At 73.0% G+C, this 55867-nt stretch carries 52 protein-coding genes (2 of these 52 only partly in view); 30 read left to right on the forward strand and 22 right to left on the reverse strand.

All coding sequences use genetic code 11. The features are described from left to right. Window positions 1–2381, forward strand: partial view of a non-ribosomal peptide synthetase gene (locus IEZ08_RS14170; RefSeq protein ID WP_229803101.1) — the final stretch only. 14134 nt of this gene lie to the left of the window's left edge; only the last 2381 of its 16515 coding nucleotides appear in the window; its start codon lies off the left edge, out of view; the stop codon is at window positions 2379–2381. Further along, entirely contained in the window at window positions 2378–2608 is a 231-nt protein-coding gene (locus IEZ08_RS14175; protein WP_068928008.1) for an MbtH family protein, read from the forward strand. Before IEZ08_RS14170 ends, IEZ08_RS14175 begins: the two co-directional genes overlap by 4 nt. A 43-nt stretch (window positions 2609–2651) precedes the next feature. On the opposite strand, the gene IEZ08_RS14180 is transcribed toward IEZ08_RS14175, so the two are convergent. Next, window positions 2652–3476: an SDR family oxidoreductase gene (locus IEZ08_RS14180; protein ID WP_141704304.1), complete on the reverse strand. Its 825-nt coding sequence runs from the start codon at window positions 3474–3476 to the stop codon at window positions 2652–2654. Between the two features lie 114 nt (window positions 3477–3590). Here IEZ08_RS14180 and IEZ08_RS14185 point away from each other — a divergent pair, with 114 nt between their 5' ends. Further along, the gene (locus IEZ08_RS14185; RefSeq protein ID WP_189242282.1) at window positions 3591–3935 is read left to right on the forward strand and encodes a winged helix-turn-helix transcriptional regulator; all 345 of its coding nucleotides are present in this window, start codon (window positions 3591–3593) and stop codon (window positions 3933–3935) included. On the opposite strand, the gene IEZ08_RS14190 is transcribed toward IEZ08_RS14185, so the two are convergent. Together IEZ08_RS14190 and IEZ08_RS14195 are read right to left on the reverse strand one after the other, a co-directional pair. Continuing rightward, window positions 3890–5887: an ABC transporter ATP-binding protein gene (locus tag IEZ08_RS14190; RefSeq protein ID WP_189242283.1), complete on the reverse strand. Its 1998-nt coding sequence runs from the start codon at window positions 5885–5887 to the stop codon at window positions 3890–3892. The genes IEZ08_RS14185 and IEZ08_RS14190 overlap by 46 nt on opposite strands. Before the next feature lie 31 nt (window positions 5888–5918). Beyond that, a complete protein-coding gene (locus IEZ08_RS14195) occupies window positions 5919–7601 on the reverse strand; it encodes an ABC transporter ATP-binding protein (RefSeq protein ID WP_084780799.1) in 1683 nt (560 codons plus the stop codon). Between the two features lie 542 nt (window positions 7602–8143). Here IEZ08_RS14195 and IEZ08_RS14200 point away from each other — a divergent pair. After that, window positions 8144–8983: a nitroreductase/quinone reductase family protein gene (locus tag IEZ08_RS14200; RefSeq protein WP_068928005.1), complete on the forward strand. Its 840-nt coding sequence runs from the start codon at window positions 8144–8146 to the stop codon at window positions 8981–8983. Window positions 8984–9048: 65 nt separating this feature from the next. Here the strand turns inward: IEZ08_RS14200 and IEZ08_RS14205 are convergent, their stop codons facing one another. Beyond that, entirely contained in the window at window positions 9049–10374 is a 1326-nt protein-coding gene (locus IEZ08_RS14205) for an HEXXH motif domain-containing protein (protein ID WP_189242284.1), read from the reverse strand. Window positions 10375–10860: 486 nt separating this feature from the next. Here IEZ08_RS14205 and IEZ08_RS14210 point away from each other — a divergent pair, with 486 nt between their 5' ends. The 4 genes from IEZ08_RS14210 (at window position 10861) to IEZ08_RS14225 (ending at window position 14075) form a co-directional block, all read left to right on the forward strand. Continuing rightward, window positions 10861–11271 (forward strand): TOBE domain-containing protein, encoded by a 411-nt coding sequence (locus IEZ08_RS14210; RefSeq protein WP_068928003.1) that lies wholly within the window; start codon window positions 10861–10863, stop codon window positions 11269–11271. 87 nt (window positions 11272–11358) lie between these two features. Continuing rightward, window positions 11359–12165 carry a molybdate ABC transporter substrate-binding protein gene (gene modA / locus IEZ08_RS14215; RefSeq protein WP_189242285.1) on the forward strand — a complete coding sequence of 269 codons (807 nt, stop codon included), beginning with the start codon at window positions 11359–11361 and terminating at the stop codon, window positions 12163–12165. 114 nt (window positions 12166–12279) lie between these two features. Then, on the forward strand, window positions 12280–13014 hold the full coding sequence (locus IEZ08_RS14220; protein WP_084781114.1) for an ABC transporter permease: 735 nt from the start codon (window positions 12280–12282) through the stop codon (window positions 13012–13014). Further along, window positions 13011–14075 carry an ABC transporter ATP-binding protein gene (locus IEZ08_RS14225; protein ID WP_189242286.1) on the forward strand — a complete coding sequence of 355 codons (1065 nt, stop codon included), beginning with the start codon at window positions 13011–13013 and terminating at the stop codon, window positions 14073–14075. The genes IEZ08_RS14220 and IEZ08_RS14225 overlap by 4 nt, the downstream gene beginning before the upstream one ends. Window positions 14076–14092: 17 nt before the next feature. Here the strand turns inward: IEZ08_RS14225 and IEZ08_RS14230 are convergent, their stop codons facing one another. Together IEZ08_RS14230 and IEZ08_RS14235 are read right to left on the reverse strand one after the other, a co-directional pair. Further along, window positions 14093–14410 (reverse strand): hypothetical protein, encoded by a 318-nt coding sequence (locus tag IEZ08_RS14230; protein WP_068928000.1) that lies wholly within the window; start codon window positions 14408–14410, stop codon window positions 14093–14095. Window positions 14411–14461: 51 nt separating this feature from the next. Beyond that, the gene (locus IEZ08_RS14235; RefSeq protein ID WP_203863175.1) at window positions 14462–15586 is read right to left on the reverse strand and encodes a zinc metalloprotease; all 1125 of its coding nucleotides are present in this window, start codon (window positions 15584–15586) and stop codon (window positions 14462–14464) included. Window positions 15587–15877: 291 nt separating this feature from the next. Between IEZ08_RS14235 and IEZ08_RS40240 the strand changes: the two genes are divergently transcribed. Both IEZ08_RS40240 and IEZ08_RS14245 read left to right on the forward strand, forming a co-directional pair. Further along, window positions 15878–17434, forward strand: coding sequence for a methyl-accepting chemotaxis protein (locus IEZ08_RS40240; RefSeq protein ID WP_068927998.1), 1557 nt, complete (start codon window positions 15878–15880; stop codon window positions 17432–17434). Window positions 17435–17743: 309 nt separating this feature from the next. Further along, complete coding sequence (locus IEZ08_RS14245; RefSeq protein WP_189242287.1) at window positions 17744–19786, forward strand: DNA/RNA non-specific endonuclease; 2043 nt, start codon at window positions 17744–17746, stop codon at window positions 19784–19786. Between the two features lie 69 nt (window positions 19787–19855). On the opposite strand, the gene IEZ08_RS14250 is transcribed toward IEZ08_RS14245, so the two are convergent. The 4 genes from IEZ08_RS14250 to IEZ08_RS14265 form a co-directional block, all read right to left on the reverse strand. After that, window positions 19856–20458 carry a hypothetical protein gene (locus IEZ08_RS14250; RefSeq protein ID WP_189242288.1) on the reverse strand — a complete coding sequence of 201 codons (603 nt, stop codon included), beginning with the start codon at window positions 20456–20458 and terminating at the stop codon, window positions 19856–19858. Between the two features lie 121 nt (window positions 20459–20579). After that, window positions 20580–21020, reverse strand: a complete 441-nt coding sequence (locus IEZ08_RS14255; protein ID WP_068927995.1) for a PepSY domain-containing protein — start codon at window positions 21018–21020, stop codon at window positions 20580–20582. Window positions 21021–21130: 110 nt separating this feature from the next. Then, complete coding sequence (locus IEZ08_RS14260) at window positions 21131–22408, reverse strand: HAMP domain-containing sensor histidine kinase (protein WP_189242289.1); 1278 nt, start codon at window positions 22406–22408, stop codon at window positions 21131–21133. Between the two features lie 9 nt (window positions 22409–22417). Then, window positions 22418–23104 (reverse strand): response regulator transcription factor, encoded by a 687-nt coding sequence (locus IEZ08_RS14265; RefSeq protein ID WP_068929275.1) that lies wholly within the window; start codon window positions 23102–23104, stop codon window positions 22418–22420. A gap of 99 nt (window positions 23105–23203) precedes the next feature. On the opposite strand from IEZ08_RS14265, the gene IEZ08_RS14270 reads away from it, so the two are divergent. Next, a complete protein-coding gene (locus tag IEZ08_RS14270) occupies window positions 23204–23707 on the forward strand; it encodes a hypothetical protein (protein WP_229803102.1) in 504 nt (167 codons plus the stop codon). Window positions 23708–23713: 6 nt separating this feature from the next. Here IEZ08_RS14270 and IEZ08_RS14275 read toward each other — a convergent pair whose 3' ends face one another. Continuing rightward, the gene (locus tag IEZ08_RS14275) at window positions 23714–24955 is read right to left on the reverse strand and encodes an FAD-dependent monooxygenase (protein WP_189242290.1); all 1242 of its coding nucleotides are present in this window, start codon (window positions 24953–24955) and stop codon (window positions 23714–23716) included. A 111-nt stretch (window positions 24956–25066) separates the two neighbouring features. On the opposite strand from IEZ08_RS14275, the gene IEZ08_RS14280 reads away from it, so the two are divergent. The 5 genes from IEZ08_RS14280 (at window position 25067) to IEZ08_RS14300 (ending at window position 29637) form a co-directional block, all read left to right on the forward strand. Continuing rightward, entirely contained in the window at window positions 25067–25591 is a 525-nt protein-coding gene (locus IEZ08_RS14280; RefSeq protein ID WP_068927991.1) for a TetR/AcrR family transcriptional regulator, read from the forward strand. A 225-nt stretch (window positions 25592–25816) separates the two neighbouring features. Beyond that, on the forward strand, window positions 25817–26731 hold the full coding sequence (locus IEZ08_RS14285; protein WP_068927990.1) for an ABC transporter ATP-binding protein: 915 nt from the start codon (window positions 25817–25819) through the stop codon (window positions 26729–26731). Between the two features lie 78 nt (window positions 26732–26809). Beyond that, a complete protein-coding gene (locus IEZ08_RS14290) occupies window positions 26810–27595 on the forward strand; it encodes an ABC transporter permease (RefSeq protein ID WP_068927989.1) in 786 nt (261 codons plus the stop codon). 72 nt (window positions 27596–27667) lie between these two features. After that, a complete protein-coding gene (locus IEZ08_RS14295) occupies window positions 27668–28963 on the forward strand; it encodes a sensor histidine kinase (RefSeq protein WP_068927988.1) in 1296 nt (431 codons plus the stop codon). Beyond that, complete coding sequence (locus IEZ08_RS14300; RefSeq protein WP_189242291.1) at window positions 28960–29637, forward strand: response regulator transcription factor; 678 nt, start codon at window positions 28960–28962, stop codon at window positions 29635–29637. Before IEZ08_RS14295 ends, IEZ08_RS14300 begins: the two co-directional genes overlap by 4 nt. Before the next feature lie 108 nt (window positions 29638–29745). Here IEZ08_RS14300 and IEZ08_RS14305 read toward each other — a convergent pair whose 3' ends face one another. Beyond that, window positions 29746–30390, reverse strand: coding sequence for an SRPBCC domain-containing protein (locus IEZ08_RS14305; RefSeq protein ID WP_189242292.1), 645 nt, complete (start codon window positions 30388–30390; stop codon window positions 29746–29748). A 258-nt stretch (window positions 30391–30648) separates the two neighbouring features. Between IEZ08_RS14305 and IEZ08_RS14310 the strand changes: the two genes are divergently transcribed. Continuing rightward, window positions 30649–30909 (forward strand): TfoX/Sxy family protein, encoded by a 261-nt coding sequence (locus tag IEZ08_RS14310; RefSeq protein ID WP_068927986.1) that lies wholly within the window; start codon window positions 30649–30651, stop codon window positions 30907–30909. 60 nt (window positions 30910–30969) lie between these two features. Here IEZ08_RS14310 and IEZ08_RS14315 read toward each other — a convergent pair whose 3' ends face one another. The 4 genes from IEZ08_RS14315 to IEZ08_RS14330 form a co-directional block, all read right to left on the reverse strand. Then, entirely contained in the window at window positions 30970–32583 is a 1614-nt protein-coding gene (locus tag IEZ08_RS14315) for a sensor histidine kinase (RefSeq protein ID WP_189242293.1), read from the reverse strand. Window positions 32584–32666: 83 nt separating this feature from the next. After that, window positions 32667–33377: a response regulator transcription factor gene (locus IEZ08_RS14320; RefSeq protein WP_068927985.1), complete on the reverse strand. Its 711-nt coding sequence runs from the start codon at window positions 33375–33377 to the stop codon at window positions 32667–32669. Between the two features lie 100 nt (window positions 33378–33477). Continuing rightward, on the reverse strand, window positions 33478–34338 hold the full coding sequence (locus tag IEZ08_RS14325; RefSeq protein WP_084780795.1) for a hypothetical protein: 861 nt from the start codon (window positions 34336–34338) through the stop codon (window positions 33478–33480). After that, on the reverse strand, window positions 34335–35252 hold the full coding sequence (locus tag IEZ08_RS14330; protein WP_068927984.1) for an ABC transporter ATP-binding protein: 918 nt from the start codon (window positions 35250–35252) through the stop codon (window positions 34335–34337). The genes IEZ08_RS14325 and IEZ08_RS14330 overlap by 4 nt, the downstream gene beginning before the upstream one ends. A 238-nt stretch (window positions 35253–35490) precedes the next feature. Here IEZ08_RS14330 and IEZ08_RS14335 point away from each other — a divergent pair, with 238 nt between their 5' ends. The 3 genes from IEZ08_RS14335 (at window position 35491) to IEZ08_RS14345 (ending at window position 37867) form a co-directional block, all read left to right on the forward strand. Beyond that, complete coding sequence (locus IEZ08_RS14335; protein WP_068927983.1) at window positions 35491–35979, forward strand: MarR family winged helix-turn-helix transcriptional regulator; 489 nt, start codon at window positions 35491–35493, stop codon at window positions 35977–35979. Window positions 35980–36079: 100 nt separating this feature from the next. Beyond that, window positions 36080–37567, forward strand: a complete 1488-nt coding sequence (locus tag IEZ08_RS14340; protein WP_068927982.1) for an MFS transporter — start codon at window positions 36080–36082, stop codon at window positions 37565–37567. Window positions 37568–37624: 57 nt separating this feature from the next. Then, complete coding sequence (locus IEZ08_RS14345; RefSeq protein WP_068927981.1) at window positions 37625–37867, forward strand: hypothetical protein; 243 nt, start codon at window positions 37625–37627, stop codon at window positions 37865–37867. A 103-nt stretch (window positions 37868–37970) separates the two neighbouring features. Here IEZ08_RS14345 and IEZ08_RS14350 read toward each other — a convergent pair whose 3' ends face one another. Together IEZ08_RS14350 and IEZ08_RS14355 are read right to left on the reverse strand one after the other, a co-directional pair. Next, window positions 37971–39629, reverse strand: coding sequence for a methyl-accepting chemotaxis protein (locus IEZ08_RS14350; protein WP_203863176.1), 1659 nt, complete (start codon window positions 39627–39629; stop codon window positions 37971–37973). Window positions 39630–39725: 96 nt separating this feature from the next. Next, window positions 39726–41165 (reverse strand): GGDEF domain-containing protein, encoded by a 1440-nt coding sequence (locus IEZ08_RS14355; RefSeq protein ID WP_084780794.1) that lies wholly within the window; start codon window positions 41163–41165, stop codon window positions 39726–39728. A 104-nt stretch (window positions 41166–41269) separates the two neighbouring features. On the opposite strand from IEZ08_RS14355, the gene IEZ08_RS14360 reads away from it, so the two are divergent. From IEZ08_RS14360 to IEZ08_RS14380, 5 genes are all read left to right on the forward strand, one after another. Further along, window positions 41270–41914, forward strand: a complete 645-nt coding sequence (locus IEZ08_RS14360) for a DUF2238 domain-containing protein (RefSeq protein ID WP_189242294.1) — start codon at window positions 41270–41272, stop codon at window positions 41912–41914. A gap of 237 nt (window positions 41915–42151) precedes the next feature. Further along, a complete protein-coding gene (locus IEZ08_RS14365; RefSeq protein WP_068927979.1) occupies window positions 42152–43063 on the forward strand; it encodes an ABC transporter ATP-binding protein in 912 nt (303 codons plus the stop codon). A 13-nt stretch (window positions 43064–43076) separates the two neighbouring features. Continuing rightward, entirely contained in the window at window positions 43077–43772 is a 696-nt protein-coding gene (locus IEZ08_RS14370; protein WP_068927978.1) for an ABC transporter permease, read from the forward strand. Window positions 43773–43775: 3 nt separating this feature from the next. Continuing rightward, window positions 43776–44951, forward strand: coding sequence for a sensor histidine kinase (locus IEZ08_RS14375; RefSeq protein ID WP_189242295.1), 1176 nt, complete (start codon window positions 43776–43778; stop codon window positions 44949–44951). Beyond that, on the forward strand, window positions 44944–45603 hold the full coding sequence (locus tag IEZ08_RS14380) for a response regulator (protein WP_275424727.1): 660 nt from the start codon (window positions 44944–44946) through the stop codon (window positions 45601–45603). The genes IEZ08_RS14375 and IEZ08_RS14380 overlap by 8 nt, the downstream gene beginning before the upstream one ends. Window positions 45604–45621: 18 nt before the next feature. On the opposite strand, the gene IEZ08_RS14385 is transcribed toward IEZ08_RS14380, so the two are convergent. Continuing rightward, window positions 45622–46212 carry a TetR/AcrR family transcriptional regulator gene (locus IEZ08_RS14385; RefSeq protein WP_068927976.1) on the reverse strand — a complete coding sequence of 197 codons (591 nt, stop codon included), beginning with the start codon at window positions 46210–46212 and terminating at the stop codon, window positions 45622–45624. Between the two features lie 92 nt (window positions 46213–46304). Here IEZ08_RS14385 and IEZ08_RS14390 point away from each other — a divergent pair, with 92 nt between their 5' ends. From IEZ08_RS14390 to IEZ08_RS14405, 4 genes are all read left to right on the forward strand, one after another. Next, a complete protein-coding gene (locus tag IEZ08_RS14390) occupies window positions 46305–47126 on the forward strand; it encodes an acyl-CoA thioesterase (RefSeq protein WP_068927975.1) in 822 nt (273 codons plus the stop codon). Window positions 47127–47407: 281 nt separating this feature from the next. Further along, window positions 47408–48574, forward strand: a complete 1167-nt coding sequence (tuf, locus tag IEZ08_RS14395) for an elongation factor Tu (RefSeq protein WP_068927974.1) — start codon at window positions 47408–47410, stop codon at window positions 48572–48574. Between the two features lie 141 nt (window positions 48575–48715). Then, window positions 48716–49288 carry a hypothetical protein gene (locus IEZ08_RS14400; protein ID WP_084780793.1) on the forward strand — a complete coding sequence of 191 codons (573 nt, stop codon included), beginning with the start codon at window positions 48716–48718 and terminating at the stop codon, window positions 49286–49288. After that, on the forward strand, window positions 49285–51477 hold the full coding sequence (locus IEZ08_RS14405) for a bifunctional polysaccharide deacetylase/glycosyltransferase family 2 protein (RefSeq protein ID WP_229803104.1): 2193 nt from the start codon (window positions 49285–49287) through the stop codon (window positions 51475–51477). The genes IEZ08_RS14400 and IEZ08_RS14405 overlap by 4 nt, the downstream gene beginning before the upstream one ends. Before the next feature lie 18 nt (window positions 51478–51495). Here the strand turns inward: IEZ08_RS14405 and IEZ08_RS14410 are convergent, their stop codons facing one another. From IEZ08_RS14410 to IEZ08_RS14420, 3 genes are all read right to left on the reverse strand, one after another. After that, window positions 51496–52224 (reverse strand): expansin EXLX1 family cellulose-binding protein, encoded by a 729-nt coding sequence (locus IEZ08_RS14410; protein WP_068927971.1) that lies wholly within the window; start codon window positions 52222–52224, stop codon window positions 51496–51498. A 148-nt stretch (window positions 52225–52372) separates the two neighbouring features. Continuing rightward, window positions 52373–53152: an MBL fold metallo-hydrolase gene (locus tag IEZ08_RS14415; RefSeq protein WP_068927970.1), complete on the reverse strand. Its 780-nt coding sequence runs from the start codon at window positions 53150–53152 to the stop codon at window positions 52373–52375. 174 nt (window positions 53153–53326) lie between these two features. Then, entirely contained in the window at window positions 53327–54331 is a 1005-nt protein-coding gene (locus tag IEZ08_RS14420; protein ID WP_068927969.1) for a GlxA family transcriptional regulator, read from the reverse strand. Window positions 54332–54588: 257 nt separating this feature from the next. Here IEZ08_RS14420 and IEZ08_RS14425 point away from each other — a divergent pair, with 257 nt between their 5' ends. Continuing rightward, a protein-coding gene (locus IEZ08_RS14425) for an ABC transporter ATP-binding protein (protein ID WP_068927968.1) crosses the window boundary here: on the forward strand, window positions 54589–55867 show its 5' portion. 563 nt of this gene lie beyond the right edge of the window; 1279 of the gene's 1842 nt are visible here — the first part of the coding sequence; the start codon lies at window positions 54589–54591; its stop codon lies beyond the right edge, outside the window.

A 55867-nucleotide genomic window follows, 5' to 3' on the forward strand; every position in this document is an offset into this window, starting at 1 on the left:
TGCCCGACCCCAACACCCGCGTGTACGTGCTGGACGCGCGCCTGAGGCCGGTCCCGCCCGGCGTGCCCGGGGAACTGTACGTCACCGGTCGCGGGCTCGCCCGGGGTTACCTGGGACGGCCCGGCCTGAGCGCGGAACGGTTCGTCGCCTGCCCCTTCGGCCCGCCCGGAACGCGGATGTACCGCACCGGCGACCGGGCGCGCTGGCGTGCCGACGGCAACATCGACTTCCTCGGCCGGACCGACGACCAGGTGAAGATCCGCGGCTTCCGCATCGAGCCGGGTGAGATCGCCGGGGCGATGACCCGGCATCCGGGCGTCGCCCAGGCGGCGGTCGTGGTGGACCGGAGCGGGCGGGAGCCGAGGCTGGTCGGCTACGCGGTCCCCAGCCGCGACGGGATCGGGGACGGCACCACTTCCGGTGCCGCGGGTGCCGGGAGCGGGGCCGGAAGCGATGCTGGAAGCGGGGCCGGAAGCGGTGCCGGAAGCGGAGGCGGAAGCGGAGGCGGGGCCGGGCTTCCGCTCGATCCGGCCGGGATCCGGGCCCGCGTGGCGGAGCTGCTCCCGGACTACATGGTCCCGGCCGTCGTGGTGGTGCTCGACGGGCCGCTCCCGCTCACGCCCAACGGCAAGCTGGACCGCCGGGCGCTGCCCGCGCCCGACTGGTCGGCGCTGACCGGCGCGGCCCGCCCCGCCACCGCCCGGCAGCGGGTCCTGGCGGAGCTGTTCGCCGAGATCCTCGAACTGCCCGAGGTGGGGATCCACGACAACTTCTTCCTTCTGGGCGGTCACTCGATGTCGGCGATGCGGCTGCTGGGCCGGGTCCGCACGGTGCTGGACGCCGACCTCGCCCTGCGCGACGTCTTCGAGGCGCCCACGGTGGCGGCGCTGGCCGAGCGTCTGGCCGAGCGCCTGGGCGACCGGCTGGACGGGGCCGGGGCAGACCCGGAGGAGGCCGGGAACCGCCGGCGTCCGCGGCTGGGCCGGGGCGACAGGCCGCGGGTCCTGCCCGCGGCACCGCCCCAGGAATGGCAGTGGACGCGGTACCGGACCGGGATCGGGCGGGCCTACGACATGGCGTTCGCGCTGCGCGCACCGGGTGGCCTGGACACGGAGGCGCTCGCCGCCGCGCTGGCCGACGTCGCCGCGCGCCACGAGCCGCTCCGCACGGCTTTCACCGAGTACGGCGGGGGGCCCGGTCAGGGGCCCGCCGGACGGAACGGGCCGGCGGGCCGGGAACCGGCGGAGCCGAGCGCGGAGCCGGGCCGGGCACTCGTCCAGGAGCCCGTCGGGCAGGCGCTCGAACTCCTCCGGGTCGCCGACCTGGAGGAGGGGGTGCGCGCGCTGGCGGCCGAGGAACCGGATCTCGCCGGGCGCCCGCCGCTCCGGGCCCGGCTGCTCACCGACGGATCCGGGGCCCAGGCGCTTCTGCTGACGATGCACTACATCGGCGTCGACGAGTGGTCCGTCGTCCCGCTGATCCGCGACGTCGTCACCGCCTACGCGGCACGGCGCCGGGGAAGCGCCCCGGAGTGGAACGAGCTCCCGGTGACCTACGCGGACTACACGTCGTGGGCGCACGAACTGCTCGGCGGGGCCGGTGGGGTCGCTGAGCAGCAGCTCGGTTACTGGCGGGAGGCGCTGCGCGGGCTGCCCGCCGACCCCGCGCTGCCGTACGACCGGCCGCGTGAGCGGGGCCCGGACGGTCAGGGGACCGGTGGGCGGGGCTCCGCCGCGCGCGGCGACCACGTCGCCTTCGTGCTCGACCCGGCCCTGCACGGCGGCGTCGACGACCTCGCCGCCCGGACGGGCACCAGCATGTTCATGGTGCTCCAGGCGGCGCTGGCGACGATGCTGACCCGGCACGGCGCCGGGACGGACCTGCCGATCGCCTCGCTGGTGGCGGGCCGCACCGAGGAAGCGCTCACCGATCTGGTCGGGTGCTTCTTCAACACGGTCATCCTGCGTACGGACACCTCCGGCGAGCCGACCTTCCGCGAGCTGCTCGCGCGCGTGCGGGAGACCGACCTGGCCGCGCTCGACCGGCAGGACGTCCCGTTCGGCCGGGTGGCGCGGGAGCTCCGCCTGCCCGCGCCGAGGGTGATGCTGGTCCATCACGAGCAGGCGCGGATGGCGGAGACGGAGGACATCGGCGCGGTGTTCGAACCCGTCCCGACCGGGGCGCTCAACGCCGACCTGACGCTGAGCTTCTTCGAGCCGCGCGGCGACGGGCCCGTGGACTGCCTGCTGGAGTACGACACCGGTCTGTTCGACCGGGAGACGATCCAGCGGCTCGCGGACGACCTGGTCCGCATCCTGAAGACGGCGGTGGTCGACCCCGACCGGCCGCTGACCGGTGAGTCGAGGAGGAATGACCGTTGAGCGGCAACCCGTTCGAGGATTCCGAGGGCCGTTTCCTGGTTCTCGTCAACGACGAGGGCCAGCACTCGCTCTGGCCGTCCTTCGCCGAGGTTCCGGCGGGCTGGGAGAAGGTCTTCGGCGAGGAGTCCCGGGACGCGTGTCTGGAGTACGTGGAGACGAACTGGACGGACATGCGTCCCCGCAGTCTCGCCGAGGCCATGGAGCGGGCGGGGACCGCCCGGACCTGAGCAGGGCGCCCAACCTGTCCCGGAGCGGGACCGGCGTGCCCGGTCAGGCGGTCCAGTCGGGGCGGGCGGCCCATTCCTCGACGGTCGTGGCACCGGGACGGAACAGCCCGTCCGGGAGCGGCGGGGGAGGGGCGTCCGTGCTCCGCGCGTAGATCCCGGCCACCCCGGCCGCCGCCGCGGCCCCCATGACGGGTTCGATCAGCCGGCCGTACTCGGCGGGCTCGACCTGCGTGTAGCGGACCGGCCGCCCGGTCGCCGTCGCGACGGCCGCGGCGAGCCGGTCGCCGGTGACGGCGTCGGGGCCGCCGACGACCAGGCGCTCCGGGGGCCGGGCGTCCGCCAGCACCGCCGCGACGACGTCGCCCACGTCGTCGAGCGTCACCCACGGTACGGGGGCCTGCGGCGGCAGGGGGTAGGCCAGCTCACCGCGGTCGCGCACCCGCCGTACCGACCACGGCTGCAGAAGATTCTCCAGGTACGGCCCGGCGGGACCGACCACGGACGCCTGGCCCACCCGCTCCGGCAGCCGGTCGCCGAGCAGCACCCGGGCGTCGACGAAGGGTGCTCCGACGGGGGCGGGGGGAAGCGGCATCCCCGGGTTGAACACCGCCCGGGGCACGCCGGCCTTGCCGAGCGCGGCCAGCACCGACTCGGCCTGTTCGACGGCGATCGGATCGAACAGCTGAGGGAGCTGGACCACGACGGCGTCGGCGCCGTCGTAAGCCCGCAGCAGGGCGGCGGTGTCGGTGAGGTTCGCGGAACGGGAGTCCAGGGGGCGGATCCGGTGCCCGGCGGCCCGCAGCCTCCGGGCGATGTGCGAGCCCTGCGTGCCGGAGGCGCCGTGGACGGCGACGGTCATCTCTGTCATGCCGGTGAGGCTAGAGACGTTACTTCATCTTTTGAAGTAGGCACTTTTCCTGTAGTAACTACAGTCATGGAAACAGTCCAGGTACGGAAGCCGATCACCCCCGAAGAATGTGCCGTGACCCGGACGCTGACCTTCGTCGGCAGCCGGTGGACCCCACTGGTGATCTGGCACCTGCTCGACGGGGCCAAGCGGTACGGGCAACTGGGCCGGCTCCTGCCCGGCATCAGCCCCAAGACGCTCGCCGACCGGTTGCAGACGCTGGAGGCGCAAGAGCTGATCACCCGTACGGTCCATCCGGAGAAGCCGCCCCGGGTGGAGTACGCCCTGACCGCGCGGGGCCGGGCACTCGGCGAGATCCTCGACTCGATCGCCCGGTGGGCGGAGGAGGAAGAGGACGGCACCGTGCGGCCGGGTCACGTGGGGCGGGTGTCCGACCAGGCCTCCCACAGCTTGGCGTAGTGCCCTCCGGCGCGCACGAGTTCGTCGTGTGTGCCGCTCTCGGCCACCCTCCCGCCGTCGAGGACCACGATCCGGTCGGCCGCCGCGGCCTGGGTGAGCCGGTGTGCGACGACGAGCGCGGTCCGGCCCTCGATCGCGGCGGTCGCGGCCGCCTCCAGGGCACGGGCTCCCGCGCTCCCGGCCTCCGCGGTGGCCTCGTCGAGCACGACCGCCGGAGGGTCGGCGAGGACGAGCCTGGCCAGTGCGAGCTGCTGGGCCTGTGCGGCGGTGAGCCGGTGTCCGCTCTCGCCGACCACGGTCTGCAACCCGTCGGGCAGGGCACGGGCCCACTCCAGCGCCCCGACCCGCGCCAGCGCGGCGCGCAGCTCCGCGTCGGCGGCCTCCGGCCGGGCGAGCCGGAGATCGTCGGCGAGCGGGCCGGTGAAGACGTACACCTCCTGGGTGACCAGCGCGACAGCGGGCCCCGCAGGGCTCGCGCCCCGCTCGGGCCGGCCGGGCTCCCCGCTCGGGCGGGACGGCCCCGCCTCCGGGCCGGACATTCCCGTGTCCCCGTCCGACCCGGGCGGCTGCGTGCCGCCGACGGTGATCGAGCCGCTGCCGGGCCGGTGGATCCCCGCGATGAGCTTGGCCAGCGTGGTCTTGCCCGCGCCGCTGGCCCCGACGAGGGCGACCCGTTCCCCGGCGGCGATGTCGAGGTCCACGCCGTGCAGCACCGGATGGCCCGCCCGGTAGGCGTACCCGACACCGGAGACGCGGATCGCGGGGGCGGCGCAGGCGCCCGGGTCCGGAACCCGTGGCGGGACCCGGTCCGGTCCGGGGGCGCGGTCCGTTTCCGGTGCCCCGTCCGTCACGCCGGCCACCCCGACCAGCCGTGCGAAGCCCGCGGTGGCGGCCTGGACGTCGTCGGCGAGGCCGAGAACGATGTTGATCGGTGTGAACAGGCTGTGGAAGTACAGCGCGGCGGCGCTGGCCGTACCGATGCTGACGTCGCCGTCCCGGACCAGCAGGAAGCCCGTCGCCAGCACCGCCGACAGGCCCACGAACTCGGCGAGGTTGAGCCGGGAGTAGAAGCGCGTCATCAGCCGGATGCCGCGCAGCGCCAGCTCCACCGCGGTCCGCGACCGCGTCTCGACGAGACCGACGTGCTCGCCGGTGAGCCGGAACGCCCGGACGGTGGCCGCTCCGCCGACCGTGCCCAGCAACTGCTGCTGCTGTTCGCCGACGGCGACGCGCTGGGCGGCGTACAGCGGGACCGCGCGGCGGGTGTACCACCGCACCGTGTGGATCTGGAACGGGACGGCCAGAAGCGCGACGAGCAGGAACCGCCAGTCCAGGATCGCCATGCCCACCAGGGTGAGGCCGAGCGTCAGCAGGGAGCGCGCCAGCGCGGGCAGCGCGTCGCGGACCGTGTTCGTGATCAGCGAGACGTCGTTGGTGACGCGTGAGGTCAGGTCGCCGGATCCGGCCAGCTCGACCCGTTCGAGGGGCAGGCGCAGGGCCCGCTCCACGAAACGCTCGCGCAGGGTGGCCAGCATGCCCTCGCCGAGCCGGGCGATGAGGGAGACGCCGGACGCGGTCAGCACACCCTGCACGAGCGCGATGGCCACCAGCCAGGTGACCGGGGCGGTGATCGCGGCGGCCGGCTCGCCCCGGTGGACCAGGTCGATGATGCGGCCGAGCACGGGGGCGGTGAGCAGCCCGATCGCGGTCGCGGCGATCATGACCGCGAAACCGCCCGCGGCCGCCGCCCGATGGGGTCGTGCCAGGCCGCGCACGGCCGCCCGCACCTGCGCCGCGGTCGCGACGGGCAGCAGTTCCCGGTCCTGCTCCTCCCGGTTGCCGGAGAGCCCGGCCCCGGACTCCCGGCCCTGCGTCCGGCCGGGGCCGGGCTCTCCGGTGCCCGGCTCCCCGGTCTGCCGCCCGCCGGGCCGGCGCTCGTCGGTCGTGCTCATCGGCGCGTTCTCCTCCGTGGGTTCCGTGCGGTCAGGCCAGGACCGTCGCCCGGTAGGCCTCGTTGCCGTGGACGAGTCCGGTGTGGGTCCCCTCCTCGACCGGGGATCCGCCGTCGAGGAACATCACCCGGTCGGTCACCGCCAGCAGGGCCGGGCTGGTGGTCACCATGATCGTCGTCTTTCCGTCCCGGACCTCGCGGATCCCGGCCGCGATCCGGGCCTCGGTGGCCGCGTCGACCGCGGTGGTCGGGTCGTGCAGGACCAGGACCGGTGCGCCGGTGGCCAGGGCGCGGGCGAGGGCCACCCGCTGGCGCTGCCCGCCCGAGAGTGAGCGCCCCCGCTCGGTGAGGACGGTGGCGGTGCCGTACGGCAGGGCCTCGGCGACCTCGTCCGCGGCGGCGGCCGCCAGCGCCGGACCGGCCGCCCCGGGGGCCGCGGCGGCGGTGACGTTGCCGATCAGACTGCCCTCGAACAGGTCGGCGTCGTGCTCGGCCACGACGACGGCGCGGCGGATCTCGGCGGGGTCGAGGGCGGTCAGCGGCACGCCGTCCAGCTCAGCCGTGCCCGCCTCGGGATCGGCGGCCCGGCCCAGTACCCGCAGCAGCGAGGCGGCGACCGCGGGGTCCGCCGTCACGACCCCCAGCAGCTCGCCCGGGGCGGCATCGAGGGTCAGCCCGCGCAGCGCGCCGTGCCGTACCCCGCTCAGGCGGATCCGGCCCCGGACCGGCTGGGGTGGTGCGTCGGTACCTCCGATCACCGCGGGCGGCGCCGCCAGCACGGAGGCGATCCGGGTGGCCGACGCGCGGCCCTGGGCGAACTCGCCGTTGGCCCAGGACAGGACGGACAACGGGGTGAGCAGGAACTGGGCCAGGCCGACCGCCGTCACCAGCTCGCCGACGCTGACGTCGCCCTGCGCCGCGAGCCGGCCCCCCACCAGCGCCACCGCGGCGATGAACACGCCGGTCAGAGTGAGCATGCCGCCGTCGTGCCAGGCCTGCGCGCGGGCCGCCCGCACCGTGGCGGCCAGGGACTCCCGGCTGGTGCGGCGGTACCGGGCGACCGCGGCGGCCTCGGCTCCGATGCCCTTGAGCACCCGCAACCCGGCGACCAGGTCGGCGGCCACCCCCGAGGCGTGCGCGGCGCGTTCCTGCTCGGCGCCGCTGCGCCGCTCCAGCGGCTTGCCGAGCAGGTGCGCCAGCAACAGCAGGGGCGGGATCCCCAGCAGGATGAGCAGGCCCAGCGGGACCGAGACGCGCAGCAGCACGACGCCGCCGACGACCAGCCCGGTCAGCGCCGAGATCCCGGCGGTCAGCGCCACGGCCACGGCTCCCACCCGCCGGGCGTCCTGGGTCGCGACGGAGACCAGCTCGCCGGGGAGTCGCCCGGTCTCCGCGCCGCCCCGGGGAGCCAGAACCCGCTCGGTCAGCTGGACCCGGAGCCCGTGCGCCGCCTGCTCCGACGCCCGTTCGGCGGCCCGGGACCCGAACCGGTAGCTGAGGGACAGCCCGGCGAAGACCAGGGCCAGCACCGCGATCCACCGCACGAGCGTGCCGGCGTCCCCGGAGGAGATCGCCTCGTCGATCACCAGCCCGATCACGACGGGCACCAGCGCCTCACCGGCCTGATGCCCGGCGGCGAGCACGGATCCGGCGGTCACGTGTCTCCACTGCCCGGCGATCGCACGCCGCAGGACGTCATGGCCTTCGATGGGCACCGTGGTTCCTCCGGATCGGTCGCGTGGGATCACGCAGCGGGCGGAGCGGGGGAATGATGCTGTAAGGCGAGGCTAACCTAAATGTGCTCCGATCACGAGCCTCAGCCCGGTGCGGGCCGCCGGAAAAGCGATTGTTCCGGCCGGTGCGCGACGTTAGAGTTGATGTTGTGACTGCCGGGTCGGCCATGGGCCAAGAGCGAGTGGGGCACCCGGCCACGGCGTGAGCGCCGGGCGGGCGAGAGGCCCGCCTTCTTCGTTCCCGGATCTTCCGAGGTCCCGGGCTTTCCGAGGTCCCGGGATTACCGGGCTTTCCGGGCGACGTCTTCTCCGATGCCCGCGGCCTCCGACGCCGCGGTTCCGGCTCTCGGCGACGCCGCCGCTCCCCGTACCTTCACCTTTCCCGTTTCCGCGTTTCCGCGTTTCCCGTTTTCCGCACCGCGACCGGGCCGGTCGCGGTGATCTCACCCGCCCGCCCGCCGGGCGGGCGTCCACCATGCCCGCGAACGGTTCGCGGGACATCCGTCCAGGAGAGACACCAGAGAATGCCGATCGACTTCAACCAGCAGATCATCGATGAGTTCCGCGCCAACGCCGGGCAGGTGGGAGGCCCGTTCGAGGGAGCCCGGTTGCTCCTGCTGACCACCACCGGGGCGCGGTCGGGCGCCCGGCACACGACCCCGCTCGGCTACCTTCCCGACGGCGGTGAGCGGGTCCTGGTCATCGCCTCGGCCGGTGGTGCGCCGAAGCACCCGGCCTGGTACCACAACGTGGTGGCCAACCCCCGCGTCACGGTCGAGAACGGCCCCTTCACCTACGAGGCGCGGGCCGTCGTCCTGGAAGGCGACGAGCGTGACCAGGCCTTCGCCCGCGCGGTCGAGGCCGACCCCGGATGGGGCGAATATCAGGCCAAGACGGCACGCGTCCTGCCCGTTGTCGCCCTCCACGAGATCCCCGGCCCGCCGAACATGAACGCGGCCTCGTTCGGCGAGGCGCTCAGGCTGATCCACGACACGTTCCGGCGGGAGCTCGCCCTGATCCGCAAGGAGATCGCCGCCTCGGGGCCCGGGCTGGGCGCCCAGCTCCGGGTGAACTGCCTGACCGTCTGCCAGGGGCTGCACGGCCACCACACCCATGAGGACGCCGGGATGTTCCCCGCCCTCGCGGCGCGACATCCGGAACTCGCCCCGGTCCTGGACCGGCTGCACCGGGAGCACGAGAAGATCGCGGCCCTCCTGGAGGACCTGCAGCGGGTCGTCTCCGCCGGGGACGGGGACCCGGTGCGGGTCCTCTCCGAGGTCGAGCGGCTCACCGGGGAACTGGAAGCCCACCTGACCTACGAGGAGGAGCAGCTGATCCCGATCCTCGACGCGGCGGCGTCCTGAACCGGTGAGCGTCCGGGCCGGTCCGGAACGGTCACCTCGTCCGTCCCTGGACCGGCCCGCGTGCTTTAGGGGCGTGCGGATCGACCGGGACCGCGGTCCGCCGCCCCCGCGGCAGCCTCGTGCGAGTGGAGGGCGAGCCACGCGGCCCGGTGCGCGCGGGTGAGGCGCTCGGCCTCGTCGAGCGCGGGGGCGGGCACCGGATCGGTGATCCAGTTGGTCAGCGTCCGCCGCATCGCGCCGACGAACCGCGTCCCCTCGGGGGTGAGCCGCCCGCTGTCCAGCAACGTGCCGGTGGCCTCCAGCGCCGCCTCGCGCCAGCGCGCGAACTGGACGTGCGGGTAGAGATCGTCGTCCACCTTGCGCTGGCGGCGCCAGAAGCCGGCGACGCCCAGGTGTGCGTACGCGCCGTGGAGCAGGTCCGGCAGCGGGCGGGGATCGCCGCGCCAGGGCGCGTAGTAGCGCCGGTCGTCCGGGAGCGTCAGCCGGACGACGTCCAGAACCGTGTCGAGTTTGGCGTGCTGGAGCCCGCGCGCGAGGGCGACGGCCAGCCAGCGGCCGTCGGGCGGGGTGGACACGGCGACCGTCCCGGCGAGGTCGCGTGCCGTCGCGCTGGTCCCGCCGCCCGTCGACTCCTTGATCGGCGTCAGGACCCAGACCATCGCCCGCAGTTCCGCGGCGGTCGTCCGGTGGGTCCCCTTCAGCGTCCGCCAGGCCGCGTCCAGGCGGTCCTGCCACGTCCGCAGGTCCGCGGGGGTCAACCGGCCGTCGATCACCGTCTCGGCGGCCCACCGGTAGGGGTCCAGATCGTCCACGATCAGCTCGACCGTGCCGTCCGCCACGGTGATGGCATGGAGCGGGGTCCAGCCGGGCCCCGCGGCGCGGCCGACGGGAATCCGGCGCCCGGCCACCTCGACGGCCCCGTCACCGGTCACCCGCAGCCGCACCGGTTCGCCGGGGTCCGGACCCACGGTGATCCGGCCGAGCGAGGGCAGCATGATCTCTCCGCCGGGGGCGGGCACGTCGATCCGGTACGGCAGGCCGGCCCGGATCGCCGCGGCGGCGGCGACCGCGCCGAGCCGGACGGGTTCCAGGGGACCGGCGGTCCCGGCCCGCAGCCCGCGCAGGGTGTGCCTGGCCCAGGCGCCCACCGCCGGATACCCGATCAGCTTCCCGGCCGCGTCGGGCGCCTGCCGCCCCAGGCCGGAGAGGAGGTCGTGGGCCCGCTTCACGATCTCGGCGTGCTCGCGGCAGTGGTCGAGGACGCCTTTGATCAGCATCAGGTTCCGGCTGTGCCGTACGGCCACGAGCTGCTCCGCGGCCCGCGCGCCGCCGCCCCCGGCGGCCAGGCTGTCCAGGACGTCGTCGGGGATCCGGTGCGGCCGGAGTCGCATGATCCTCCTTCGCGGTCGCCGAGTGCCGCGGAGCACTCCTTGCCGGGTGGCGGCGCGTCCCAGGTGGCGTGCGGGATCAGGAGGCCGGGTACCGGCGGGTCGCGCTCCGGGAGCACCCCGTGGGTCTCGGCGGGGGCGCCGGCGGGGTCCGCCGTGCGCGGCACGCCGCCGTACGGGTGCCGGAAGGGGCGGGGACGCCATCCCCGGCGGAGCGGCTCGTCGACGTCGAGGGCGGCGGCCGCTCCGATGTTCGGTCTCCCGTGTCGGACGTCAACCTGGAAACCACCTCGCAACCTGCCGGGGGCATGGGTCGTACGAGAGCGTTTCCCGATGATAACCGTCCGGACCGGGCATGGGGAGAGCTTCGGTGACGGTGGGACGACGGTGACGTTCCTCGCATCCGCGATGGCACGCCGGTAAATATCCGAGCTTTTGCCGATTAATATTCCTCTTTAGCTGGCATATGCGGGTATAGGGTGGTGAACCGTGACGACCTTCCGGATCAGTGAGGCCGCCGCGCTGCTCGGGGTCAGCGCCGACACCGTCCGGCGCTGGGTGGACTCCGGAAGGTTGTCCGCGCAGCGTGACGAGCACGGGCACCGCCGGGTGGCCGGCGTCGACCTGGCCGCGTTCGCCCGCGCCCAGGTCGGGGCGGAGGACGGCACCGGCCGTTCCTCGGCGCGCAACCGCATGCGCGGGATCGTGACGGAGGTGGTCAGGGACGCGGTGATGGCGCAGGTGGAGATCGCCGCCGGGCCGTTCCGGGTGGTGTCGCTGATGAGCCGCCAGGCCGCCGACGAGCTCGGCCTGGAACCGGGGGTGGTGGCGGTCGCCGTGATCAAGTCCACCAACGTCGTCGTGGAGATCCCGGACCATGTCCGTCCCGCGAGCCACTGACCGTGGAGATTCCCCCCGTGTCCGGTCCCGCGAGTCTCGCGGGGAGTCCCGGCCGTGTCCGTACCCCGAGTCATGAGGAGTGCCGCGATGTTCATGCGCCTGGTCCGCAGGGCCGTCACCGCCCCCGCCGTCGTGGTCCTGGTACTGGGGGCGGCGGCCTGCGGATCCACCGGGTCCGCGAGTCCCGCCGGAGCCGACGGCACCGCTCCGTCACCGGCCGGGGACGGGACGCTCACGGTGTTCGCCGCCGCCTCGCTGACCGGCGCCTTCACCGAGCTCGGCAGGACCTTCGAGGCCGCCGACCCCGGCACGAGCGTGAGGTTCAACTTCGGCTCCAGCGCCACCCTGGCCCAGCAGATCGTCGCCGGGGCTCCGGCCGACGTGTTCGCCGCGGCCAGCCCGGCCACCATGAAGACCGTCACCGACGCCTCCCTGGCCTCCTCCCCGGCGGTGTTCGCGCGCAACAGGCTGCAGATCGCCGTGCCCGCCGACAACCCCGCCGGAATCGACGAGCTCGGGGACCTGGCGGACGCGAAGGTGAAGGTGGCGCTGTGCGCCGCGCAGGTGCCCTGCGGTGCGGCGGCGGTCAAGGCGCTTCAGGCGGCCGGGCTGACGGTCACCCCCGTGACGTTGGAGCAGGACGTCAAGGCCACCCTGACCAAGGTCACGCTGGGCGAGGTCGACGCCGCCCTCGTCTACGCCACCGACGTGCTGGCCTCCGGCGGCGAGGTCAGGGGCATCGACTTCCCCGAGGCCGACAAGGCGATCAACGACTACCCGATCGCCGCGCTGACCGGGGCGCCCGCCGGGTCGCCGGCCCGGCGGTTCGTCGATCTGGTGCTCTCCCCGCAGGGCGAGGACGTGCTGACCGCGGCCGGTTTCCAGGTCCCCTGACCCGTGACGACGTCCGTCCCGCACCGCCCCGCTCCCGGCCGGACCTCCGGCCGGGAGCGGGGCGGCGTGTCCGGCCGCCTGCCCTGGTTGCTGCTGGCGCCCGCGCTGGCGGGCATGGCCTTCCTGGTGCTGCCGCTGGCCGGACTGCTCGTCCGCGCCCCCTGGTCCACGCTCCCGGCCCGCCTGGCCGAGCCGCAGGTCCTGGAGGCCCTGCGGCTGTCGCTGGTCACCGCGACCATCGCCACCCTGGTCTGCCTGCTGCTGGGAGTCCCGCTGGCCTGGCTGCTGGCCCGCACGGCCTTTCCCGGCCGCCGCCTGCTGCGCGCGCTGATCACCGTCCCGCTCGTGCTGCCGCCCGTGGTGGGCGGCGTGGCGCTGCTGCTCGTGCTGGGCCGGCGCGGCCTGGTCGGGCAGTGGCTGGACGCGACCTTCGGCGTCTCGCTGCCGTTCACCACCGCCGGGGTCGTCATCGCCGAGGCGTTCGTGGCGATGCCGTTCCTGGTGATCAGCGTCGAGGGCGCGCTGCGCACCGGCGACCCGCGTTTCGAGGAGGCAGCCGCCACGCTGGGCGCCTCCCGCTGGACCGTCTTCCGCCGGGTCACGCTGCCGCTGATCGCCCCCGGCGTGCTGGCCGGGGCGGTGCTGTGCTGGGCCCGCGCGCTGGGCGAGTTCGGCGCGACCATCACCTTCGCCGGCAACTTCCCCGGCACCACCCAGACCATGCCGCTGGCCGTCTACCTCGCCCTGGAGACCGAGCCCGAGGCGGCCGTCGTGCTCAGCCTCGTGCTGCTGGCCGTCTCGGTGATCATCCTGGCCGGGCTGCGGGAGCGGTGGGTGAGCCGGATATGAGCCGGTCCGCTCCGGAGTCCCCGCGGCCCGGCGGGCTGCGCGCCCGCCTGGTCGTCGAGCGGCCCGCCTTCCGCCTCGACGTCGAGCTGGACGTGGCGGCGGGGGAGGTGGTCGCGCTGCTCGGTCCCAACGGCGCGGGCAAGACCACCGCGCTGCGCGCCCTGGCCGGGCTCGCCGCCCTGGCCGGCGGGAGTATCGAGCTGGACGGCCGGCCCCTGCACACCCTGCCCCCCGAGCACCGTCCGATCGGGGTGGTCTTCCAGGACTACCTGCTGTTCCCGCACCTGTCGGCGCTGGAGAACGTCGCCTTCGGGCCCCGCTGCCAGGGGGCCTCCAGAGCCGAGGCCCGCCGTGTCGCCGCCGCCCTGCTGGAGCGCGTCGGCCTGGCCGGGCACGCCTCCGCCAAGCCCCGGCAGCTGTCCGGCGGGCAGGCCCAGCGGGTCGCCCTGGCCCGGGCCCTGGCCGTACGGCCGCGCCTGCTGCTGCTGGACGAGCCGCTGGCCGCGCTGGACGCCCACACCCGCCTGGAGACCCGCTCCCGGCTCCGCCGCCACCTGACCGACTTCGAGGGCGCCACCGTCCTGGTCACCCACGACCCGCTGGACGCCATGGTCCTGGCCGACCGGCTGGTCGTCATCGAGAACGGCGCCGTCGTGCAGCAGGGCACCTCCGCCGAGGTCGCCCGCCACCCGCGCACCGACTACGTCGCCCGCCTGGTCGGCCTCAACCTCTACCGCGGCGTCGCCGACGGGCCGGAGGTCGCGGTGGGCGGCGTCGTCTTCAGCGTCACCGAGCGCCTGCAAGGGCCGGTGTTCGTCGCCTTCCCGCCCGCCTCCGTCGCGCTGTACCGCTCCCGCCCGGACGGCAGCCCGCGCAACCTGTGGCGGGGCCGCATCGACGGCATCGAGCGGTACGGCGACAACATCCGCGTCCACCTGGACGGGCCGATCACCGTCTCCGCCGACGTCACCCCGGCGGCCGTCGCCGAGCTCGACCTGAGCCCCGGGCAGGAGATCTGGGCCGCGGTCAAGGCCACCGAGACTCACGCGTACCCGGCCTGAACGGTCCGTTCCGCGCCTCACTTCGCGATCATGAGGACGCCGTCCGCGCAGGAGATCACGGAGAGGTCGGACGGCGCGCCGTCCCCCGCGGGGAAGGTGATCCGGAGGCGGCCGCCCCCCTCGTCCCGCCAGCGGCCGGGCACCTCCCGGGGGCGGTCGTCCGGGCCGGGTCGCAGGTCGGTGAACGTCCCGTCGGCCCGGAACTCCAGCCCCCGCCGCGGTCGCCGCGAGGGGCGGAACGGGTGGTCCGCGGGCCGGTACACCGCCGCGGTCTCGGTGTCCTCCTCGTGGGAGTGCAGCCAGGCGCCGACGACGTCCGGCGGTTCACCGCTCATGGGCCGATCCTCGCGGGTGTCGCGGTGGTGTCCGTCACTCGTCCGGCCGCCTCACCAGCGCGAGTAGCCGGCCACCGTGTTCAGCGCGGCGCGGATGTCGTGCAGGGCCTCGGTGGTCAGCCGCTCGCTGTCGTGCAGGAGCCGCTCCACCTCGCCGTCGGGGACGCCCCGCGCCTCGCCCGCGTCCGCGTGCCGTGAGCCGTCCGCCCGTACGGCCTCGGCCTCGGCCTCGGGCATCGCGGCCAGGAAGGACGCGCGGGCCCCCTCCAGGCAGGCGTTCATCCGGGCGAGCTGGCCCTGGGTGAACATGAACATGCCGGCGTCGTCGGTGTAGTCCATGTAGTTCATGAACATGTCGCCGTTCGGCCCGTTGGCGCAGGTGACGTGGGGGAAGGTGGGCATCCCGGTGTTCGCGTCGGCCTGGTTCGGCGTGTCGGCGACCTTGTCGTCGCTGCTGCAGGCCCCGTCGTCGTCGCCCCAGATGTGGAAGAGGTTGAGCCAGTGGCCGATCTCGTGCGTCGTGGTCCGGCCTCGGTTGAAGGGGTTGCCGGGGGCGGCGGCCGTACCGGTGGTCCCGAAGAAGGAGTGGCCGATGACGACGCCGTCGAGATGCGGGGGCTGGCCGGGGAAGGTGGCGTAACCGAGGAGGGATCCGGCGAGCTGGCAGACCCACATGTTGAGGTACCGGTCGCTCGGCCACGGGTCGGCGCCGCCCGTCCTGCTCGACTTCACGCCGTCGCGGTGGTCGAAGCCGGGCCGGTCGGTGACGACCCGGACGATCCCGTCCGTCGGCTCGCCGTTCGGGTCCCGCGTCGCGAGCCGAAACTCGATCTGGGTGTCCGCCACCAGGTCCCGCCACACGTCGGGCACCTTGGACACGTCGGGGTTGGCGGCCCGGAAGTCCTGGTTGAGGACGGTGATCTGGCTGTGGACCTGCTCGTCGTCGATGTTCTGTTCCGGGTGGTCGCGACCGGCGACCACATGGACGACGACCGGGATGACGACGGGGCCGCGACGGGCGGAGGAGAGCCGCCCGATCTCGTACTGCAGCGCGCGGTTCTCGATCACCGCGCGCTGGGAGCGGTAACTCATGCTCTCGTTGAGCATCCTGCGGTGCACGAGCATCGTGCCGCACAGATCCCGGGCAGGGGGCGGCGAAACGGTGGGCTCGGTCATGACGGGTCCCTCCGGAGACGGACGGGTGACAGGAAGGCCCGCTCAGGATGAATGCGGAATAACCACGCATTGCGGGCTTATTCCGTCATATCACTACACATAATCGCTCACCACACCAGAAAGCATTGATGTCCCTGCCTTGCCTGATTCTTGGCCTCGGATTCCCGGCTCCGATCATCCGATCAGCGGCCACCCGGCGCGGATGCCGGGGCAGTGTTCCTCATCACAGCCGCGACGGTGCCGATAGGAGGGCAACGGTCGTCGGATTCCGGAAAGGCAGGTGGCGGAACAGTGAATCTGAGCGTCACGCAGCGGCTCGCGCTGATCTTCACGGCGGGGGCCGTGACGGTGGGCGCCGTGGTGGGCATCGGTGTGCAGTCGCAGAGCCACCTGGTCGAGGAGGCCGAGCGGCTGCGCACCATGGAGCACGCCAAGGCGATCCTCAACCACCTCGACACCCGGGAGGCGGAGCTGAAGGTCAACGCCTACCGCGCGGTGAGCGAGACGGACCTGGACGACGTGATCGCGGACATGCCCGACGACGTGGCGTCGGTGTCGCAGGCCCTGGAGCGGCTGGACGCCCTGGCGCTGCCGGCGGAGATCCGCACGCGACTGGACGCGGTGCGCCCCGACATCGAGGAGTTCAGCGCTTTCGTCTCGGCGTTCGTGGCGGAGGCCCGGCAGGACAAGGCCGCCGTCCACGCCCGCCAGTCCGAGATCGCTGAGCGCAACGGCGTGGTCGACGACAAGCTGGAGGCGGTGCACGCCGCCGCGGACGACGCGATCGAGGCCGCCCGCGCCGGGATGGACGACTCCGTGGCGTTCACCCGGCTGATGTCCCTGCTGGTCGGGCTGGCGGGGGCGCTGGCGCTGCTGGCGCTGTGCGTCCCGCTGGGCCGCTCCATCACCCGGCCGGTGCGCCGCATCGGGGAGGTGCTGAGCGCGGTGGCCGCCGGCGACCTGACCTCGCGGGCCGACGTCACCACCCGCGACGAACTGGGCAGCATGGCGCAGGCACTCAACCAGGCCATCGAGCACATGCGCGAGGCCGTGCGGACCATCGACGCCTCGGCGGGCGGGCTGGCCGCCGCCTCCGAGGAGATGACCGCCACCAGTGCCCAGATCGCCGCCAGCGCGCAGGAGGCCGGCGCCCAGATCGGCGGGGTCGCCGCGGCCGCCCAGCAGGTCTCCGGCGACGTGCAGACCGTGGCCGCCGGGTCGGAGCAGATGAGCTCCGCGATCGGGGAGATCGCCCACAACGCCAACGAGGGCGCCAAGGTCGCCTCCCAGGCCGTGGCGGTGGCCGAGTCCACCAACACCACCGTGGCCAAGCTGGGCGCCTCCAGCGCCGAGATCGGCAGCGTGATCAAGACCATCACGAGCATCGCCGAGCAGACCAACCTGCTGGCGCTCAACGCCACCATCGAGGCGGCCCGCGCCGGCGACGCCGGCAAGGGCTTCGCAGTGGTCGCGGGCGAGGTCAAGGACCTGGCCCAGGAGACCGCCAAGGCCACCGAGGACATCTCCAGGCGGGTGGAGGCCATCCAGGCCGACACCGAGAGCGCGGTGGCGGCGATCGCCGAGATCGGCCAGATCATCGGCAAGATCAACGACTACCAGCTGACCATCGCCAGCGCGGTGGAGGAGCAGAGCGCCACCACCAACGAGATGAACCGCGGTGTCGCCCAGGCCGCCGCCGGGACCGGCAGGATCGCCGACGCCGTCTCCAGCGTGGCCACCGCGGTCCAGCTGACCAGCAGCGGGGTGTCCGAATCCCGGCAGGCCGCCGAGGACCTGGCCCGCATGTCGTCCGATCTGCAGATCATGGTCTCCAGGTTCCGGACCTGACGGTCCCGCTCCGCCCTCCACGCCCCCGCGGGCGGCTCAGCCCCTCCAGTCGCTCCGTTTTCCCGGACGGCCGCCTCCGCCGGCCCGTCCGGAACGCTGGGAGTGCCAAGAAGCGCGGCGCTAATGTTTGCCGGGTTTTGTGCTCTTCCTAGAGAAATGCCCTGTTACGGTGGTTTTTTACCGTAGGTGCACACCGCCGCGGATCTCGCGGGCGGGCGGCGCCGATCGGAGATCCACGACTCCCCGGCGATCGCGCGGGAGTGTGAGGCCCCCCGACGGGACCACCGGTAGTGGGAGGGGAACAGCACCATGGAGACCATTGAGCTGCTGTGCGAGCGGCAGAACGAGGCGGCCGCACGGCGGGTGGCGGAGCGTGCTTCGCAGCGGCACGAGCACGAGGCGGCGCTCGCGTCGCCCGGTGGCCTGGCCCGCGCCGACACCCGCGAGCGGATCGGCAAGCGCATCGACCGGCTGTCCCGGTTCTACGGGGACAGCGACCTGCTGGCGCGCGACGTCCCGGAGCCGGAGGCGCAGCTGGAGAAGATCATCAACACCGCCGACTTCGTGGGTGTGCGCTATCTCGACGCCGGGGTGCTCGCGGCGCGCGGCGTGGGACGGGTGAACATCCGTGACGACCGGGGACGGCTGGTCGGCTACGGGACCGGGTCGCTGGTCTCCTCGGCGCTGCTGCTCACCAACCACCACGTGCTGCCCGACGCCGGTACGGCCCGCAGCAGCGTGATCGAGTTCAACTACCAGGACGGGATCGACGGCAGGCCGCTGCCCGCCATGACGTACCCGCTCGATCCGGACCGGTTCTTCCTCGCCGACGAGGAGCGCGACTTCGCGCTGGTCGCGGTCCGCGCACCGGCCGCCGAGCTGGCGGCGCTCGGGTTCAACCGGATGATCGAGAGCGAGGGCAAGGCGATCATCGGGGAGTTCGTCACGATCGTGCAGCACCCGCGAGGTGAGAAGAAGCAGGTGGCCCTCCGCGAGAACCGGATCGTCGACGTCCTGGACCAGTTCCTGCACTACGTGGCCGACACCGAGCCGGGTTCGTCCGGCTCGCCGGTCTTCAACGACCAGTGGGAGGTCGTCGCGCTGCACCATGCGGCCGTGCCGGCGAGCGGCGGCGGCTCCAGCGCGTTCGTCAACGAGGGGATCCGGATCAGCCGGGTCTGCCGGTTCGTGCGCGAGGCGTCCCTGCCGCCCGCGCAACGCGCGCTCGCCGACCAGCTCTTCGTCGCGGAACGGGCCGACTGGGCGGCGCCCATCGGGTCCCTGGGCTCCCTCGGGGCCCCGGGTGCGGACGGTTCCGGCTCCCGCGGGCCGGGTGCCCCCGGCTCCGGACTCCGTACCGAGAGCGGCCCGGCCTCCGCGCCGGCCCCGATCGTGAGCCTGGCTCCGGCGGCGCCGACGGTCCTCGCCGCGGCGGGCGCGCCCGTACCGGGTGAGATCACGATCTCGGTCCCGCTGGAGGTCACGGTACGGCTCGGCGCTCCGGCGCCGGAGGCGGCCGCGGCGACCGCGATCGACCGCGACTACGCCGGCCGCGGCGGCTACGACCCCGCGTTCCTGGCCCACCCGCTGCCGTTGCCCGTCCCGTCCCCCGAACTGACCGCGATCGCCTCGCCCGAGCTGCGGTACCACCACTTCAGCATCGTCATGCACCGGCAGCGGCGGCTGGCGCTGTTCACCGCCTGCAACATCGACGGCAAGCTCGCCCGGCGCCCGCGGCGCGAGAGCGACCGCTGGATCTTCGATCCCCGGCTCCCGGCCGCGGAGCAGACCGGCGAGGCCGTCTACCGTGACAACGACCTGGACCGCGGGCACCTGGTCCGCCGTCTCGACCCCGCCTGGGGCACCACCGACGCCCAGGCCGTGGCCGCCAACGACGACACCTTCCACTTCACCAACTCCACCCCGCAGCACCATGCCTTCAACGCCGGCCAGACCCTCTGGCTGGGGTTGGAGGACTACGTCCTCAACAACGCCGACAACCACGATCTGGCGGTCAGCGTGTTCACCGGACCGGTCCTGGCCCCCGACGACGACGCCTACCGGGGTGTCCAGCTGCCCCGCCAGTTCTGGAAGATCGTCGCGATGGTCAAGGAGTCCGGGGACCTGTCCGTGACCGGCTACCTCCTCAGCCAGGCCGCCCTGATCGACGAGCTGCCCACCGAGGAGGCGTTCTCCTACGGCGCGTACCGGACCTTCCAGGTCCCGGTACGGAAGATCGGCGCCCTCACCGGGCTGCGCCTCGATCCCCACATCGCCGCCGATCCGCTGGAGCGGCTGGAGACCACGCCGCTGCCCCGTGAGATCATCCGTCCTGAGGACCTGCTGCTCTGACCCCGCCGGAGGCCACGGCCCGCCGCGTGATCGAGCCGGGAACCGCGGCGTCGCGGCGACCGGCCCGTCTCACCGCGCGGACGCGGGGGCGACGGTGTGCTCGAACTCGCCCGCCCACAGGCCGGGCCGTACTTCCCGGACGATCCGGGCGAGCCGGTCGGCCGAGCCCCGGGCGACCAGGTGAAAGCGGAAGCACCGGTCCGGCAGCTCCACCGGCGGGCGTACGCCGTACCACTTCGACGCGAGCCGGGGGTGGTCTCCGGCCCGCTCCGGGTCGGTGAGGTAGACCTCCAGGTAGCGGCTGAGCGCCAGGCCGTTGCTCCGGCGCGGGCCGCGCCAGACGCCGACGGCCACCGCCCGGATCTCGTCCCAGGGGATCACGTCGGCGTAGTCCGCCCGGCCCTCGCTCCACCACAGACCGGTGTCGTCCACCGCGACCGCCGATCCGCGCCGGATCGACGGGATGCAGATCACGAACCACACGAGCGCGGCGGCGAAGGGAAGCGTGATCACCGAGGTGACGATCTTCTCGGAGAGGGTGGTCACGTTGGCGATGTTCCACACGAAGGTGCCCACGATGGCGAGGAGCGTCAGGAGGCAGGTCAGCAGGCAGCCCGGCGAGGTGGTCGTCACCGTGATGACGCGGGCGTCCGGGGAGGGGGAGGCCGTCACGACCGTCATCCTAGGGAGCGCCCGGCGGTCACCGGCCGGAGCGGGGTGAGGCCCCGGGGCAGGGCGTCGCCGCCGGCGGGTCCCGGGACCCGGGACCCGGGAGCGTCGCGCGGGGGTGCCGTCAGTCGTCGTCCTGCGCCTCGTTCTCCTGGCCGTCGGCGGCGCCGGCCGTCGCGGGCAGGACCTTCCCGGTGGCCGCGTCGACGAGGACCTCCCGCTCGGCTCCCGCGCCGTCGGCGACGCCGATCTCCCACACGGGGGTCCCGCTCTCGTCCTCCAGCTCGGAGGAGACGATCCATCCTCCGCTCACCTGGGAGAGCGCGGTCTTCTGGGCCTGCTCCACCATGACGGCGGGCTTGCTCGGGACACGGTCCTCCGCGGAGTCGTCCGCGCCGTTCTCCGCCTCGTCGTCGGCGTCCGGGGCGGGGGTGCCCGTCCCGGGGGCGGCGGTGGCGGCGGGGGAGGGCGAGTCGGCCTCGTACTGATCGGCGAAGGCGATGCCGCCGCCGGCGGCGAGCGCGGCGAGGGCGAGCCCGGAGAGGATGATCACTGGCTTGCGCATCAGATTGCTCCGTGTCCGTGAGGGTCGTGAGTCGCGATCGCTGAATCGCTGACATGTCGAGGTTGCCCGGACGGGCGATAGCGAGATGCTGCGAGGTTCCTAACGAATTGTTAAGCCGGACCGGGACCGAGTTCGAGGACGACCTCGGCGCCCCCCGACGGCGACGGGCCGGCCAGCAGGCGCCCGCCCGAGTCCTCCGCGGTACGGCGTGCGATGTCGAGACCGAGACCGGTCGAGGACCCGCCGCTCGCCCCCCGGTCGACCGGGGCCGGATGGGCGAACCCGGGCCCCTCGTCGGAGATCACCAGCCGGGCCCCGCCCCCGGGCCGGGCCGCCAGCTCGACGGCGAACGGCGTGCCGTCGGGCGTGTGGGCGAACACGTTCTCCAGCAGCAGGTCGACGCAGGCCGCCAGCTCCGGAGCGCTCACCCCCACGGTGATCGGGCCGTCGGCGAGGCCGAGCCGGAGCGGCCGGTCCTGGTCCTCGGCCAGCGCCGACCAGAAGGCGACCCGGTCGCCGACCACCCGGGCGGCGTCACAACCGGCCGCCCGGTCCCGGTCGAACCGGCGCGCCTCGCGGATGACCTGGTCGACCATGCGCTCGACGCTGTCGACGGCCTGCCCCACCCGGGCCGCCTCACCCTTGTCGCGCATGGTGTCGACCTCCAGCCGGAGCACGGTGACCGGCGTGCGCAGCCGGTGGGAGAGGTCGGCGACCGCCTCGCGCTCGCGGGCCAGCAGGTCGCGGATGCGGGCGGCCAGCTGGTTGAGGGCGGTGCCGACCTCGCGGATCTCGGCTGGTCCCCCCGGCTCCACCCGCGCGTCCAGGTCGCCGCGGGCCAGGCGCCGGGAGACCTCCGCGACCTGCCCGACGGGCCGGATCAGCGAGCGGGCCAGCCGGTCGGCGACGACGATGCCGACGGCCAGCAGCACCAGCCCGATCAGGCCGAGCACCAGCCAGGCCCACCCGACGCCCTGCCGCAGCCGCTCGGTGCCGACGAACGCGCGCACGACCATGGTGCCGCGTGTCCCGCCCTGGACGGCCACCAGGATCTCCCTGCCCGCCGGTGTCTCGACGGTGATGCTGCGCCCGCGCGCGGCCAGCTCGACGCCGGGCCCGCGAGGCGCGGGCGCGCCGAGGAACGCGTTCCCGGGCAGGAAGACCGTGATCGGCAGGCCGCTGGAGCCGGCGGCCTGCCGTACGGCGGCGTCGAGGGTGTCGGGGTCGCCCAGGGCCGCGGTGGTGGCGACCGACTGGGCCCAGGTGGTGGCGGCGGCCGTGGCCCGCTCGGCGGCCAGCGTCCGCACCAGTACGGCGAGCGGCACGAGGAAGGCGATCAGCACCAGCGAGGCGGTCGCCACCGCGAGCAGAGCCAGGCGTCGCCGCATCCGGACTCCTCACCCCTCCGGATCGACGATCTTCACGCCGACCCCGTGGACGGTCTGCAGGTAGCGGGGGCGGTGGGCGTTCTCGCCGAGCTTTCGGCGCAGCCACGACAGGTGGACGTCCACGGTCTTGTCCGCGCCGCCGTACGCCATCCGCCACACCTCGGTCAGCAGCTCCCGCTTGGAGACGACCTGGCCGGGGCGGAGCGCCAGGTAGTGCAGCAGGTCGAACTCCTTGGGCGTCAGGTCCAGGCGGACCCCGTCGAGGAAGACCTCCCGGCCCGCGGGCTCGATGCGCAGGCCGCCGACCCGGAGCGGCGCCGTCTCGGCGCCGGTGTCGCGGCCCCGGCGCAGCACGGCCCGGATCCGCGCGTCCAGCTGGGCCGCGCTGAACGGTTTGACGACGTAGTCGTCGGCACCGGCGTCCAGCGCCCGGACGATCTCCGGCTCGGCGTCGCGCGCGGTCGCCACGATGACCGGGACGGCGCTGACGGCGCGGAGCATGCGCAGGACCTCGCAGCCGTCGAGATCCGGCAGGCCCAGGTCGAGCACGACCAGGTCGGGCCGCTCCTCCAGGGCGAGGGTGAGCCCGGGCATCCCCGCGGCGGCCGAGACCACGGCGTGGCCGTGCTCGGCCAGCGCCCGGGTCAGCGCGGATCGCACCTGGGCGTCGTCCTCGACGAGAAGCAGGTGGGCCACGGTGAACACCGACCTCTCCTGACCGGGGTGATGATCCTGACCAGGGGGGGAAGTTCCCCGGGAACCGCGGAAGACACCGGAAGGGCGGTCGATCTGCCGATGCGGGCACGACAGGGGTTCCCCGGCCGCAGCCGGCAGGACGGCGCGCCGGTGAGCCGGGGGCTGCTGCTGGCCGCGGGCGGCTGGCTCGCGGCGGCCGTGCTCACCACGCTCGCCGGCATCTGGGCGGTGTCCCTGATCGGCACCGACATCACCGGCCAGGCCGTCCGCTCGATGACTCCCGAGGAGGTCGAACGGGTCCTGGCCACCGCCTCCGCGCCTCCGGTCGCGGCGCCTCCGAGCGCGGCCGGGCCGTACCGGGCCATCGGGAATTTCTCCTACGCCGAGGGTGCGGTGACCGCCGCCTGCGACGCGGACCGGGTCCTGCTGCTCTCCTGGACGCCTGCTCCCGGGTACGGCGTCGACGAGGTCGAGCGGGGACCCGCCGCCACCGCCTCCGTGGTCTTCGAGTCCGACGACCGGACGGCCACGGTCACCTTGACATGCCGGGCCGGGACGCCCACCGCCGCGATCCGTTCCGCGGCGGAGCGGGACGAGGACTGACCCCGGTCACCTGACGGCGTCCGTTCCCACCACGCGTCCCCGCGGGTAGCTCTTCAGCGCGACCTCGTCGTGCAGTCGCACCCCCCTGCCGCCGAGGCCGGTCAGGGCGCGGAGGATCGGTACGGGGACGTGATCGACCAGCCGGATCCCCTGGACCATGGCCCACAGGTCCAGGCGGCTGCGGGGGATGAGCCGCCTGGCGGCGCCGACGGCGAAGGTGCGGCTGCGCCGTACGTAGTCGCCGATCTCCCGCTCGTAGGCCGGGAACGCCCGGGTGTGGTCGCCGCGGGCCTCGGCCAGCTCGCCGGCCAGGACGTAGGCGCCCACGACGGCCAGGCTGGTGCTGCCGCCGACCGCGGGACCCGGGCAGTAACCGGCGTCGCCGACCAGGCTCACCCGGCCCCGGGACCAGGTGTCCATGCGCAGCTGGGTGATCGAGTCGAAGTAGAAGGTCGAGGCGCGGTCGAGCTCCTCACCGATCAGGCGGGGCACCTCCCAGCCCATCCCGGCGAAGTTCTCGCGCAGCAGCTCCTTCTGCCGCCCGACGTCCCGGTGGTGGTAGTCGAGCTCGGCGGCGGGGCGGAACATGAAGATCGCGCGGGCGTCGTCCAGGTGTGCCCCGCCGTACATGCCCACCAGCTTGTTCACGTCCGTCACCCCCTCCATGCGGTCGCGCAGGCCCAGGTAGTTGGGGAGCGACATGACCGCCAGGTAGGCGCCGATCCAGGTGGAGAAGCGCGACTCCGGGCCGAAGACCAGGCGCCGGACGTTGGAGTGCAGCCCGTCGGCCCCGATCACCAGGTCGAACCCGCGGGCCGGTCCCCGCTCGAAGGTGACCTCGACACCGCCGGGCTCCTCGGTGATGGCGGCGATGGAGTCGCCGAAGAGGTACTCCACATCGTGCCGGGTGGCCTCGTAGAGGATCTCGCTCAGATCGTCCCGCATGATCTCGACGTGCCGGTCGGACATGATGCGTATCAGCCTTCCGACCTCCGCCTCGTACGGGCGGTCGCCGCCCGCGGTGCGGAACGCCAGCCTCTCGGTGCCGGTCCTGCGGGCCTGGATCCGTTCGGCGAGACCCATCCGGTCGGCGATGTCCATGGCCGGGCGGAACAGGTCGACCGCGTGCCCGCCTGCCTTGCGCAGCGCCGGGGCCCGTTCGACCACGGTGACGGTGAAGCCGTACCGCGCGAGCCAGTGGGCCAGGACGGGACCGGCGACGCTGGCCCCGGAGACGAGGACCCGCATGACATCTCCTTACTTAACGGAAGGTAAGCTCCTTACCCAACGATAGGTAAGCACGGTCCCGGGGGCGCGCGCAAGGCTTACTTAACGATAGGTAAGCGCTACTCTTGATCCATGGTGAGGCCCTCGGACACCAAGGCGCGCATCCAGGCGGCGGCACGCGAGCTCTTCCTGGAGCAGGGTGTGCAGAACACCAGCCTGAAGCAGATCGCCGACCGGCTCGGCATCACCAAACCGGCCCTCTACTACCACTTCACGTCACGGGACGACCTGGTCCGGAGCATCATCCAGCCGTTCATGGACGACCTGGAGGCGTTCGTCGCGGAGCGCCGGCCCGGAGACGCTCGGCAGCTGCTTGAGGACTACTTCGCCCTCGCCTGGCAGCACCGCGAGGTGTTCATGATGATCCTGCGCGATCCGGCCACGCTGGTCGCCCTCGACCTGGTGGACCGCATATGGGAGTGGCGCAAGAGGCTGACCGCGCTCCTGCTGGGGCCCGAGCCCTCCACCGCCGGGCGGATCCGCGCGACCGTGGCGCTCGGCGGCATGTCGGACTGCGTGGTGGAGCACGCCGCGCTCCCGTTCGACGAGGTCAGGACCGTCGCCGTCGACGCCGCGCTGGCCGCCCTCGCCCTGTGATCCTTCCCGCTCTCTGAGCTTTCCCGCCCTGTGGCCCTTCCCGATCCATGGGGAGGGCCCTACCCGTGTCCTCCCCGCCTGGGCGGCAATCCACCGATCGGCTGATTCGGCGTCCCCACCGTTCGGCGATCAGGTCCCGTCTGCCGGTCGGTGTTGGGAAAAGCGCCGGTCCAGCAGGCTGAAGGTACGCCGAACGGCGACGGACCAGCCCGAAAGGACACCCCCATGCCAGCCGTGATCGAGGTACGGAACCTCCACAAGCGCTACGCCGACAAGGTCGCGGTCGAGGACGTCTCCCTCACCGTGCAGGAGGGCGAGATTTTCGGGATCCTCGGCCCGAACGGCGCCGGAAAGACGACGACCGTGGAGTGCATCGCGGGTCTGCGCACCCCCGACCGGGGCGAGATCACGGTGTGCGGGCTCGACCCCCGCCGGGACCGCGCCGAACTGACCCGGCGGCTCGGCGTGCAGCTGCAGGCCGGTCAGCTTCCCGAGCGGCTGAAGGTGGCCGAGGCCCTGGAGCTGTACAGCTCCTTCTACCGCGACCCGGCCGACTGGCGCGCACTGATGCACGGCCTCAACCTGGCGGACAAGGCCAAGACCGCGTACGCCAAGCTGTCCGGCGGTCAGAAGCAGCGCCTGTCGATCGCGCTGGCGCTGCTCGGCAACCCCCGGGTGGCGATCCTGGACGAGCTCACCACCGGGCTGGACCCGCAGGCCCGGCGTGACACCTGGGAGCTGATCGAGGAGGTGCGCGCCCGCGGGGTGACGATCGTGCTGGTCACCCACTTCATGGAGGAGGCCGAGCGGTTGTGCGACCGGCTGGCGCTGATCGACGCCGGCCGTGTCATGGCGGTGGACACCCCCGCCGGTCTGACCGCACGGGCCCACATCGAGCAGCGCATCCAGTTCCGCCCGTCCCGGCCGCTGGACGAGCGGCTGCTGACCGGCCTGCCCGAGGTCTCCCGCGTCACGCGCCGGGGCGAACTGCTCGTCGTCCACGGCGACGAGAACGTGCTCACCGCCGTCACCGCCGCTCTGGCCCGCAACCAGATCGTGGCCGAACGGCTGCGCATCGAGCAGGCCAGCCTGGAGGAGGCCTTCGTCCAGCTGACCGGCAAGCACCTGGCCTCCCACTAGACGCCCGGCCCGCACCGACCCCGCGCCGGCCCCCGCACAGACCCGCATCGCACGATCCACAGAGAGAAGGCCGTACCCATGTCCGCTCTGAACACCGCCACCGCCCCGATCGCCGCCAAGCGTCCTTCCGCCACCTGGCGGCTCATCAAGACCGAGAGCACGCTGAGCATCCGCGACAAGGTCGGCCCCCTGTGGGGCGTCGGCTGCCCCCTCATCGTGTTGATCATCTTGGGCATGGTGCCCGCCCTGCGGGAACCCGTGGAGGCCGGCGGCAGCCTGACCTACTTCGATCTGTACGTACCTGTCCTGATCTTGTTCAACCTGGCGATCCTGGCCCTGAGCGCGCTGCCGACCACGCTGGCGGGCTACCGGGAGAACGGTGTGCTGCGCCGCATGCGCACCACCCCCGTCGGCCCGGTCCGGGTATTGGCCGCCCAGCTGGTGGCCAACTCCGCCATCGCGCTGGTGGCGACGGCGCTGTTCCTGGCGGTGGCCGGGTTCGGCTTCGGCATCGACCTGCCGCGGAACGTCTTCGGCTTCGTCTTCGCCTGGCTGCTGGCAGCCGCCGCCCTGCTGTCCATCGGCCTGATGATCACCGCGCTCGCTCCCGGACGCGGCCCGGCCACGGCGATCGGCACGGTGCTGTTCTTCCCGATGATGTTCTTCGCCGGCCTGTGGGTGCCGGTCGCGCAGATGCCCGAGATGCTGCAGACCATCAGCCACTACACCCCGCTCGGCGCCGGCATGCAGGCCTTCCAGGACGCCTACCTGGGCTCCTTCCCCTCCGCCGGACCCCTGCTGACGCTGGCGGCCTACGCGGTCGGCGGCACGGTCGTCGCGATCCGCTGGTTCCGGTGGGAGTAACCGGAATCCACCGGTTACATGAGGAATAGACTCGGCGCGAAGAAGAAGATCTTGAACAGGGAGGAGGCAATCATGGGCAGGCCGGAGCCGAGCGCCGGGGTCGCACGGGAAGAGCTACCGTTTCTCCTGGTCACGGCGGTGCCGTACACGTTGCTGACCGCCCTGGTCGCCTTCAAGGTGATCGCCCGGTATCCGACGAGCGACTCCCTGCCCATCGATCTCGGCCTGTGCGCCCTGGCCGCGGCGTGGATGCTCGGCATGTTCACCCTGCGCCCCGCCTGGTGGGGACGGCCGCGGATCATGGGGGTGTTCTTCACCGGGCTCCTGGTGATCACAGCGCTCCTGGTGGTACGGGACCCCGCCTTCGGGTTGTTCACCCCCGCCCCCTACATCTACGCCTTCACCCTCCTGCGCTGGCCGTGGCGGCTGGCGGGCGTGGCCGCGGTGGCGGTGGTGGCGGGAGGCGCCCAGGCCTCCAACCTGGACACCGCCACCGCGTCCGGAACGCTGATGGCCCTGGGCATCATCGCCGCCAACGTCGTCCTCATGGGCGGCACCGCCTGGGTCCTGCGGGCCGCCGAGGTCCAGCAGGAGCAGCGCGAGCAGGCCCTGGCCGAACTGAGCCGGACGAACCGGCTGCTGGAGGCGACCCTCGCCGAGAACGCCGGCCTGCACGCCCAGCTGCTGGCCCAGGCCCGGGAGGCGGGGGTGCTCGACGAGCGCCAGCGGATGGCCCGCGAGATCCACGACACGCTGGCGCAGGGGCTCACCGGGATCATCGCGCAGCTCCAGGCCGCCGAGCAGATGCACGAGGTCCCGCAGCCGTGGGTCCGGCCCTTCGAGGCCGTCAAGCAGCTGGCCCGGGAGAGCCTGGCCGAGGCCCGGCGCTCGGTCGACGCGCTGCGGCCCGAATCGCTGGAGACCGCGCGCCTGAGCGACGCGCTCGCCGATGTCGCCGACCGGTGGTCGAAGCTGCACGGGCTCGCCGTCCAGGTCACCACGACCGGCACGGTACGGCAGATGACGCCGGAGGCGGAGTTCGCGCTGCTGCGCACGGCGCAGGAGGCGCTGGCCAACGTGGCCAAGCACGCGGGCGCGACCAGGGTCGGGGTGACGCTGTCCTACCTGGAGAACGAGGTGGCCCTGGACGTGCGTGACGACGGCAGGGGCTTCGACTCCGCGGGTCTCGGAGCCGGGACGTCCGGGAACGACGGGCCGCCGTCCCGCGACGGCGGCGGGTTCGGCCTGACCATCATGCGGCAGCGCGTCGAAGAGCTGTCCGGAAGCCTGCGCATCGAGTCCGAGCCCGGCGGCGGCACCGGGATCTCGGCCCGTGTCCCCTTCCTGCCGACCGGGAGCCACGCATGACCGAGCACACGACCGAGCCCACGACCGGGCCCCCGATCCGGTTGCTGATCGCCGACGACCACCCCATCGTCCGGGACGGGCTGAGCAGCATGTTCGCCGCCGCGCCCGGCTTCGAGGTGCTGGGCCAGGCCACGGACGGTGCCGCCGCCGTACGGCTGGCCGAGGAGCTCCGGCCCGACGTGATCCTGATGGATCTGCGCATGCCCGGCATGGACGGGCTGACCGCCATCACCGAGCTGGCCCGGCGCGGCGTCACCGCGCGCGTCCTGGTGCTGACGACCTACGACACCGACACCCACGTCCTGCCGGCGATCGAGGCCGGCGCGACCGGCTACCTGCTCAAGGACTCCCCCCGGGAGGAGTTGCTGCGCGGGGCGCGCGCCGCGGCCCGGGGCGAGAGCGTGTTGTCGCCCGCGGTGGCGGCGCGGCTGATGAACCGGGTCAAGACCCCGGCGCCGCAGCTGCTCAGCCAGCGGGAACTGGAGGTCCTCCAGCTCATGGCGGCCGGCAACACCAACCGTGAGACGGCCGCCCGGCTGTTCATCACCGAGGCCACCGTCAAGAGCCACCTGCTGAACATCTACGCCAAGCTCGGCGTCAACGACCGCGCCGCCGCCGTCGCCGAGGCGTTCAACCGGGGACTGCTCGTCCCGCGGGCACCCGGACATCCCTGATCCTCCCGGTGCCCCTCCACCCGGCCGACCCGCGCGATGGGAGGCCGGGTTCCCCCGCGGTCCGCTGCCCGGTCAGGCGCGGCCGTCCGGTCAGGCGCGGCCGTCCGGTCAGGCCTGGTCGTCCGGGCCGGACGGGGCGGTGTCCGGGGAGAACTGCGCGAGCGAGGCCTCGACCGCCGCGGCGATGTCGTCGGGGCCGGCGGTGCCCGAGTCCTCGATCGCCGCGGTCCAGGCCTTGACCGACTGCCGGGAGAACTCCTGCGCCTCGGGCGAGTTCGCCGCCGCGACGGGATCGTCGGCGACCTCTCCCGCGACGAACAGGCCCAGCGCCAGGAAGGCGCCGTCCCACCCGGGCCCGACGTAGAGCGCGCCCGCGCCGCTGCCGGCCATCTCCAGGGGAACGGTGTGCTCGAGTTCGAGGGTGGTGGAGCCCTCCCCTCCGGGGGACAGGCGCAGCTCGACCACGCTGGTCTCGGCTCCGAAGGTCACCCTGAGCAGGTGATGCGGTTCGCAGTGCAGGATCCGGCCTCCCGCGTTGCCCTCCAGCTGGAAGGTGCCGCCGGGGCGCAGGTCGCCGCCGAGCGGGTAGAACCAGCGCTTGACGTGGCCGGGGTCGGTCAGGGCCTCCCACACCTCCCGGACCGGCGCGTCGTAGTCGCGCCGCAGCAGGACGGCGACGTTCTCGGTGCCGTCGATCGACCGGATGCCGACCTCGCGGTGGACGGTCTTGATCTGGGCAGCGATATCGATCATGGTCTTCTGCTCCCTGGTGTCGGGGTTGTCGTGGGTTCCGGGGGCGTCGCCGGCGGAGTCCACGGCGGCGGACGAAGATCCCTCGTCTCGACTATGCCAGCTGTGACTTATATAAGTCAATACTTTTATAAGTGGCGATCGGGAGCTGCTCCCCCGTTCTGTCGGAGCCCCTCCCTAGGCTGCCTGTCAGGGGCCGGCAGAGCAGCAGACCGGCGCGGACCGGCGCGGACCGGCGGGGCCGGGCACGAGGACGGTGGGATGAGGATCAGGGACCTGCGCAACCTGGGACCCACGAGCGAAGAGTTGCTGGGGCGAGTGGGGGTCCACGACGTCGATCGGCTGGCCGAGCTGGGCGCGGTGGAGGTCTACCGGCGGCTTCAGGACGCCGCCGTCCCGGGGTTGTCGCTGAACGCCCTGTGGGCGATGGAGGGCGCACTGGCCGACGTCGACTGGCGTCTCATCCCCGCCGAGCGCAAGGAGGAGCTCCTTGCCGAGCTCACCCGGGGCGCGTCCGGATGAGAGGGCGCGACCGCACGGAACGACCCCGCCGGGGCCGGATCTCCCGCGACCCCGGACGCCTCATGGCGCGGAGTCGGAGACCGCGGGGTCGGAAATCGCGGGGTCGGGGACCGCGGGGTCGGGGACCGCGGGGAGGGCCACGCGGAAGGCGGCCCCCCGCCCGGGAGCGGTGCGCAGGTCCACGCGGCCGCCGTGGGCGGTGACGATGGAGCTGACGATGGCCAGGCCGAGGCCCGCGCCGCCGCCCGCGGCACGGCTGCGCGAGTCCTCCACGCGGTAGAAACGATCGAACACGCGTGCCGCCTGCTCGGCGGTCATTCCGGGGCCGGTGTCCTCGATCACCAGTACGGCCTCGTCCCCGGCCATGCCGACCCCGATCCGGACCGGGGTGCCCGGCGGGGTGTGGGCGACGGCGTTGCCGACGAGGTTGGCCGTCACCTGCCGGAGCCTGGCCTCGTCACCGTGGACCGGGGCCTTTCCGGGGAGGCCGCCGTCCGGGCCGGTCAAGGCGATGCGGCGGGCGGGGTCCAGCGCCTGCAGGTCGTGGTGGGCGTCGACGGCGAGCGTGCGCAGGTCCATCGGGGCGAGCTCCATCGGCGGAGCGCTCTCGCCCTCGTCCAGGCGGGCCAGCAGGAGCAGGTCCTCGATCAGCCGGGCCAGGCGCCCGGCCTCGCTCTCGATGCGGCGCATGGCCCGGTCGACGTCGGGCAGGCCGCCCATCCGGTGCAGCTCGGAGAAGCCCTTGATCCCGAAGAGCGGTGTGCGCAGCTCGTGGCTGGCGTCCGCGACGAAGCGCCGCATCCGGGCCTCCGACGCCTCCCGGCTGGTGAAGGCGCTCTCCAGCTGACCGAGCATGCCGTTGAGCGCGGCCGACAGGCGGCTCACCTCGGTGCCCGGCGCCGCGAGGTCGGGGACCCGCCGCGACAGGTCGCCTCCGGCGATGGCGGCCGCGGTCTCCTCGATCCCGCGCAGCGGTCGCAGCCCTCGCCCGATCGCGAACCAGCCGATCACGGCCAGCAGCGCGATCAGCACGATCAACGTGACGAGGCAGACCAGGGCCAGCCGGGTGAGGGTGGACCGTACGCCCTCCATCGACGCGGCCACGACGACGCTGCCGCTCTCCGTGCTCCTGTCCTCCGCACCGCCGTCCTCCGCACTGCCGTCCTCCGCGCTGCCGTCCTCCGCACCGCCGTCCTCCGGGGGGAGCGCGCGGTTCGGCGGTGACTGCTGCGCGGCCCGGGGCACCGCGACCACCCGCCAGTTCGGGGCACCGGAGCTCGGCCCCGGCACGTCGAAGGGCCGGCCGCCCAGCTGGGCGACGACCCCGGCGTCGAGTGCCGGGAGCCGTGGCCCCTGCCCCTGACCCCGTGCCACCAGGCTTGTCTGATACTGAGAGGTCCCGTCGGGTGCGAGGTAGACGATGTGCACCTGGTCGAGGATGTCCATGCCCGGGAGCATGCGCAGGGCGGCCCGCCCGCTCTCCTGGGAGGTGGGCGGCACCGCTTCGGGAGCGACGCGCGCCAGCAGCGCCGCCAGCGGTTTCAGCTGCCTGTCCACCCGGCTGACCAGGTGGGAGCGGAGGGCGGCGATCGCGACCGTGCTGCTGACCACCAGCCCGGCCACCAGCAGGGCCGTGGTGATCAGCAGGAGACGCCCCCTGAGCGAGAGACCCATGGACGAAAGGCCTCTGGCCGGAAGACCCCGGAGGCGCCGCGCCGGCCCGCCGGAGTCCGCCGGCGCGGCCGCTCCCTTCTCCGTCATGCCCTGGGCCTGCGCAGCACGTATCCGACGCCGTGCAGGGTGTGGATGAGCTTGGGCTCGACAGTGTCGATCTTGCGTCGCAGGTAGCTCACGTAGGTGTCGACGATGCTGGAGTCGCCCGCGAAGTCGTACTGCCAGACGTGTTCGAGGATCTGGGCCTTGGAGACCGCCTTGCCCGCGTTCAGGATCAGGTAGTGCAGCAGCCGGAACTCGGTGGGCGACAGCCGTACCGGACGGCCGGCCCGGGACACCTGGTGGCCGTCCGGGTCGAGCTCCAGATCACCGGCCCGGAGCGTGCGGTCGTCGGGCGCGAGCCCCGTACGGCGGAGCACCGCCTGGATCCGGGCCAGCAGCTCCTCCAGGTCGAACGGCTTGGTCACGTAGTCGTCGCCGCCCAGCCGCAGTCCGTTGACCTTGTCCGCCGCGGCGTCCCGGGCGGTGAGGAACAACACGGGGATCTGGCCCGGCCGGCCGGCGCTCAGCGGCCGGGGAAGCTCCCTGAGGCGGCGGATGACCTCGAAGCCGTCCAGGTCCGGCAACATCACGTCCAGCAGGACCAGGTCGGGTGGGTCGTGCCGGGCGGCCTCCAGCGCCGCGGAACCCGTGGCGGCGGAGCTGACCGTGTAACCGGCGAAGCGCAGGGTGGCCGAGAGCAGCTCACGCACCACGGGCTCGTCGTCGACCACCAGCAGCCGGTGTCCGTCCATTCGTCTCCTCCCGGGACCGGTTTCCTCCGGCCGTGTTCCCTTCGGGACGGGCGTTCCCTCCGAGGATAAAGATCGGCACACCGCCTCGGGCGTCCCGGGATCAGACGTCCCGTGAGCGGAAGACGGCGAACGCGCCCGCCAGCAGGGCCAGCACGGCCGCGCCGAGCAGGGCGGATCCCAGATGGGACGGGAGGCTGCCGGAGGACAGGGCGGGGGCGAACATGCTCATGCCCGCGCTGCTCGGCCAGTACGTCACGACCCATTCGGCCAGCCGGTCGGGGAAGAGGGGCGCCGAGGCGGGCAGCAGCAACAGGAACGAGCCGAGGGTGACCGCCCCCGCCGTCCTGCGCAGCAGGAAACCCATGGCGACGCCGTACAGGCCGATCAGGGTCAGGTACAGCCCGCCACCCATGATCGATCCAGGCACGCCCGGGGCCGTCAGCGGGAGGCTCGGAGCGCCCTGGGCGGCGAGCAGCGTCTGGCTGATCAGGAAGGATCCGAGAGCCATGAGCGGGCCGCAGACAAGCATGATCAGCGTGATGACGGCCGCCTTGCCCGCCACGAGCCGCCCCCGGCGGGGAACGGCGGTCACGCTGGCCGGCATCGTTCCGGCGGCGTACTCGGAGGTGACGGTCAGCACGCCCACGGCGCTGACGAGCAGCTGCACGAGGGCGAGGGCGCGGAAAGCGGTCTCGCGGGGGTCGAAGGACGCCTGCTCCGCGGGGGAGGAGCCCAGGTAGGCCCTGCCGTTCGCGGTGCCGAAGAGATAGGCGTAGCAGAATGTGACCACGAAGGCGCCGGCCAGCACGTACCCGGTGACGCGGATGGTGCGGAACTTGGTCCACTCCGAGAGCAGGGCGGTGGCGAAGGACGCAGTCACCCCGGTCGGCCCGGTCACCCCGGTCGTTCTGGTCGCCCGAGTCGGCCCGGTCGGCCCGGTCGATCCGGTCAACGCGGTCATCGCCCGCTCCCTTCGACCGCGCCGAACTCCACGCTGTCGCGGGTGAGTTCCATGTACGCCTCCTCAAGGGAGATCCGGTGCGGCGTCAGCTCGTGCAGCACCACCCCGTGGGCCAGCGCGACCTTTCCGATCACCGCGCTCTCCAGCCCTTCCGCCACCAGCGTGTCGTCCGCGCCCGGCCGTACGGCCGCGCCGGCGTCGCGCAACCGGCAGGCGAGCTCCTCCGCGTCCGGAGTGCGCACCAGCACGCTCTCCCGCGAGCTCGACCGGATGAACTCGGCGAGCTCGACGTCGGCGAGCAGCCGGCCGCGGCCGATGACGACCAGATGGTCGGCGGTCAGCGCCATCTCGCTCATCAGGTGGCTGGAGACCAGGACCGTACGGCCCTCGGCGGCGAGGTCCCGCATGAGGGTGCGGATCCACACGACCCCCTCCGGGTCGAGCCCGTTGACCGGCTCGTCGAACAGCAGCACCTCCGGGTCTCCGAGCAGGGCCGCGGCGATGCCGAGCCGTTGGCTCATGCCCAGGGACAACCTGCCCGCGGGCCGGTCGGCGATCTGGGCGAGCCCGACGAGCCCGAGCACCTCCTCGATCCGGTTCCGCGCGATGCCGTTGCTCTGCGCCAGGGATTTCAGATGGTTGAGGACGCTCCTGCCCGGGTGCACCGCGCGGGCGTCCAGGAGCGCGCCGACCTCGCGCATCGGTGCGGGGAGGTCGGCGTAGCGGCGCCCCCGGATCGTGGCCGTGCCGTTGGTCGGCGCGTCGAGACCCAGGATCATCCGCATCGTGGTGGTCTTGCCCGCACCGTTCGGGCCGAGGAATCCGGTGACCATACCCGGTCTGACGTCGAAGCTCAGGCCGTCCACCGCCGTGGTCCGGCCGTAGTGCTTGGTCAGCTGCCGTAATTCGATCATGTGACGAATCCTGCGGCAGCAGGTTGCGTGATTCCGGAGAGGTTCTGTGAGCCTTCTGTGAGCCGCCCGGCCCGCAGAGGTGACACCGTACGGTGGCACGGCGGGAGACGCGGGGGCGTCGGGGAGTCCGGGAGTCGTGGCGGGCGCCGCACCGTGCCGGTCTCACAGGGGATTCTCACCGGTGAATCGATCCGCTGACGGATAATCCGCTGCGAGATTACGTGGGTAGGCTGGCGGTATGACCGCGATGGCTCCCACCCGCACGGAAACCGACCTGTCCTTCCTGCTCGACCACACCAGCCACGTGCTGCGCTCCCAGATGACGGCGGCGCTGGCCGAGATCGGGCTGACGCCGCGCATGCACTGCGTCCTGGTGCACGCGCTGGAGGAGGAGCGCACCCAGATCCAGCTGGCCGAGCTCGGCGACATGGACAAGACCACGATGGTGGTCACCGTCGACGCGCTGGAGAAGGCGGGGTACGCCGAGCGGCGCCCGTCCAGCACGGACCGCCGGGCGCGGATCATCGCGGTCACCGACACGGGTGCGGAGATCGCCAGGCGCAGCCAGGAGATCGTGGACGGCGTGCACCGGGCCGCCCTGGGCGCCCTCCCCGACGACGAGCGCGAGGTCCTGGTCCGGGCGCTGAACCGCCTGGTGACCGGGCACCTCGCCGCTCCGGCGGAGACGCCGAGGCAGGTACGGCGGGCACGGGAGCGGAGCAAGTAGGACGACCAAGATAAGTCGGATGTAGATAAGTCCGATAGAGATAGATTATTACAAAACTATTTGCTACGGTCTCTCCTGTCGACCTTGAACGGGAGGGACCATGTCGAACGTGCACAACCCGCGGAGCCCGCGGAGTCCGCAGAGTCCGCGGAACTCGCGCTGGACCGCCCTCGGAGTGCTGTCCGCCGCCGGACTGATGACCATCCTGGACGGCAGCATCGTGACCGTCGCGATGCCCGCCATCCAGCAGGAACTGGGCTTCTCGCCCGCCGGGCTGAGCTGGATCGTCAACGCCTACCTGATCGCCTTCGGCGGGCTGTTGCTGCTGGCCGGACGGCTCGGCGACCTGATCGGCCGCAGGACGATGTTCCTGGCCGGGAACGTCGTCTTCACCGCCGCCTCCCTGCTGGCGGGCGCGGCCACCGGCCCGGGCCTGCTGATCGCCGCCCGGTTCCTGCAGGGCGTCGGGAGCGCCATGGCCTCCGCCGTCGTGCTGGGAATCCTGGTGACGCTGTTCACCGAGCCCGGCGAGCGCGGCAGGGCAATCGCGATCTTCAGCTTCACCGGGGCCGCCGGCGCCTCGATCGGCCAGGTCCTCGGCGGGGTGCTCACCGACGCCCTCAGCTGGCAGTGGATCTTCCTCATCAACGTGCCGATCGGGCTGGTCGCCGTCGTGCTGGCGATCCGGGTACTGCCCGCCGACCGGGGGATCGGCCTGGCCGCCGGGGCCGACGTCGCCGGGGCCGTCCTGGTCACCTCCGGCCTGATGCTGGGCATCTACACCGTCGTCGAGGTCGAGCGGTACGGCTGGCTCGCCGCCCGCACCCTCGGCCTCGGCGCGATCTCGCTGGCGCTGCTCGCCGCGTTCACCGTACGGCAGGCCACGGCCCGGACCCCGCTCATGCCGCTGCGGATCCTGCGCTCGCGCAACGTGGTGGGGGCCAACCTCGCCCAGATGCTGGCCCTGTCGGGGATGTTCGCCTTCCAGGTCCTCGTCGCGCTCTACATGCAGCGGGTCCTGGGGTACGGCGCACTGGACACCGGCCTGGCGATGCTCCCGGCCGCGGTGGGCATCGGCTCGATCTCCCTGTTCGCCTCCGCCCGGCTCGGCGCGCGCTTCGGCGCCCGCGCGATCCTGCTGGCCGGTCTGGCACTCCTCATCGGGGCGATGAGCCTGCTCACCCGGATTCCGGTGAACGCCGACTACGTCACCCACCTGCTCCCGGTGATGCTGCTGATCTCCGGCGGCGGGCTCGTGCTCCCGGCGCTGGCCACGCTCGGCATGTCCGGGGCCCGGGAGAGCGACGCGGGCCTGGCCTCCGGCCTGTTCAACACCACCCAGCAGGTCGGCATGGCCATCGGCGTCGCGGTGCTGTCCACGCTGGCGGCCTCCCGCGCCGAGCAGCTGCTGGCCGCGGGCGGGAGCCAGGCGAGCGCGCTGACCGGCGGCTACCGGCTGGCGTTCACCGTCTCCGCCGGGCTGCTCGCCGCCGCGTTCGTCGTGGGACTCGTCGTCCTGCGCCGGTCCGGGCCCGAAACCGCCGCCCGGCCCTCTCAGGACGAGACTCCCGTCCCGGCCGCCCGGTGACCGGTGCGGCGGGCCGGGCCGGTGGTAGGAGCAGGACCGCCCGGGTACGTGGGCGGTATGAAGGACACCGAATTCGACAGAAGCCAGATACCGGACGCCGACCTCCCCGGCGACCCGCGGGAGTACTACAGCGACGAGCAGGAGGGCAGGCCGCCCGGCGGCTCCTTCCCGGACGAGCTGCAGAACCCCGCCGAGCACGCGTCCGGCCTGGGCGCGGCCATGCCGGAACCCGCCTACGCGCGCCCGGGTGAGGAGACCGGCCGGGAGACCGAGGGAAGAACGGACGGCAGCAGCGAGTGACGCGGGTGGTCCGGGCAGCCGGCCCCGGGCATCGGTCCGGTCACGGGAGCGGGCCGCGGCCGGCCGTGACCTTGCGGGCACGGCCGGCCGCGGCCCCGGGGCCTCAGTAGCGGAAGCCGGAGACCAGCTGGTGCAGGCGGGCCGACAGCTCGGCCAGGTTGGCCGCGGCCTGCCGGCTCTCGCCCACCCCCGTGGCCGTCAGACGCGCGGCGTCGGCCAGCACCGAGATGTTGCCGGCGATGTCGCTGCTGCCGGAGGCGGCCTCGGCCACGCTGCGGTTCATCTCGTTGGTGGTGGCCGACTGCTCCTCCACCGCGCTGGCGATGGTCAGCTGGTAGTCGTTGAGCTGGCCGATGATCTGGCTGATCTCGGCGATCGCCGCCACCGCGCTCTCGGTGTCGGCCTGGATGGCCTCCACCCGGCGGGAGATGTCCTCGGTCGCCTTGGCGGTCTCCTGGGCCAGGTCCTTGACCTCGCCCGCGACCACCGCGAAGCCCTTGCCGGCCTCTCCGGCGCGGGCCGCCTCGATGGTGGCGTTGAGCGCCAGCAGGTTGGTCTGCTCGGCGATGCTCGTGATGGTCTTGATGACCGAACCGATCTCCGCCGACGAGGTGCCCAGCTGGGCCACGGTGGTGTTGGTGGACTCGGCCACCGTCACCGCCCGGGAGGCGACTTTGGCGCCCTCGTTGGCGTTGTGCGAGATCTCCCGGATGGAGGCGCCCATCTCCTCGGATCCCGCGGCCACGGTCTGCACGTTCGCCGAGACCTCACCGGCCGCGGTGGCGGCGTTGCCGGCCTGGACGGAGGCCTCCTCGGCCGAGGAGGCGATGCGGTCGCTGACCGCCGTCAGCTCCTCGGAGCTGACGGCCAGGGTGTCGGCACTGGTGGCCAGTTCCTCGATGGCCCGCCGGATGGCGGCGTTGGCCTGGTTGACCGCCATCGCCATCTGGCCGATCTCGTCACGGGAGGTGATCTCGGCGGTTCCCGTCAGGTCACCCTTGGCCGTGGCCTCCAGCGTCCGGGAGAGTGAGTCCACCGAACGCGCCATCTGACGGGAGAAGATCCGGGCCAGAGCGAGGGCGAGCACCAGGCCGGTGCCGAGCAGCACCAGGATCAGGGTGCGGGCGCTGTCGTACCGGTCGGTGGCCGCGGCGGTCATCACCCCGGTGGCCTGCTGCTCGTAGTCCGCCAGCCGCTTGAGCGCGTCCTTGAAGGCGGCGGTGACGGCGCCGAACTCGGCGATCAACTTCTGGGCCTCGGCGGGGGAGCTGAACTCCGCCGACCCGCCCTCGTTGAGGACGACGGCGTCACGCAGGGAGCGGAACTGCTTCCACGCCTCGTCGAAGTCCGCCACGGCCTTCTGCCACGAAGGGTCCGACGGGGCCTTGGTCCGGTACGCCTCGAACTCGCGGGTCACCCCCGCGGTGTACTCCTCCATGTTCTTCTTGGCGCCGGCCTTGATCTGCGGGTCGGGAATGGTGCTGTAGCCGAGCGTGGCGTCGATCATGTCGGCCATGTTGCCGCGCATGTTGCTGAGGTGCACGAGGCGCTGGACGTTGCCCTGATTGATGGTGTTCAGGTCGTCGTTCAGCCCGCTCATCCGGATGAGGGCCACCGTGCCGACCCCCGCACCCATGACAGCCATGATCAGCATGGCGATGACAATCTTGGTTCCGATGCGGCGGTCGGCGAACCAGCCCAGCACCGGGTTGCGACGTACGGTCACCACGGGGCTCGCGGTGCCGACGGCGGAGTCGTTCACGATCAGGTCCTTCCGGAACGAGGTCGATGAGTTGCAGGAACAGCGAAAGGCAGAGGGGTTACGACGTCCCATCGGCAGAGAACGCCGGAACATGAGCTATCCGGACACCGGTGAGGCCCGATGGGACGGCTCGGCCCGCACGGTGCGGGCCCGGCCGGCCTCCTTGGCCGCGTACAGCGCGGTGTCGGCACGGCGGAGCAGCTCAAGCGGGGTCTCGCGGTGGTCCCAGAGAGCCAGGCCCGCCGAGAAGGTCTGCTGCTCCGGGGTGACGGCGCGCAGGGCGGCCAGCAGGTGTTCGGCCTCGTCCAGGTCGCGGCCGGGTATCAGCAGCACGAACTCCTCGCCCCCGTAGCGGGCCAGCATGCCGCCGCCGCCCAGCGCCAGGCTCCAGGCCGTGGCGGCGCCGGCCAGCAGCGCGTCTCCGGCCTGGTGTCCGCGGGTGTCGTTGAACCGCTTGAACCGGTCGAGGTCGATCAGGGCCAGCGCCAGGGGCGCGGCCTCGCGGGCGGCGCGCTCGTACTCCCGGGTGAGCTGGGCGTCGAGGGTGCGGCGGTTGGGCAGGCCGGTCAGCACGTCGGTGCGGGCGATCTCGTCCAGTAGCCGGGCCTGCTCCCCCAGGCGGCGCAGCATGCCCGCCATGCGGGTGACGACCAGGACGAACAGGACCGCGGAGGCGGTCGCGACGGCCAGAGTGCGGGGATGGAGCCCCAGGGCGAAGCACACGACCGAGGTACCGGGGGCGAGCAGCACGACCGCCGTCAGCCCCAGCAGCCGGCGCGTCGTCACGGGCGTGATCGGCTCCGGTCCGGTCCGCAGCAGGTCGGCGGCGGAGGGGTGCAGTGCCGCCGCGCCCCAGAAAAGGTAGCTCAGCAGGTAGGGCATGACATCGATCGGCAGGGCCAGTGCCGCGGGATCGTCGGCCAGAACGAAGATCACATCTCCGGCGAGGAGGCAGACGACGGCCACGACGATCATCCGGAGCGCGGGCGTCCGCGCGCGCGTCATGGTCAGCACTCCGGCGAGCCCGGCCAGCAGCAGCACATCCCCGACGGGGTAGCTCAGCGCGATCGCCTCCGCGAGAACGGAGCCGTAGCCGCCGAGACCCGGACTGATCAGCACCCAGTACGGCAGGGCGAGACCGACGACGACGATGGCGCCGTCCAGCCAGGCATCCCGGTCACCGGGGGAGCGGCGGCGCCGGACGAGCATGAACAGCGCCGCGGCGACGATCGGGTACTGCGCGAGGTAGAGGCCGTCGGCTGCGGAGGGGAAGGGGTCCGTCCCGGCGATGTACTCGTAGTAGACCCATAGGGCGTCACCGGCGGCCATGGTGACCTGGGCCAACATCAGCAGCGTCCAGGGCAGGGCGGCGTCGCCGCGGCGGCGCGCGGCCGAACGCCACATCACGGCCACGGTGACCAGGCCGCTCAGTACGCACATCACGTCACGCGGCATGCCGTACGGCAACAGCGCGAAGACCACCAGGGCGGCCACGCCGCCCAGGAGGTAGACCCGCCACGCCCGGGAACCGTTCACACCGCTCCATCGGCAGGCCGTACGGGAGGCTGAGGAAAGCCGGGACCGCACTGCCGCGCACCGGTGAAGCCCGGTTACGACGCCGAACGTTCTCGAGGTGAGCCATGGTCCTCGCGCCTGCCGCACGGCGGCTGCCCCCGGTACTGGCCGCGCTGGTGCTTCTCGCGCTGGTGGTCTCCGGGCTGCGGCCTCATGACCGGTTCACCTGGTTGCTGGAGGTCTTCTGGGTGATCGGCGGCCTGCCGCTGCTGGTGGTGATCTGGCGGCGCTTCCCGCTCACCTCGCTGACCTGCTGCCTGCTGGCCGCCCACGCACTGGTGCTGATCGTCGGCGGGCACTACACCTACGCCCGGGTCCCGTTCGGCCACTGGCTGCAGGACGTGCTGGAGCTGTCACGCAATCCCTACGACCGCATCGGCCACCTGATGCAGGGCTTCGTTCCCGCGATCCTGATGCGTGAGCTGCTGGTACGGACCTCCCCGCTGCGGGGCAGCGCCTGGCTGGCGCCGTTGACCGTCTGCGTGTGCCTGGCCTTCAGCGCGTTCTTCGAGATGCTGGAGTGGTGGGCGGCGTTGGCGGCGGGGGAGGCCGCCGACGCCTTCCTGGCCGTGCAGGGCGACCAGTGGGACACCCAGTGGGACATGGCCTGCGCGCTCATCGGCGCCACCACCTCCCTGCTGCTGCTCAGCCGTCCGCACGACCGGCAGCTCGCCCGCCTCCGGGCACCCGCTGCTGTCGGCACCGCCTGATCGGGGTCAGGCGGTGGGAAGGGGTCCTGCTCCTCGGCGTGGTCGGTGACGCCGTCGCCGTCGAGGCCGACGCGGATCTCGTCGGAGACGCCGTCGCCGTGACGGCGCTTCGCGGAAGCACGGGACGGCCGCCCGGCGGCATCAACCGTTCGGTGGATTCTCCGGTCAGCACCATTCGCCGCCAAGCATGACCGGCAGGCCGATTCGCCCCGGACGCAGGCGGAAGATGCTTGATCCATGGCAGTCATCGAAGTCACAGACCTCCGCAAGAGCTACGCGGGCCTGACCGTTCTGGACGGGGTGTCGTTCTCCGTGGAGGAGGGCGAGATCTTCGGGATCCTCGGGCCGAACGGCACCGGCAAGACCACCACCGTGGAGTGCGTGGAGGGCCTGCGGCGGCCCGACAGCGGGTCGATCAGGGTCCTCGGGCTGGACCCGGTCAAGGACGCGCGCAAGGTGCGCGAGCGGATCGGGGTGCAGCTCCAGCAGACCCAGCTGCCGGAGAACATCAAGGTGTGGGAGGCGCTCGACCTGTACGCCTCCTTCTACGCCGACCCGCGTGACTGGCGGGAGCTGCTGGAGGAGTGGGGGCTGGCCGACAAACGCGACGCCCGCTTCGGCAAGCTGTCCGGCGGCCAGCAGCAGCGGCTGTTCATCGCACTGGCGCTGGTCGGCAACCCGCGGGTGGCCTTCCTGGACGAGCTGACCACGGGCCTGGACCCGCAGGCCCGCCGTACCACCTGGGAGCTGGTCAAGAAGGTCCGGGCGAGCGGGGTGACGGTGGTGCTGGTCAGCCACTTCATGGACGAGGTGGAGGAGCTGTGCGACCGCGTCGCCGTCTTCGACCGCGGCAAGGTCGTGGCGATCGACACCCCGGCAGGACTGGTCGGCGGCGAGCACCGGATGCGGTTCACGCTGATGACCGAGGACGCGAGCGGCCAGGGGGACACAGCCGGCCTGGAGGACCTGCCCGAGGTGATCGGCGTGTCCCGGGAGGGGAGGCGGGTGGTCGTCACGGGCCGGGGTGACTTCGCCACCGCGGTCACCGCGCACCTGGCTCGCAACCACATCCTGGTCAGCGATCTCCGCATCGACAAGCGCACCCTGGACGACGCGTTCGCCGCCCTGACCGGCCGGTCCTTCGAGTAAAGGAAGTTCGATCATGATGAAGCTCGCCGTCGTCGAGACCAGGCTGCTGACCCGGGAGCCCGGGGCGTTGTTCTCGCTGCTCATCCCGCTGTTCATCCTGGTGGTGTTCGGAAGCTCGATCGAGCCGGGTGACACCGTGCTGCTGCCGATGGCGCTGGCCATCGCCGTGGGGATGGTGGGCCTGTACCTGCTGCCCACCACCCTGGCCACCTACCGCGAGCGGGGGATCCTGCGCAGGTTGTCCGCCACGCCGGTGCGCCCGGGGAACCTGCTGGTGGTGCAGCTGCTCCTGCAGCTCATCCTCGCGGTGACCGCCTGCGGGCTGCTGCTGGCCGTCGCGGGCACCGTCCTCGGCGCCCGGCTGCCCACCGGAGTCGCGTCCGCGGCGCTGGTGTTCCTCCTCGGTACGGCGAGCATGTTCGCCATCGGCCTGCTCATCGCGGCGCTGGCGCCGAACGGCCGGGCCGCCAACGGGATCGGGGTCCTGCTGTACTTCCCGATGGCCTACCTCGCCGGGCTCATGCAGCCCAAGGACCAGATGCCCGCTATGGTGGCCCGCATCGGGGAGTACACCCCCCTGGGTGCTTTCGGGCAGAGCCTGCGCGAGGTCTGGGCGGGCGGTGCCCCCAGCCCCCTGCTGCTGGGGGTGCTGGCCGCCTACGCCCTGGTCGTCAGCCTCACGGCGGCCAAGCTCTTCCGCTGGGAGTGACGGATGACCGGCCGGCTCGACCGATGGGAACGGCTGCTGGAGCGCCAGATGGCGGCTGCGCCGTACGTCCTGCTGGCGGTCTCCGCGGTGCTCTCGCTGCTGACCGGCGCAAACCCCTGGATCACGCTCGGCCTCACCGCTCTCGCGGCCACCTGGATGTGGCTGATGCCGCGGGGCGCGGCCGGTGGCGCGGTCTACGTGGCCGGGCTGGTGGTTCTGATCGGCGCGCTCTGCACGCAGGGAGTGTGGTTCGCGAGCTTCTTCGGCTTCGTTGGATTCCTCCACTCCTGGCAGTACCTGAAGGGGGCGTGGCGGCTGGCCGGGGTGGGCGCCACGGCGGCGATCAGCGTCGCGACCTACAACGGGGGCCTGCCCGAGCCCACCCCCTTCGCGATCTTCACCTACCTGTTCTTCACCGCCGCCATCGTCGCGGGAGTGAGCCTGTTCAGCTTCGTCGGAGAGGTCACCGCCGAACGGAGCGACGAGCGCAGGCGCATGGTGGCGCAGCTCGAAGAGGCCATGCGGGAGAACGCCGGGCTCCAGGCCCAGCTGCTGGTCCAGGCCCGCGAGGCGGGCGTGATGGACGAGCGGCAGCGCATGGCGGCGGAGATCCACGACACCCTCGCCCAGGGGCTGACCGGCATCATCGCCCAGCTCCAGGCGGCCAAGCAGGCCGAGGACTGGCGGCGCAACGTGGACAACGCGATAGGGCTGGCCCGCGAGAGCCTCGCCGAGGCGCGGCGCTCGGTGCACGCGGTCGGGCCCGGCCAGCTGGAGGCGGCCCCGCTGCCCGAGGCGCTGGAGGACGTCGTGGCCCGGTGGGGGGAGCTCAACGGGGTGCGTGCGGATTTCACCGTCACTGGTACGGTCCGTCCCATGCATCTGGAGGTCGAGGAGACGTTGCTCCGCACGGCGCAGGAGGCCCTGGCCAACGCGGCCAAGCACGCCGCCGCGTCCCGGGTCGGGCTGACCCTGTCGTACATGGGGGACGTGGTCACCCTGGACGTCCGCGACGACGGCGCCGGATTCGACCCGGAGCGCGTCCGGGAGGCCGGGGGGTTCGGCCTGACCGCGATGCGCAAGCGGGTCAGCCGGCTGGCGGGCACGCTGGAGATCGAGTCCGAGCCCGGCGGTGGCACCGCGGTCTCGGCGAGCGTCCCGGCGGTGGCCCGTGGCTGAGATCCCCGCGACGCCCGGCACCCCGATCCGGTTGCTGATCGCCGACGACCACCCCGTCGTCCGCGACGGCATCCGCGGCATGTTCACCGGCGACCCGGACTTCGAGGTCCTCGGCGAGGCCTCCGACGGCGCCCGTGCCGTCGAGCTCGCGCGGGCGCTGAACCCGGACGTGATCCTCATGGACCTGCGCATGCCCGGGACGGACGGCGTCGCCGCCATCAAGGAACTCGCCCGGCTGGGCAGCGCGGCCCGCGTCCTGGTCCTGACCACCTACGACACCGACCGGGACGTCCTGCCCGCCATCGAGGCCGGCGCCACCGGCTACCTCCTCAAGGACACCGGCCGCGACGAGCTCCTGCGTGCCGTCCGTACGGCGGCGCGGGGCGAAGCCGTGCTCTCCCCCTCGGTCGCCACCCGCCTCCTCGGCCAGGTCCGCACCCCCGCCGACCCGCTGAGCGCCCGGGAGCTGGAGATCCTCCACCTCATCGCCGACGGCGCCACCAACCGCGAGGTCGCTGCCCGCCTGTTTATCAGCGAGGCCACGGTCAAGAGCCACGTGCTGCACATCTACACCAAACTCGGCGTCAACGACCGCGCGGCCGCCGTCGCCACCGCCTTCCGGCGCGGCCTGCTCACCCTGGACAACGGCTGAGCCGGACGTGTGACACGGCTAGGCCGGGTGGGTGACGTCGATCACTGACCGGCACAGCGCGCCCAGCTCGTCGACCACCGCGTCGAGGGGCGCCGAGGCGCGCTGGGCCTGCGCGAGGACGAGCGCGCCCTCCAGCGCGCCGACCACGAGCACCGCCACGGACCGCGCCCGCTGCCGGTCGGCCCCGTCGGCGACGAGCTTGTCGGAGATCAGGCCGCACCAGGTCGCGAACGTCTCCCCCGCGACGTCGCGGGCGGACCGTTCGGTGCCCAGGGCCGCCGCGACGATCGGGCACCCGACGGCGTAGTCACCGGCTTCGAGGCCGCGGCGCCACAGGTCGGCCAGCGCGCGCAGGGCGCCCGGCGTATCCGACGCGTCGAGTATCCGGGTCACTCCGGTGCTCAGATGGTCGGCGGCGCTGCGCGTGGCCTCCTCGACGAGCTGGGACTTGCCGCCGGGGAAGTGGTGGTAGACCGAGCCGCGCGGCGCACCGCTGTCGGCCAGCACGTCCGCGAACGAGACCGCGGCGACGCCGCGCCGGCGGATCAGTTTGACCGCACTGCGGATCATCGCCTCCCGGGGGCCGTCCCGGTCCTGTCGTCTCGTCATCCCGCCGCTCTCGCTCCCTCCGGTTCTATGTATGTTGTCATACATAGAACCGGTGTGCACCGGAAACCCCCGTCCTGCTCCAAGGAGACAGCGTGATCGAGACCGGCGCTCCGCCGCACCCGTTCGACACGGCCATCGCACTCGCCCCCGCGGCCGACGGCCGCGTCACGAGCCGGACCCGGCCGGAGTACGCGAACATGGTCGGCCCCTTCGGCGGCATCACCGCCGCCACCCTCGTCCGGGCCGTCCAGCAGCATCCCGACCGGCTCGGCGATCCGCTCTCCCTGACCGTCAACTACGCCGCTCCCGTGGCCGACGGCGACTTCGACATCACCACGCGGATCGTGCGCAGCAACCGCACCAACCAGCACTGGCTGCTGGAGCTGTCGCAGGACGGCGTCGTCACGACCACCGCCACCGCGGTCTTCGGCATCCACCGCGACACCTGGTCGGACACCGAGGCCGGCATGCCGCCGGCGCCGCCGCCGGAGGCCGTGCCCGTACAGGAGTTCCCGGACTTCATCGCCTGGGCCCGCAACTACGAGATGCGGTTCGTCGAGGGCGCCGTACCGGACCAGGACACCGGCGAGAACCCCGACTCGACCACGACCCTGTGGGTGCGCGACGCCCCGGCCCGCCCCCTCGACTTCCCGGCGCTGGCGTCGATGTGCGACGTGTTCTACCCGCGGGTGTTCCTGCGGCGCGGCCGGTACATGGCGGCCGGCACCGTCTCCCTCACCGTGTACTTCCACGCCGACGCCGGGGAGATCGCCGCCCAGGGCGAGGATCACATCCTGGGAACCGCGCGCACCCACCGCTTCTCACGCGGCTACTTCGACCAGACCGCCCGGATGTGGGGCCGCGACGGCACCCTGCTGGCGTCCAGCCACCAGCTGGTCTACTTCAAGGACTGACCGTCCCGGACCCGGCCTCCGGGCCGGAGTCCGGGGTCCGGGGTCCGGGGTCCGGGGTCCGGGGAATAATCCGTTGCCCGCCACCGCTGAGCGGGCCATCATGGTCATCATGTTCCGGCACGCTCGCCTCGTGACGCCCGCCGCCGCGGGTGTCTTCGAGCGTGCCTGCGACGGCCTGGAGCGCTGACCTCTTCCCGTACGTCCGACGTGACCCGGCGGGGGGAGGTTGCCGACCCGAGACGGGTCACGACGGATCCAGGCAGTCTGAAGGAAGAGACCTCATGGCCAAGCAGGCCTATGTGCGCAACAAGCCGCACCTCAACATCGGCACGATGGGCCACGTCGACCACGGCAAGACCACGCTGACCGCCGCGATCACCAAGGTGCTCGCCGAGCGGGGCCAGGCCACGTACACGCCGTTCGAGCGGATCGACCGGACCCCGGAGGAGCACCTGCGGGGCATCACGATCAACATCTCGCACGTCGAGTACGAGACCGCCACCCGCCACTACGCGCACGTGGACATGCCGGGCCACGCCGACTACGTGAAGAACATGATCACGGGGGCGGCGCAGCTCGACGGTGCGATCCTCGTCGTGTCCGCCCAGGACGGCATCATGCCGCAGACCAGGGAGCACGTGCTGCTCGCCCGCCGGGTGGGCGTCGAGCACCTGGTCGTCGCGGTCAACAAGGCCGACGGCGCCGACCCGGAGCTGACCGACCTGGTCGAGCTGGAGCTGGCCGACCTGCTGGCCGAGCACGGCTACCCGGACGCGCCGATGGTACGGGTGTCCGGACTGCGGGCGCTGGAGGGCGACCCGGTGTGGACGGCGTCGGTCGAGGCGCTGCTCCAGGCGGTCGACGAGCACATCCCCGTGCCCGTCAGGTACGTGGACGCGCCGTTCCTGATGCCGGTGGAGAACGTGCTCACGGTGACCGGCCGGGGCACGGTCGTCACCGGCGCCATCGAGCGGGGCACCGTACGGGTGGGCGACTCGGTGGAGGTCGTCGGGCTCGGCGACGGGTTCACCGCGGTGGTCACCGGGGTGGAGACGTTCGGCAAGACGATGGAGCGGGGCGAGGCGGGCGACAACGCCGCCGTCCTGCTGCGCGGGGTCAAGCGCGAGCAGGTGCGGCGCGGGATGGTGCTGGCGGCTCCGCTGAGCCAGCGCGCCCGCCGGTCGTTCACCGCCCGGCTGTACCTCCTCACCGCCGAGGAGGGCGGACGGCGGCGGCCGATCGCCTCCGGGTACCGGCCGCAGTTCTACCTGCGCACCACCGACGTGCCGGGTGAGCTGACGCTGCCGTCGGCCGCGCAGCCCGGCCAGACCGTGGAGGTGTCGGTGGAGCTGGGCAGGGCGGTGGCGGTCGAGCCGGGCCTCGGCTTCGCGATCCGCGAGGGCGGGCTCACCGTCGGCGCGGGCACGGTCCTCGCCGTGGCGGACTGACCGCTCACCACCGGACCGCACGGGACGGAGCTTTCCGTCCCGTGCGGTCCGTGCGCCGGCGACGAACGACTGTGTGCGGCGAGGGCCCGGAACCGGCCCCGTGATCAATAATGTCACCCGGCGTCATTACGCTCTCCGCACGTGAAGGACAGGTATCCACCCACCGGCGCCGCCGTGTTCGTCGACGGGACCGGCCGCCGCAGGCGGCTTCTGAGAGCGGCGGGGGGCGTCGTCGGCACGCTCGGATTCGCCCTGACGGCGACCGTGGTGGGCGGACTGTTCGCACCGCCCCTGCTCCCGGCGGTCGATCGGCTCGGGAGCGTCCCCACGGGCTCCGCCGTCCACCCCACTCCGGACGCGCCCGCGCGGACGGTCCGGCGCGCGCCCCGTCCCGACGCCTCCGGCACCGCGGAGACGCCCGCCCGGGAACATCCGGCGCCGGCCGTCTCCCACGCCCCGCAGGTCGCGGCCTCCGCGCGGTCCAAGGTGACGACCGCGCCGCCGCGGTCCGCCCGGCGGTCCCCGTCGCCCGGACCGGTCTCCCCCACCGGGTCCGTGCCCCCCTCCCGGGAACCGGTGGAGGAGAGGAACCTGGTCGAACCCGACGGGCCCGCCCCCGACCTCAGCGGGTCACCGGACGGGAGCCCGCCCGACCATGACGGCCCGGACGGCCCGGGGAACCGGGACGACCGGGACACCGGGACGGGAACGTGATCCCGCACGGAGCGCCCGTGCGCGCCGCCGGGAGAAACCGGTCCGCGGCGCGGCGGCGGCGCCGGCCGCAGGCCGACCCGCGAGGGCACTGGGTCCTGGTCGCGGTCGTCATGCTCCTGACGGCGGGAGCGCTGGTGCTCGACGCGTACGTCGCCGGCGCGACGGGTGAGATACCCGCCGCCCCCCACCCGCCACCGGACCGGTCCTCCACCGAGCTCGACCGGGTACGGCGCGGCGGACCCGTGCTCGGCCAGGCCGCCGACGCGCCGGTCGGCGGCGCGTGGGCCGGTGCCCGCCTCCCGGCCCGTACGGTGGCGCTCACCTTCGAGGGCGGCCCGGATCCGCGGTGGACGCCGCAGGTCCTCGCCGTGCTCGCCGAGCACGGCGTCAACGCGACCTTCTTCGCCGTCGGCGCCAGAGTCGCGGAGCACCCCGGGCTGACCCGGCGGATCGTCTCCGAGGGGCACGAGATCGGCAACCACACCTACGCGCACGCCGACCTCACCGCCGTGTCCGACTGGCGGCTCCGGCTGGAGCTGTCACTGACGCAGAAGGCGCTGGCCGCGGCCGCGGGCGTGTACACCCGCCTGGCGCGCCCGCCGTACTCCTCCTCGCCGGCCGCCCTCACCGGAGCCCAGCTGCGGGTGCTGCGGTCCATGAGCGCGGAGGGCTATCTCCTCGCGCTCAGTGATCTGGACGCCGCCGATCCCGCCGACGGGGGAGCCGCACGGACCGCCCGCCTGGTCTCCCCCCGGAGAGGGGCGGTGGTCACGATGCGCGGCTCCGGGGACGAGCCCGGCCGCACGGCGCACGAGGTGGACCGGCTGCTCACCGGGCTCGCCGGGCGCGGGTACCGGGTGACGACCCTCACGGCCGCGCTCGGCGTGCCCGGGGCGCACACTCCGGCCGGGCACACGGACCGCTTCGTCGGCTCCGGGCTGATCCTCGCCCAGCGCGCAGCCGCCGTCTTCGCCGCGGCGATGTCGTGGATCCTGGCCGTCGCCGCGGCGCTCACCCTGCTCCGGCTGGTGGTCTTCCTGCTCCTGGCCCGGGTGCACGTCCGCCGTGCGCGGGTCCGCCGTACGCGGGGTCACGGAAGAGGCGTCCGGTCCACCCCGGCGTGGGCCGGACCGCCCGGGGTCACCGTGATCGTCCCCGCCTACAACGAGGAGGCCGGGATCGGGGCCACCGTGCGCTCGCTGGTGAACACCGGCTATCCCGGAGCGCTGGAGGTCATCGTCGTCGACGACGGTTCCGCCGACGGCACCGCCGCCGTGGTCTCCGCACTCGGCCTGCCGCGGGTACGGCTGATCCGGCGACGCAACGGGGGGAAGGCCGCCGCGCTCAACACCGGTGTCGCGCACGCCTCACACGAGATCGTCGTCATGGTGGACGGTGACACGGTCTTCGAGCCCGCCACCATCGGGAACCTCGTCCGTCCGTTCGCCGACCCGGCCGTGGGCGCGGTCAGCGGCAACACCAAGGTGGGCAACCGGGGCGGTGTGCTCGGGCGCTGGCAGCACATCGAGTACGTCATCGGCTTCAACCTCGACCGCCGGGCCTTCGACCTGCTGACGTGCATGCCGACCGTGCCGGGGGCGATCGGCGCCTTCCGGCGCTCGGCGCTGCGGGCGGTCGGCGGGCTGAGCGGCGACACCCTGGCCGAGGACACCGACCTGAGCATGGCCCTGGGCCGGGGCGGCTGGCGGGTGGTCTACACGGAGGACGCGCTCGCCTGGACCGAGGCGCCGGCCTCGCTCCGGCAGATGTGGCGCCAGCGCTACCGGTGGTGCTACGGCACGTTGCAGGCGATGTGGAAACACCGCCGCGCGATCGTGGAGCCGGGCCCGTTCGGCCGCCGCTGCCTGGGCTACCTGGCCCTCTTCCACGTGGCGCTGCCGCTGCTCGCGCCGGTCGTGGACATCATGGCCGTCTACGGCGCGGTGACGGGCGACCCGCTGCCGGCGGTGGCCGTCTGGGCGGGATTCGGGCTGCTGCAGGCGCTCGGCGGCTGGTACGCGCTGCGGCTGGACCGCGAACCGGCCTCCGTGCTGTGGGCGCTGCCGCTGCAGCAGCTGTTCTACCGGCAGCTGATGTACCTGGTGGTCATCCAGTCGGTGGCGACCGCCCTCCTCGGAGCGCGCCTGCCCTGGCAGACGATCCGCCGGCAGGGCGTCTTCGCCACCTGAGGGCGCCGCCGGCCCGGGTCAGTACATCTTCGCGGTGGTGCGCTGGACGACGCCGGGGGCAAGGCGGACGCGCTCGGCCGTGACCCGGTGGCCGCGGGTGTCGGTGACCCGTACGGCGAAGGGGCCCCGGCCCAGGCCGGACCCGGCGATCCAGTAGTTGTAGTCGGCCCGGACCAGCTTGCGCCACACGCCGCCGGCGGCCTTCACCTCGACCGAGGAGAGCGGGTTGCCGTGGTCGACGACCAGCAGGGCCAGCCACCACTGCGAGGAGCCCTCCTTGACGCGGAAGGAGAGCGGCTTGCCGATCCGCGGGTCGCGGGCCGGGCGGTAGGTGACCCCCACCACGCCCTTGCCGGGGTCCGCGATGCGGACGAAGGCCCTGCGGCTCAGGTCGATGTGCCCCGCCGGGCACTCCGGGCACTGGTCGACGACCTTGACCCGGACGGTTCCCTTCGGCCCGGTGACGTTCAGGTAGCCGCCGCAGGCGGCCGCGGCGGCGTACTCGCCGGGGGAGAGCGCGACATAGAGGTCACCGGCCGGGGGCGACGGATAGGAGCAGTTACCTGCACCGGGCCGCAGCTCGTAGAACGTCGCCTTCCCCCTGACCGCTTTCTCCCCGGCCGGCTTCACCGCCCCGCGGGTGGCCGCGGCGCTCTCCCCGCTCCGGGCGGGCTGCGCCGAGGCCTGGGCGGGCAGGAGCAGGCTCGTGGCGAGCGTGGCTGCGAGAACGGGGGGCAGGCGTCGCATCCGGGGGTCCTCTCGTACGGAACGCATGAGACGGTAGCGAAACCGGCCTGTCTCAGTGTGAAAAAGCACGAAATGTCAAGATGCGCCATCTGTGGCCGTCCGGGGGAACCGCGGTTCGGCCGCCGGGAGAACCGCGGCTCGCGCCGCCCTACGCGGTGGGGCCGCTGGGGCCGGCGGGGTCGAGGACCTCGGGGACACCGGGGGTGAGCCAGTGGAGGCGGTCGGCGAGCCCCGCGGCGGTGAAGCACGCGGTGACCTGCTCGCGGTCCTCGGTGAAGTGCTCCCAGGAGGTGTAGTGGATCGGGCAGACCCTGCGGGCCCGCAGTGAGCGGGTGAGCGCCGCGCCCTGCGCGCCGTCCATGCAGATCAGCTCGCCGCCGCCGAAGTTCTGGATGCGCGGGGCCCCCAGGTGCAGCAGGGCGGTGCCGACGGTGAACCGGCGGCCGATCTCGTCGAGCTCGTCGAAGTAGACGGTGTCCCCGGAGATGTAGAGGGCCTCCTCCTCCCCGGGCTCCTCGACGACGAAACCGGTGACGTCCCCGAAGGGGCCGTGCACGCCGGGGGTGCCGGTGATCCGCAGCGTCGTGCCGCCGACGGTCAGCTCGTGGGTGGTCCACGGCTCCAGGCCGACGGCACCGCCGCCGAGGCGTCCGGCGCCGCTGACGGTGGTCAGCACCGGACGCCCGTCGAGCAGCGTGCGGCCGATCGTGTCCAGGTTGTCGTAGTGCTCGTCGTGGCTGAGCAGGACGGCGTCGACCGGCGGCAGGTCGCCGGCCTCGATCGCCGGGCCCGCGGTGCTGCGCAGCACGACGGGGCCGTAGTCGTACTCGGCCGGAGCGGGGTCGAAGACGGGGTCGGTGAGCAGGCGCAGCCCGCCGATCTCCAGCAGGACGGTCGCGGTGCCGATGTGCGTGGCAGTGATCTTCATGTCGTCTCTTTCCGATGGTGTGCGCGCCTTTGCGGGGCACGCGGGATCGACCGGTGCCGCGGGTGCGGCCCCGGGTGTCAGGAGGGGGTACGGCCGGGGCGGCGCGCCTGTGGATCGATCGGCGTGCCTGTGGATCGATCGGTGCGCCGGCGAGCCGGCCGGTGCGCCCGTGGGTCAGCCGGAGGCGGTGGCGCGGAATCTGCGGCGGTACTCGCCCGGTGTGGTGCCCAGCCGCTCACGGAAGACCCGGTGCAGCGTCTCCACCGAACGGAATCCGCACGCCCTGGCGATGTCGGACGGCGGCCGGCCGGTGCGCTCCAGCATCCGGCGCGCGGCCTCCAGCCGCATGCTCTCGACGAAGGCGCCCGGCGTGCTGCCGGTCTCGGCGTGGAAGACCCGGGCGAAGTGCCGCTCGCTCATCACCATCCGCGCCGCCAGCGCGGGCACCGACAGGTCGGCGTCCAGGTGCTCGCCGATCCACAGCCGCAGGCCGCGGATGTCCTCGCGGTCGCCGGGGCGCTGTGCCAGCGGCACGCTGAACTGGCTCTGCCCGCCCGGCCGCTGCAGGTACATGACCATCGCGCGGGCGACGTCGAGGGCGACCTGGTCGCCGTGGTCCTCGGCGACCAGGGCCAGGGCGAGATCCATCGAGGAGGTGATTCCGGCGCTGGTCCACATCCGGCCCGAGCGGACGAAGATGGGATCGGACTCGACCTCGATCTCGGGGTGGTCGGCGGCGAGCCGTTCGACGGTCGCCCAGTGGGTGGTGGCGCGGTGCCCGTCCAGCAGTCCGGCGGCCGCGGTGATGTGCGCGCCCGCGCACACCGACGCCACCCGGCCCGCCCGGGGTCCCGCCTCGCGCAGCCACGCCACCACGCCCGGGTCGATCTGCGGGACCGGCCCTCCCGGGCCGATCAGCATCCGGCCCGGCACCAGCAGGGTGTCGACGGCCTGAGGCTGCTCGGCGAACACCTCCTCCACGCAGATCCGCACTCCCGAGAAGGTCGGTACCGGGCCGCGCCGTTCACCGGCCAGCCGCACCTCGTAACCGGCACGCCGGTTGCCCAGGAACTGGCCGGCCATCGCGAAGACCTCGGCCGGGCCGGTCACGTCCAACGTGTCGACTCCCGGGAACATCGCGATCACGACGACGTGGGGAAGGGCGGGGCGGGCGCTCATGCCCTCAACTATCGGGCGGCCGGAGGCTGTCTGCAATGACGGGTTATTGCAACATCCTGCCATGATGGCGGGACGGCGCCGTCTCGTCCGGGGCACCGGGCGTCGGCCGGGGAACACCCTCCGGCGTGCGGGTTCCGGGTCCTCGCGCGGGTGGCCGGGCACCGTGACCACCGATCGGAGCGGCCGGAAAACCGTTCGCTCCCCCGTGACACGCTGCGGCAGCATGGTCACGGAGGCATCGGTACTCGGGAGGGCGGATGACTGCGCTCGGATCACCCGGAGAGTCCGGAGCCGGTCCGTCCGCGCGGAAATCGGCGGTCCTGCTGGCGCTGCGCTACTACTGCGGTGAGCTGAGACGCCAGTGGCCAGTCGCGGTGCCCGCGCTGACACTGCCGGCGATGGGGAACATCTGCCTGTTCTATCTGGCGCCGCTGGCGGTGGCCGGGCTCGTGGGGCATCTGGCGGCCGGCGGGGCCGGCTCCCTCGACGCGCTCCTGCCGTACGTGCTCGGGTTCGGCGCGTTGCTGCTGGCGGGTGAGGTGCTGTGGCGGGTGGGGCTGCACTTCCTGAACCGCACCGACGCCCGCGGCATCGAGCGGCTCGGCGTGATGGGCATGGACGAGCTGCTCTCGAAGGACACCGCGTTCTTCCACGACAACTTCGCGGGATCGCTGACCAAACGGGTGCTGGGGTTCTCCGCCAACTTCGAGGACTTCGCCGACACGCTCACGTTCCAGATCGTGGCCAAGCTGGTGCCGCTGGCCTTCGCCTCGGTGGTGCTGTGGCGGTATCACCCGCTGCTGGTCGTCGTCCTCCTGAGCCTCATCGTCGTCACCGGCTTCCTCGTCGCCCCGCTCATCCGCCGCCGCCAGGTGCTGGTGAACGAACGCGAGGCCGCCAAGGTGCGGGTGTCGGGCCACGTCGCCGATGTGCTGGCCAACATGGAGACGGTCCGCGCGTTCGCCGCCGAGGAGCGCGAGGCCGCCGAACACCGGGCCAGGGTCGCCGAGCAGTACAGGTTGTCCCTGCGTTCCTGGGACTACGGCAATCTCCGGGTGGACACCGTCGTCGCCCCGCTCGCGGTGCTCACCAGCTCCGTGGGCCTGCTCCTGGCCGTGGCGCTCCGCGGCGGCCTCGGCGTGGAGGCCATCGTGGTGACGTTCACCTACTACACGAACACGACCAGCATCATGTTCGAGTTCAACCAGATATACCGGCGGATGGAGAGCGTGCTCACCGAGGCGGCCCAGTTCACCGAGCTGCTCCTGGTGCCGCCGGCCGTGGTGGACCCGGCCGACCCGCAGCCGCTGCGCCCGGCCGACGCGAGCGTCCGCTTCGAGCGGGTGAGGTTCGCGTACGGCGACGGCCCGCCCCTGTTCGAGGACCTGGACCTGGAGATCCCCGACGGCGCCAAGATCGGGCTGGTCGGCCGGTCCGGCGGAGGCAAGAGCACCTTCACCCGGCTGCTGCTGCGCCTCATGGACATCGACGGAGGCCGGATCCTGATAGGCGGCCAGGACATCGCCCGGCTGCGCC

The organism is Planobispora rosea (genome assembly GCF_014648175.1).
Classification (GTDB): Bacteria; Actinomycetota; Actinomycetes; order Streptosporangiales; family Streptosporangiaceae; genus Planobispora; species Planobispora rosea.

What these genes read in the sequence shown, in the direction of transcription:
- IEZ08_RS14180 (WP_141704304.1), bottom strand. Translation starts at nt 3,476, where the DNA reads ATGACAGAGATGACCGTCGCCGTCCACGGCGCCTCCGGCACGCAGGGC.
- IEZ08_RS14190 (WP_189242283.1), bottom strand. Translation starts at nt 5,887, where the DNA reads ATGAGCACGACCGACGAGCGCCGGCCCGGCGGGCGGCAGACCGGGGAG.
- IEZ08_RS14200 (WP_068928005.1), top strand. Translation starts at nt 8,144, where the DNA reads ATGCCGATCGACTTCAACCAGCAGATCATCGATGAGTTCCGCGCCAAC.
- IEZ08_RS14205 (WP_189242284.1), bottom strand. Translation starts at nt 10,374, where the DNA reads ATGCGACTCCGGCCGCACCGGATCCCCGACGACGTCCTGGACAGCCTG.
- modA (WP_189242285.1), top strand. Translation starts at nt 11,359, where the DNA reads ATGTTCATGCGCCTGGTCCGCAGGGCCGTCACCGCCCCCGCCGTCGTG.
- IEZ08_RS14220 (WP_084781114.1), top strand. Translation starts at nt 12,280, where the DNA reads ATGGCCTTCCTGGTGCTGCCGCTGGCCGGACTGCTCGTCCGCGCCCCC.
- IEZ08_RS14225 (WP_189242286.1), top strand. Translation starts at nt 13,011, where the DNA reads ATGAGCCGGTCCGCTCCGGAGTCCCCGCGGCCCGGCGGGCTGCGCGCC.
- IEZ08_RS14230 (WP_068928000.1), bottom strand. Translation starts at nt 14,410, where the DNA reads ATGAGCGGTGAACCGCCGGACGTCGTCGGCGCCTGGCTGCACTCCCAC.
- IEZ08_RS14235 (WP_203863175.1), bottom strand. Translation starts at nt 15,586, where the DNA reads ATGACCGAGCCCACCGTTTCGCCGCCCCCTGCCCGGGATCTGTGCGGC.
- IEZ08_RS14245 (WP_189242287.1), top strand. Translation starts at nt 17,744, where the DNA reads ATGGAGACCATTGAGCTGCTGTGCGAGCGGCAGAACGAGGCGGCCGCA.
- IEZ08_RS14255 (WP_068927995.1), bottom strand. Translation starts at nt 21,020, where the DNA reads ATGCGCAAGCCAGTGATCATCCTCTCCGGGCTCGCCCTCGCCGCGCTC.
- IEZ08_RS14260 (WP_189242289.1), bottom strand. Translation starts at nt 22,408, where the DNA reads ATGCGGCGACGCCTGGCTCTGCTCGCGGTGGCGACCGCCTCGCTGGTG.
- IEZ08_RS14270 (WP_229803102.1), top strand. Translation starts at nt 23,204, where the DNA reads ATGCGGGCACGACAGGGGTTCCCCGGCCGCAGCCGGCAGGACGGCGCG.
- IEZ08_RS14275 (WP_189242290.1), bottom strand. Translation starts at nt 24,955, where the DNA reads ATGCGGGTCCTCGTCTCCGGGGCCAGCGTCGCCGGTCCCGTCCTGGCC.
- IEZ08_RS14280 (WP_068927991.1), top strand. Translation starts at nt 25,067, where the DNA reads ATGGTGAGGCCCTCGGACACCAAGGCGCGCATCCAGGCGGCGGCACGC.
- IEZ08_RS14285 (WP_068927990.1), top strand. Translation starts at nt 25,817, where the DNA reads ATGCCAGCCGTGATCGAGGTACGGAACCTCCACAAGCGCTACGCCGAC.
- IEZ08_RS14290 (WP_068927989.1), top strand. Translation starts at nt 26,810, where the DNA reads ATGTCCGCTCTGAACACCGCCACCGCCCCGATCGCCGCCAAGCGTCCT.
- IEZ08_RS14295 (WP_068927988.1), top strand. Translation starts at nt 27,668, where the DNA reads ATGGGCAGGCCGGAGCCGAGCGCCGGGGTCGCACGGGAAGAGCTACCG.
- IEZ08_RS14300 (WP_189242291.1), top strand. Translation starts at nt 28,960, where the DNA reads ATGACCGAGCACACGACCGAGCCCACGACCGGGCCCCCGATCCGGTTG.
- IEZ08_RS14305 (WP_189242292.1), bottom strand. Translation starts at nt 30,390, where the DNA reads ATGATCGATATCGCTGCCCAGATCAAGACCGTCCACCGCGAGGTCGGC.
- IEZ08_RS14310 (WP_068927986.1), top strand. Translation starts at nt 30,649, where the DNA reads ATGAGGATCAGGGACCTGCGCAACCTGGGACCCACGAGCGAAGAGTTG.
- IEZ08_RS14315 (WP_189242293.1), bottom strand. Translation starts at nt 32,583, where the DNA reads ATGGGTCTCTCGCTCAGGGGGCGTCTCCTGCTGATCACCACGGCCCTG.
- IEZ08_RS14320 (WP_068927985.1), bottom strand. Translation starts at nt 33,377, where the DNA reads ATGGACGGACACCGGCTGCTGGTGGTCGACGACGAGCCCGTGGTGCGT.
- IEZ08_RS14325 (WP_084780795.1), bottom strand. Translation starts at nt 34,338, where the DNA reads ATGACCGCGTTGACCGGATCGACCGGGCCGACCGGGCCGACTCGGGCG.
- IEZ08_RS14330 (WP_068927984.1), bottom strand. Translation starts at nt 35,252, where the DNA reads ATGATCGAATTACGGCAGCTGACCAAGCACTACGGCCGGACCACGGCG.
- IEZ08_RS14335 (WP_068927983.1), top strand. Translation starts at nt 35,491, where the DNA reads ATGACCGCGATGGCTCCCACCCGCACGGAAACCGACCTGTCCTTCCTG.
- IEZ08_RS14340 (WP_068927982.1), top strand. Translation starts at nt 36,080, where the DNA reads ATGTCGAACGTGCACAACCCGCGGAGCCCGCGGAGTCCGCAGAGTCCG.
- IEZ08_RS14345 (WP_068927981.1), top strand. Translation starts at nt 37,625, where the DNA reads ATGAAGGACACCGAATTCGACAGAAGCCAGATACCGGACGCCGACCTC.
- IEZ08_RS14360 (WP_189242294.1), top strand. Translation starts at nt 41,270, where the DNA reads ATGGTCCTCGCGCCTGCCGCACGGCGGCTGCCCCCGGTACTGGCCGCG.
- IEZ08_RS14365 (WP_068927979.1), top strand. Translation starts at nt 42,152, where the DNA reads ATGGCAGTCATCGAAGTCACAGACCTCCGCAAGAGCTACGCGGGCCTG.
- IEZ08_RS14370 (WP_068927978.1), top strand. Translation starts at nt 43,077, where the DNA reads ATGATGAAGCTCGCCGTCGTCGAGACCAGGCTGCTGACCCGGGAGCCC.
- IEZ08_RS14375 (WP_189242295.1), top strand. Translation starts at nt 43,776, where the DNA reads ATGACCGGCCGGCTCGACCGATGGGAACGGCTGCTGGAGCGCCAGATG.
- IEZ08_RS14385 (WP_068927976.1), bottom strand. Translation starts at nt 46,212, where the DNA reads ATGACGAGACGACAGGACCGGGACGGCCCCCGGGAGGCGATGATCCGC.
- tuf (WP_068927974.1), top strand. Translation starts at nt 47,408, where the DNA reads ATGGCCAAGCAGGCCTATGTGCGCAACAAGCCGCACCTCAACATCGGC.
- IEZ08_RS14410 (WP_068927971.1), bottom strand. Translation starts at nt 52,224, where the DNA reads ATGCGACGCCTGCCCCCCGTTCTCGCAGCCACGCTCGCCACGAGCCTG.
- IEZ08_RS14415 (WP_068927970.1), bottom strand. Translation starts at nt 53,152, where the DNA reads ATGAAGATCACTGCCACGCACATCGGCACCGCGACCGTCCTGCTGGAG.
- IEZ08_RS14420 (WP_068927969.1), bottom strand. Translation starts at nt 54,331, where the DNA reads ATGAGCGCCCGCCCCGCCCTTCCCCACGTCGTCGTGATCGCGATGTTC.